Origin of the sequence: Pseudomonas sp. SK2 (assembly GCF_016772395.1) — a bacterium.
Classification (GTDB): Bacteria; Pseudomonadota; Gammaproteobacteria; order Pseudomonadales; family Pseudomonadaceae; genus Aquipseudomonas; species Aquipseudomonas taiwanensis.
Genome location: NZ_CP061944.1, coordinates 2,871,471 through 2,925,178, shown reverse-complemented (window position 1 = coordinate 2,925,178; position 53,708 = coordinate 2,871,471). Strand labels below are relative to the sequence as shown.

59 protein-coding genes and 5 pseudogenes (1 of these 64 only partly in view) are annotated in these 53,708 nt (G+C 60.9%); 19 read left to right on the top strand and 45 right to left on the bottom strand.

Annotated features, from left to right (window positions below; all coding sequences use genetic code 11):
• The 7 genes and pseudogenes from fapC to IF103_RS25395 form a co-directional block, all read right to left on the bottom strand.
• On the bottom strand, positions 1-988 hold the 5' portion of the coding sequence (gene fapC / locus IF103_RS13035; RefSeq protein WP_023380803.1) for an amyloid-like fimbrin subunit FapC. 548 nt of this gene lie to the left of the window's left edge; 988 of the gene's 1,536 nt are visible here — the first part of the coding sequence; it begins with the start codon at positions 986-988; its stop codon lies off the left edge, out of view.
• Between the two features lie 51 nt (positions 989-1,039).
• Positions 1,040-1,612 (bottom strand): fibril amyloid subunit FapB, encoded by a 573-nt coding sequence (fapB, locus tag IF103_RS13030; protein ID WP_027907335.1) that lies wholly within the window; start codon positions 1,610-1,612, stop codon positions 1,040-1,042.
• A 1-nt stretch (position 1,613) separates the two neighbouring features.
• Entirely contained in the window at positions 1,614-2,051 is a 438-nt protein-coding gene (gene fapA / locus IF103_RS13025) for a functional amyloid chaperone FapA (RefSeq protein ID WP_027907336.1), read from the bottom strand.
• Between the two features lie 307 nt (positions 2,052-2,358).
• On the bottom strand, positions 2,359-2,886 hold the full coding sequence (locus IF103_RS13020) for an AAA family ATPase (protein ID WP_027907337.1): 528 nt from the start codon (positions 2,884-2,886) through the stop codon (positions 2,359-2,361).
• Positions 2,883-3,449, bottom strand: coding sequence for a nicotinamide riboside transporter PnuC (gene pnuC, locus IF103_RS13015; RefSeq protein WP_027907338.1), 567 nt, complete (start codon positions 3,447-3,449; stop codon positions 2,883-2,885). Before pnuC ends, IF103_RS13020 begins: the two co-directional genes overlap by 4 nt.
• A 215-nt stretch (positions 3,450-3,664) precedes the next feature.
• Positions 3,665-4,246, bottom strand: a pseudogene (locus IF103_RS25400) (methyl-accepting chemotaxis protein); the annotation flags it as partial.
• 339 nt (positions 4,247-4,585) lie between these two features.
• Positions 4,586-5,209 (bottom strand): annotated as a pseudogene (locus IF103_RS25395) (cache domain-containing protein); the annotation flags it as partial.
• A 391-nt stretch (positions 5,210-5,600) separates the two neighbouring features.
• Between IF103_RS25395 and IF103_RS13005 the strand changes: the two are divergent.
• Both IF103_RS13005 and IF103_RS13000 read left to right on the top strand, forming a co-directional pair.
• The gene (locus tag IF103_RS13005; protein ID WP_027907339.1) at positions 5,601-6,431 is read left to right on the top strand and encodes an undecaprenyl-diphosphate phosphatase; all 831 of its coding nucleotides are present in this window, start codon (positions 5,601-5,603) and stop codon (positions 6,429-6,431) included.
• A gap of 1 nt (position 6,432) precedes the next feature.
• The gene (locus tag IF103_RS13000) at positions 6,433-6,861 is read left to right on the top strand and encodes a DUF1294 domain-containing protein (protein ID WP_027907340.1); all 429 of its coding nucleotides are present in this window, start codon (positions 6,433-6,435) and stop codon (positions 6,859-6,861) included.
• Between the two features lie 117 nt (positions 6,862-6,978).
• Here IF103_RS13000 and IF103_RS12995 read toward each other — a convergent pair whose 3' ends face one another.
• Both IF103_RS12995 and IF103_RS12990 read right to left on the bottom strand, forming a co-directional pair.
• The gene (locus IF103_RS12995; RefSeq protein WP_371919407.1) at positions 6,979-7,323 is read right to left on the bottom strand and encodes an MmcQ/YjbR family DNA-binding protein; all 345 of its coding nucleotides are present in this window, start codon (positions 7,321-7,323) and stop codon (positions 6,979-6,981) included.
• Positions 7,324-7,330: 7 nt separating this feature from the next.
• Complete coding sequence (locus tag IF103_RS12990; protein ID WP_023380794.1) at positions 7,331-8,233, bottom strand: LysR substrate-binding domain-containing protein; 903 nt, start codon at positions 8,231-8,233, stop codon at positions 7,331-7,333.
• 133 nt (positions 8,234-8,366) lie between these two features.
• Here IF103_RS12990 and IF103_RS12985 point away from each other — a divergent pair, with 133 nt between their 5' ends.
• Together IF103_RS12985 and IF103_RS12980 are read left to right on the top strand one after the other, a co-directional pair.
• Positions 8,367-8,978: an FMN-dependent NADH-azoreductase gene (locus IF103_RS12985; protein ID WP_023380793.1), complete on the top strand. Its 612-nt coding sequence runs from the start codon at positions 8,367-8,369 to the stop codon at positions 8,976-8,978.
• 130 nt (positions 8,979-9,108) lie between these two features.
• Positions 9,109-10,167, top strand: a complete 1,059-nt coding sequence (locus IF103_RS12980) for an alpha/beta hydrolase family protein (RefSeq protein ID WP_023380792.1) — start codon at positions 9,109-9,111, stop codon at positions 10,165-10,167.
• Here the strand turns inward: IF103_RS12980 and IF103_RS12975 are convergent.
• The 3 genes and pseudogenes from IF103_RS12975 to IF103_RS25205 form a co-directional block, all read right to left on the bottom strand.
• Positions 10,117-11,307, bottom strand: coding sequence for an MFS transporter (locus IF103_RS12975; RefSeq protein ID WP_023380791.1), 1,191 nt, complete (start codon positions 11,305-11,307; stop codon positions 10,117-10,119). The genes IF103_RS12980 and IF103_RS12975 overlap by 51 nt on opposite strands.
• Before the next feature lie 150 nt (positions 11,308-11,457).
• On the bottom strand, positions 11,458-13,044 hold the full coding sequence (locus IF103_RS12970; RefSeq protein ID WP_023380790.1) for an ABC-F family ATPase: 1,587 nt from the start codon (positions 13,042-13,044) through the stop codon (positions 11,458-11,460).
• 41 nt (positions 13,045-13,085) lie between these two features.
• Positions 13,086-13,421: pseudogene (locus tag IF103_RS25205) on the bottom strand (site-specific integrase).
• A 25-nt stretch (positions 13,422-13,446) separates the two neighbouring features.
• Between IF103_RS25205 and IF103_RS12965 the strand changes: the two are divergent.
• Together IF103_RS12965 and dmeF are read left to right on the top strand one after the other, a co-directional pair.
• The gene (locus IF103_RS12965; protein WP_027907343.1) at positions 13,447-13,722 is read left to right on the top strand and encodes a metal/formaldehyde-sensitive transcriptional repressor; all 276 of its coding nucleotides are present in this window, start codon (positions 13,447-13,449) and stop codon (positions 13,720-13,722) included.
• A gap of 7 nt (positions 13,723-13,729) precedes the next feature.
• Positions 13,730-14,656, top strand: a complete 927-nt coding sequence (dmeF, locus tag IF103_RS12960; RefSeq protein WP_202675380.1) for a CDF family Co(II)/Ni(II) efflux transporter DmeF — start codon at positions 13,730-13,732, stop codon at positions 14,654-14,656.
• Positions 14,657-14,684: 28 nt separating this feature from the next.
• On the opposite strand, the pseudogene IF103_RS25390 reads toward dmeF, so the two are convergent.
• From IF103_RS25390 to IF103_RS12925, 8 genes and pseudogenes are all read right to left on the bottom strand, one after another.
• A pseudogene (locus IF103_RS25390) lies at positions 14,685-15,125 on the bottom strand (methyl-accepting chemotaxis protein); the annotation flags it as partial.
• A gap of 153 nt (positions 15,126-15,278) precedes the next feature.
• Positions 15,279-16,004, bottom strand: a pseudogene (locus tag IF103_RS25385) (PAS domain-containing protein); the annotation flags it as partial.
• 24 nt (positions 16,005-16,028) lie between these two features.
• Entirely contained in the window at positions 16,029-17,003 is a 975-nt protein-coding gene (locus tag IF103_RS12950; RefSeq protein ID WP_202675379.1) for a GGDEF domain-containing protein, read from the bottom strand.
• Positions 17,004-17,028: 25 nt separating this feature from the next.
• A complete protein-coding gene (locus IF103_RS12945) occupies positions 17,029-17,799 on the bottom strand; it encodes an EAL domain-containing protein (RefSeq protein ID WP_315694086.1) in 771 nt (256 codons plus the stop codon).
• 509 nt (positions 17,800-18,308) lie between these two features.
• A complete protein-coding gene (locus IF103_RS12940; RefSeq protein ID WP_202675378.1) occupies positions 18,309-19,283 on the bottom strand; it encodes a fimbrial protein in 975 nt (324 codons plus the stop codon).
• A complete protein-coding gene (locus IF103_RS12935) occupies positions 19,280-19,642 on the bottom strand; it encodes a hypothetical protein (protein ID WP_202675377.1) in 363 nt (120 codons plus the stop codon). Before IF103_RS12935 ends, IF103_RS12940 begins: the two co-directional genes overlap by 4 nt.
• Before the next feature lie 110 nt (positions 19,643-19,752).
• A complete protein-coding gene (locus IF103_RS12930; protein ID WP_023380781.1) occupies positions 19,753-20,409 on the bottom strand; it encodes an HAD hydrolase-like protein in 657 nt (218 codons plus the stop codon).
• A gap of 130 nt (positions 20,410-20,539) precedes the next feature.
• On the bottom strand, positions 20,540-21,451 hold the full coding sequence (locus tag IF103_RS12925) for a LysR family transcriptional regulator (protein WP_023380780.1): 912 nt from the start codon (positions 21,449-21,451) through the stop codon (positions 20,540-20,542).
• 93 nt (positions 21,452-21,544) lie between these two features.
• Between IF103_RS12925 and IF103_RS12920 the strand changes: the two genes are divergently transcribed.
• The 7 genes from IF103_RS12920 to IF103_RS12890 all read left to right on the top strand — a co-directional run bounded on the left by IF103_RS12920 (position 21,545) and on the right by IF103_RS12890 (position 27,273).
• Positions 21,545-22,492 carry a ketopantoate reductase family protein gene (locus tag IF103_RS12920; protein ID WP_202675376.1) on the top strand — a complete coding sequence of 316 codons (948 nt, stop codon included), beginning with the start codon at positions 21,545-21,547 and terminating at the stop codon, positions 22,490-22,492.
• Entirely contained in the window at positions 22,489-22,887 is a 399-nt protein-coding gene (locus tag IF103_RS12915; RefSeq protein WP_023380778.1) for a VOC family protein, read from the top strand. Before IF103_RS12920 ends, IF103_RS12915 begins: the two co-directional genes overlap by 4 nt.
• On the top strand, positions 22,884-23,339 hold the full coding sequence (locus tag IF103_RS12910) for a MaoC family dehydratase (RefSeq protein WP_023380777.1): 456 nt from the start codon (positions 22,884-22,886) through the stop codon (positions 23,337-23,339). The genes IF103_RS12915 and IF103_RS12910 overlap by 4 nt, the downstream gene beginning before the upstream one ends.
• Positions 23,336-24,568: a CaiB/BaiF CoA transferase family protein gene (locus IF103_RS12905; RefSeq protein ID WP_202675375.1), complete on the top strand. Its 1,233-nt coding sequence runs from the start codon at positions 23,336-23,338 to the stop codon at positions 24,566-24,568. The genes IF103_RS12910 and IF103_RS12905 overlap by 4 nt, the downstream gene beginning before the upstream one ends.
• Positions 24,565-25,383 (top strand): shikimate dehydrogenase, encoded by an 819-nt coding sequence (gene aroE / locus IF103_RS12900; protein WP_027907348.1) that lies wholly within the window; start codon positions 24,565-24,567, stop codon positions 25,381-25,383. The genes IF103_RS12905 and aroE overlap by 4 nt, the downstream gene beginning before the upstream one ends.
• A gap of 4 nt (positions 25,384-25,387) precedes the next feature.
• Positions 25,388-25,825 (top strand): type II 3-dehydroquinate dehydratase, encoded by a 438-nt coding sequence (gene aroQ / locus IF103_RS12895; RefSeq protein WP_027907349.1) that lies wholly within the window; start codon positions 25,388-25,390, stop codon positions 25,823-25,825.
• 107 nt (positions 25,826-25,932) lie between these two features.
• Positions 25,933-27,273 (top strand): MFS transporter, encoded by a 1,341-nt coding sequence (locus IF103_RS12890; RefSeq protein WP_051376128.1) that lies wholly within the window; start codon positions 25,933-25,935, stop codon positions 27,271-27,273.
• Between the two features lie 88 nt (positions 27,274-27,361).
• Here the strand turns inward: IF103_RS12890 and IF103_RS12885 are convergent, their stop codons facing one another.
• From IF103_RS12885 to IF103_RS12875, 3 genes are all read right to left on the bottom strand, one after another.
• Positions 27,362-28,036, bottom strand: a complete 675-nt coding sequence (locus tag IF103_RS12885; protein WP_202675374.1) for a polysaccharide lyase family 7 protein — start codon at positions 28,034-28,036, stop codon at positions 27,362-27,364.
• Positions 28,037-28,122: 86 nt separating this feature from the next.
• Positions 28,123-28,398, bottom strand: coding sequence for a hypothetical protein (locus IF103_RS12880; protein WP_148299919.1), 276 nt, complete (start codon positions 28,396-28,398; stop codon positions 28,123-28,125).
• Positions 28,399-28,634: 236 nt separating this feature from the next.
• Positions 28,635-28,871, bottom strand: a complete 237-nt coding sequence (locus IF103_RS12875; RefSeq protein ID WP_104883848.1) for a hypothetical protein — start codon at positions 28,869-28,871, stop codon at positions 28,635-28,637.
• Between the two features lie 113 nt (positions 28,872-28,984).
• Between IF103_RS12875 and IF103_RS25200 the strand changes: the two genes are divergently transcribed.
• A complete protein-coding gene (locus IF103_RS25200) occupies positions 28,985-29,203 on the top strand; it encodes a hypothetical protein (RefSeq protein WP_104881709.1) in 219 nt (72 codons plus the stop codon).
• 147 nt (positions 29,204-29,350) lie between these two features.
• On the opposite strand, the gene IF103_RS12870 is transcribed toward IF103_RS25200, so the two are convergent.
• Both IF103_RS12870 and IF103_RS12865 read right to left on the bottom strand, forming a co-directional pair.
• Positions 29,351-29,620: a hypothetical protein gene (locus IF103_RS12870; protein ID WP_023380767.1), complete on the bottom strand. Its 270-nt coding sequence runs from the start codon at positions 29,618-29,620 to the stop codon at positions 29,351-29,353.
• Between the two features lie 291 nt (positions 29,621-29,911).
• Complete coding sequence (locus IF103_RS12865; RefSeq protein WP_023380766.1) at positions 29,912-30,154, bottom strand: hypothetical protein; 243 nt, start codon at positions 30,152-30,154, stop codon at positions 29,912-29,914.
• A gap of 415 nt (positions 30,155-30,569) precedes the next feature.
• Here IF103_RS12865 and IF103_RS12860 point away from each other — a divergent pair, with 415 nt between their 5' ends.
• Positions 30,570-30,896, top strand: coding sequence for a hypothetical protein (locus IF103_RS12860; protein WP_023380765.1), 327 nt, complete (start codon positions 30,570-30,572; stop codon positions 30,894-30,896).
• A 3-nt stretch (positions 30,897-30,899) separates the two neighbouring features.
• Here IF103_RS12860 and IF103_RS12855 read toward each other — a convergent pair whose 3' ends face one another.
• Positions 30,900-31,562 carry an SOS response-associated peptidase gene (locus tag IF103_RS12855; RefSeq protein WP_023380764.1) on the bottom strand — a complete coding sequence of 221 codons (663 nt, stop codon included), beginning with the start codon at positions 31,560-31,562 and terminating at the stop codon, positions 30,900-30,902.
• A gap of 61 nt (positions 31,563-31,623) precedes the next feature.
• Entirely contained in the window at positions 31,624-31,839 is a 216-nt protein-coding gene (locus IF103_RS12850) for a hypothetical protein (RefSeq protein ID WP_023380763.1), read from the bottom strand.
• A 193-nt stretch (positions 31,840-32,032) separates the two neighbouring features.
• On the opposite strand from IF103_RS12850, the gene IF103_RS12845 reads away from it, so the two are divergent.
• Entirely contained in the window at positions 32,033-32,533 is a 501-nt protein-coding gene (locus tag IF103_RS12845; RefSeq protein ID WP_023380762.1) for a methylated-DNA--[protein]-cysteine S-methyltransferase, read from the top strand.
• A gap of 4 nt (positions 32,534-32,537) precedes the next feature.
• On the opposite strand, the gene IF103_RS12840 is transcribed toward IF103_RS12845, so the two are convergent.
• The 3 genes from IF103_RS12840 to IF103_RS12830 all read right to left on the bottom strand — a co-directional run bounded on the left by IF103_RS12840 (position 32,538) and on the right by IF103_RS12830 (position 34,112).
• Complete coding sequence (locus tag IF103_RS12840) at positions 32,538-32,780, bottom strand: hypothetical protein (RefSeq protein ID WP_104881710.1); 243 nt, start codon at positions 32,778-32,780, stop codon at positions 32,538-32,540.
• Positions 32,777-33,520, bottom strand: coding sequence for a carbon-nitrogen hydrolase family protein (locus tag IF103_RS12835; RefSeq protein ID WP_023380761.1), 744 nt, complete (start codon positions 33,518-33,520; stop codon positions 32,777-32,779). Before IF103_RS12835 ends, IF103_RS12840 begins: the two co-directional genes overlap by 4 nt.
• A 76-nt stretch (positions 33,521-33,596) precedes the next feature.
• Complete coding sequence (locus IF103_RS12830; RefSeq protein ID WP_027907354.1) at positions 33,597-34,112, bottom strand: DUF3016 domain-containing protein; 516 nt, start codon at positions 34,110-34,112, stop codon at positions 33,597-33,599.
• Positions 34,113-34,187: 75 nt separating this feature from the next.
• Here IF103_RS12830 and IF103_RS12825 point away from each other — a divergent pair, with 75 nt between their 5' ends.
• Entirely contained in the window at positions 34,188-34,904 is a 717-nt protein-coding gene (locus IF103_RS12825) for a metallophosphoesterase (RefSeq protein WP_023380756.1), read from the top strand.
• On the opposite strand, the gene IF103_RS12820 is transcribed toward IF103_RS12825, so the two are convergent.
• Both IF103_RS12820 and IF103_RS12815 read right to left on the bottom strand, forming a co-directional pair.
• A complete protein-coding gene (locus IF103_RS12820) occupies positions 34,861-35,475 on the bottom strand; it encodes a LysE family translocator (RefSeq protein ID WP_202675373.1) in 615 nt (204 codons plus the stop codon). The two genes, IF103_RS12825 and IF103_RS12820, sit on opposite strands and share 44 nt — an antisense overlap.
• A 64-nt stretch (positions 35,476-35,539) precedes the next feature.
• On the bottom strand, positions 35,540-36,361 hold the full coding sequence (locus IF103_RS12815; protein WP_023380753.1) for an AraC family transcriptional regulator: 822 nt from the start codon (positions 36,359-36,361) through the stop codon (positions 35,540-35,542).
• Positions 36,362-36,499: 138 nt separating this feature from the next.
• On the opposite strand from IF103_RS12815, the gene IF103_RS12810 reads away from it, so the two are divergent.
• Complete coding sequence (locus IF103_RS12810) at positions 36,500-37,123, top strand: LysE family translocator (protein WP_023380751.1); 624 nt, start codon at positions 36,500-36,502, stop codon at positions 37,121-37,123.
• 50 nt (positions 37,124-37,173) lie between these two features.
• On the opposite strand, the gene IF103_RS12805 is transcribed toward IF103_RS12810, so the two are convergent.
• The 13 genes from IF103_RS12805 to IF103_RS12745 form a co-directional block, all read right to left on the bottom strand.
• A complete protein-coding gene (locus IF103_RS12805; protein WP_023380749.1) occupies positions 37,174-37,449 on the bottom strand; it encodes a peptidylprolyl isomerase in 276 nt (91 codons plus the stop codon).
• Positions 37,450-37,484: 35 nt separating this feature from the next.
• Positions 37,485-39,443: an acetoacetate--CoA ligase gene (locus IF103_RS12800; protein ID WP_027907356.1), complete on the bottom strand. Its 1,959-nt coding sequence runs from the start codon at positions 39,441-39,443 to the stop codon at positions 37,485-37,487.
• 58 nt (positions 39,444-39,501) lie between these two features.
• On the bottom strand, positions 39,502-39,981 hold the full coding sequence (gene eco, locus IF103_RS12795; RefSeq protein WP_023380746.1) for a serine protease inhibitor ecotin: 480 nt from the start codon (positions 39,979-39,981) through the stop codon (positions 39,502-39,504).
• Between the two features lie 58 nt (positions 39,982-40,039).
• Positions 40,040-40,810 carry a 3-hydroxybutyrate dehydrogenase gene (hbdH, locus tag IF103_RS12790; protein ID WP_023380744.1) on the bottom strand — a complete coding sequence of 257 codons (771 nt, stop codon included), beginning with the start codon at positions 40,808-40,810 and terminating at the stop codon, positions 40,040-40,042.
• 10 nt (positions 40,811-40,820) lie between these two features.
• A complete protein-coding gene (locus tag IF103_RS12785) occupies positions 40,821-42,212 on the bottom strand; it encodes a GntP family permease (RefSeq protein WP_023380742.1) in 1,392 nt (463 codons plus the stop codon).
• A 255-nt stretch (positions 42,213-42,467) separates the two neighbouring features.
• Complete coding sequence (locus tag IF103_RS12780; RefSeq protein WP_023380741.1) at positions 42,468-43,850, bottom strand: sigma-54 interaction domain-containing protein; 1,383 nt, start codon at positions 43,848-43,850, stop codon at positions 42,468-42,470.
• Positions 43,851-43,932: 82 nt separating this feature from the next.
• Positions 43,933-44,949: an ABC transporter permease gene (locus IF103_RS12775; protein ID WP_186598537.1), complete on the bottom strand. Its 1,017-nt coding sequence runs from the start codon at positions 44,947-44,949 to the stop codon at positions 43,933-43,935.
• Positions 44,949-46,007, bottom strand: a complete 1,059-nt coding sequence (locus IF103_RS12770; protein WP_023380737.1) for a microcin C ABC transporter permease YejB — start codon at positions 46,005-46,007, stop codon at positions 44,949-44,951. The genes IF103_RS12775 and IF103_RS12770 overlap by 1 nt, the downstream gene beginning before the upstream one ends.
• Positions 46,004-47,848 (bottom strand): extracellular solute-binding protein, encoded by a 1,845-nt coding sequence (locus tag IF103_RS12765; protein ID WP_027907357.1) that lies wholly within the window; start codon positions 47,846-47,848, stop codon positions 46,004-46,006. Before IF103_RS12765 ends, IF103_RS12770 begins: the two co-directional genes overlap by 4 nt.
• A 16-nt stretch (positions 47,849-47,864) precedes the next feature.
• A complete protein-coding gene (locus IF103_RS12760) occupies positions 47,865-48,146 on the bottom strand; it encodes a peptidylprolyl isomerase (RefSeq protein WP_023380733.1) in 282 nt (93 codons plus the stop codon).
• Positions 48,147-48,224: 78 nt separating this feature from the next.
• Complete coding sequence (locus IF103_RS12755) at positions 48,225-49,286, bottom strand: 3-deoxy-7-phosphoheptulonate synthase (RefSeq protein WP_023380731.1); 1,062 nt, start codon at positions 49,284-49,286, stop codon at positions 48,225-48,227.
• Between the two features lie 533 nt (positions 49,287-49,819).
• Positions 49,820-51,430, bottom strand: a complete 1,611-nt coding sequence (locus tag IF103_RS12750; protein ID WP_390897582.1) for a methyl-accepting chemotaxis protein — start codon at positions 51,428-51,430, stop codon at positions 49,820-49,822.
• Between the two features lie 245 nt (positions 51,431-51,675).
• Positions 51,676-52,878 (bottom strand): NAD(P)/FAD-dependent oxidoreductase, encoded by a 1,203-nt coding sequence (locus IF103_RS12745; RefSeq protein ID WP_104883856.1) that lies wholly within the window; start codon positions 52,876-52,878, stop codon positions 51,676-51,678.
• Between the two features lie 278 nt (positions 52,879-53,156).
• Here IF103_RS12745 and IF103_RS12740 point away from each other — a divergent pair, with 278 nt between their 5' ends.
• On the top strand, positions 53,157-53,699 hold the full coding sequence (locus IF103_RS12740) for an RrF2 family transcriptional regulator (RefSeq protein WP_023380726.1): 543 nt from the start codon (positions 53,157-53,159) through the stop codon (positions 53,697-53,699).
• Positions 53,700-53,708: the final 9 nt, after the last annotated feature.

Here is a 53,708-nt window from a genome sequence, read left to right as displayed (position 1 = left end):
CATCGGCACTGGCCGAAGCATCCAGCGAGGCGCTGAGCGAAGCACTCGAGGTGGAGCTGGAGCTCGAGTTATGCGAACCACTGGCATTCCAGCTGTTCGAGCCATTGGCAGCCATGTTGTTCGAGCCGCTGGCGCTGCTGCTGCTGGAGCCGCTGGCGTTCATGCTGCTAGAGCCACTGGCGTTGCTGCTGCTGGAGCCGCTGGCGCTGCTGCTCTTCGAACCGCTGGCGCTGCTGCTTTGCGAGCCAGCCACGCTGAAGCTCGAACTGGAGCTCTTGTCGATGTTGGCATCGAACGAGCCGCTGCGCGAGGACGAACCGCTCTTGGAGGTGGTGAAGGTAAGCGTATCCACCCGATAGGTGCGGTCGGCACGGTTGATGACGGTCAGGCCTGGACCGGTCTGCTTGGCAGTGGCAGTGGCAGTGGAGTTACCAATTGGCGCACTGTTGTTGGCAATGGCCATGGTGTTTTTCTGCTGGTTCAGGTCGCCGCCAGCAATGTTGATACCCACGTTACCGCTGCTACCGTCAGCCGAGCCGCTCATGACAGCCGAGCTTTGGGTCGACCAGTTCTTGACGGTGTTGTTGTTGCTGTGTTGATCGACGTTTGCGGTTGCCACGGAGTCGCCGAAGACGAAGCTGTTGTCGATGGCAGAGTTGTCGGACGCGGTGTTGGCGATAGCCGCCGCGTTGTCTTGTTGGTTGCCGTTACCGGCTGCCACGTTGACGCCGACGTTGCCGCTCGCGCCTGCGGCCGAGCTGCTCATTTCTGCTTCGTTGACGGTGCCTTCATTGAGGATGAAGTTGTTGGTGCTTCTTTGGGTGTCGTCAGCTGTGGCAGTAGCGCTGGTGTAGATAGGTTTTGGAGGAGGGTTGTAGTGGCCGTGGTGGCCATGTCCACGCCGATCGTTCTGATCCGCTTGTGCAGCAACAGCCATGACCGCAGCAATTGCGAAAACCAGAGGCTTGAGTGCCATCGAGGGTTTCATGGTGTTTCTCCGTCTTTTTTTTCGGTTAAGTGTTGTTCTTACCTTTTTGGGTCAGTTCGCGACCCGTACGCTCAGGGTGTTTGCCGTCTGGTTTCCCACCCCGGCGCTCTGATTCAACTGAATCACCCCACGGCTACCGGTGAAGGCCTGGTCACCGGTGGTGACCTGGCGATAACCAGGGGAGGTATCGGTTGGATCGGAGCTTTTGATCAGCGCCACGTTCTGCTGCATCAGGACGCTGTCGTCGATACTTTGCGGATGCGCACTGGTGCTGATGCTCAGTGCGTTGGCTTGCTGGGTACTGGCACCTGCGCTCTGGTTGATGCCCAGCGCGCCGCTGCCGTGACTGAAGGCGGTGCCCTGAATGCTGGCTCGGGCATCCATGTTCGGATCGATCACGGATTGAAGGCGTTGTTGGATCTGCGTATTCGCGCTGGCCTGCGGCCCATTGGCAAACGCGCGGGCGTTGACCTGTTGCTGCAGGTCGCCCGCTGCCTGGTTGAGGGAGAAGTTGCCTTGGTACTGCCCGCCGGAGCTGTCGATGGAAGCGTCATTCATCACGGGGGACTGGGCCAAGGTCGATGCACTGCAAAACGCGGCAAGGATGAACAGCGTCTGCCTCATCTCATTTGCCTCCAGTCAGGATCTGCAGCGGTGCAAGACCGCGCTGGACGCTCGAATTGACCATGTTGGAGATGCCATTGCCTGCGCCTGTGCCACGGCCAGCGGCCATGTTGGGAAGCTGGTTCTGGTTGCCGATGGCTCCGCCCAGGTTGTTGGTCTGCTGGTTGACCAGCGAAGAAATACCAGTGCCGCTGGTGATGTTGGCGAAGTCGCCATCACTGAGCTCATTGGTCTGCTTGAGGATGTAGGCAGAGGGGTTGGCGTTGGCGGTGGTAGGGTTGGGGTCTGGCGCCAGCGGCGCGCGGATCGCCATTCGGGGTTGGACATCGCGGGTGATCACGATGATTCCGTTGTCGGCCTGGGCCGGTAGACTGAGGCATGAACCCAGTACGCACCCTATCAGCAGGCGGCGGAAAAGGCCTTTATCGAGTTTCTCCACGGTGGCAATTCCTTCTTTCCGTTCGCTGGCCCGTTATCAGCGTTGCGAGGAAGAGAGCAGGAGCTGTGCCGTTTTTGCTTTTCATAGATAATTCAAGGAATTAGCTTCAATAGCTGAATGCTTCATTATTTAGCTGTATCAGCGACGAGACACGGGGCAGGCCAAGAACAGCTTTTTCTGGTTGTGGCCCTGCCCCAAGCGGCTTTGGCGGGGTTGTATCAGCGGCGTAACACTCACCCCGGCATTTGCGGAAAGCGCGCAAGCACGGGAACCATGGCTTGCCTTGGTGTCTCAGGGGCTTAACACATCACGGGGTTGCGAGCAGTTGGCCGACAGCGTCCAATGCGGCGGCGCTGCGGGTTGGCCAGTCGCCGCCGACGACCTGCCAAACTTGTTCGTGGCGTTGCAGCCAGCCTAGGCTGTCGGCAAAAAAACCTTGGCGCTCACTCAGTTGGGGCTGGCAGCGCTGGCCATCGTCCACCCAGTCGACACCCTCCGGGTCGAGCAACAGATGCAGGTCGTAGTCGCGCTCCAGCAGGGCCTGCTCGATCCAGGCCGGGCAATCGCCAAACAGTGCCCGGCTCCATAACAGGTTGCTGAGCAAGTGGGTATCGAGGATCAACAAACGAGGCTGGCGGGCGCGAGCGTCATCTTCCCACGCCAGTTGCCCGCGGGCGATGGTGGGGATGTCGGCGTAGCAGGTATCGCGGCCCTCCTGGTCGATGAAGTGGCGCACGTATTCCGGCACGACAAGGCCGCCGAAGCGAGCCTGAAGCACTCGACTTAGCCAGCTTTTACCACTGGATTCCGGACCACACAGCACTACGACTTTCATTGCGCCACCAACGCCGGATCACGACGCCACTCCATCCAGCCGCGCACAGCGATGACGGTCAGCACGGCGAAGAATCCAGCAGTGAAGTACAGCTGTTGATGCAGGTATTGACCGACGTACACCACATCGACCACCACCCACAACGGCCAACACTGCAGGCGCTTCTGCGCCATCCATACCTGCGCCACCAAGCTGAAACCGGTCAAGGTGGCGTCCAGCCAGGGTAGGGCAGCATCGGTCCACCGGGCCATCGCCGCGCCCAGCGCCAGGCTCAACACAAGGCCGGCCAACAGGCTGTGACCTACGGCAGGTCCCCCCAGGCGGGACACCTTGCGTGCATCTTCGGCGCGATCCGGGCGCAGCCATTGCCACCAGCCATACAGCTGCAGCGCAGCGTAGGCCACTTGCAGGAGCATGCCCGAGTACAGTTTGACCTCATGGAACAGCCAGGCATAGATCAGCACCATCACCAGGCCAATCGGCCAGCACCAGGCATTTTGTTTGACGGTGAGCCAGACGGCGATTACGCCGAGCACGGCGGCGATGAACTCAAGGCCGGACATCGGCGATCCTTGGAATGGGAGGGGGCGCGATTGTAGCCCGTGGGGGGCGATGAGTGACAAGGCTTTGTGAACCGCTTGGCTGCCGGCTCTGACCGAACAACGAAAGCTCATCGATTCGAAGAAGCTGCGGGGGCGCGGGCGTAGCCTGCGATCGAGGGCATAGCCCTCGCATCAGTCCCTGTCGGGGCCGCCTCGCGGCCCTTCGCAGACGCGGTTCAAACCCTGAATTGACGCAGCAGCTGCTCCAGTTCCTCGCTCAAGCGGGCCAGTGCCTCCCCAGCATCGCTCGACTGGCGGGCAGCGTCGGCGGTCTGCTGTGACAAACCGGCAGTATCCAGCACGTTGCGGTTGATTTCCTCGACGACATGCGACTGCTGCAAGGTGGCACTGGCGATGGAGGCATTGAGTGCGGTGAGGTTGTGCAGCGCGTGGCTGATCGCATCCAGGCTGGTGCCGGCTTCTCGGGCCTGCTGAACCGTCTGGCGGGAGGCCTCGCTGCTGGTGTCGATGGCTTTGACCGCGGCATCCGACTGGCCCTGCAAATGCTCGATCATGGTATGGATTTCCGCGGTCGACTGAGCCGTGCGCTGGGCCAGCAGGCGCACTTCGTCGGCAACCACGGCAAAACCACGGCCTTGTTCGCCCGCGCGGGCTGCCTCGATCGCAGCATTCAGGGCCAGCAGGTTGGTCTGCTCGGCGATCGAGCGGATCACATCGAGTACACCGCCGATCTTGCTGCTGTGCCCGGCCAGTTCCCGGATCACCTGCACGGCCTGATCGATGGTCTGTGACAGGCTGTCGATCTGCTGCAGGCTGCCGTGAATCGCTTGCTGGCCATGCTCCACCTGCTGTTGCGCAGCGCGCATCTCGCCGGCCGCTTGCTCGGCGGTCTTGGCCACGTCCTGCACGGCGTAAGTGACTTCGTTCACGGCAGTCGCCACCTGGTCCATCTGCAGCGACTGCTGGGCGCTGCGCTGTTGCGCGGCTCCAGCATTGTCACCGACTTGTCCTGCGGACTGGGCCAAGGCATGGGCGGCACCTTGCAGTTGGCCGACGACCCCCTGCAATTTGCCGTTGAAGCGGTTGAAATGCTCGCCCAGGTGGGTGATCTCGTCACGGCCGTGGGTGTCCAGACGCCGGGTCAGGTCGCTCTCGCCACTGGCAATGTTGCCCATGGCTTGAACGGCTTCCTGCAGTGGGCGGGCAATGCTCCGGGCAATGAGCATCACCACAAGCGCCATCAACAGGGCGATGCCCAGGCCGACCAGGGTGGCGTCGCGCAACTGACGGGCGAATTCGGCCTGCACATCGTCGACGTACACACCCGAACCGATGATCCAGCCCCAAGGCTTGAACAATTGAATGTAGGAGGTCTTGGCCACCGGATCGGTGGCGCCCGGCTTGGGCCAGCGGTAGTTGACCGGGCCTGCGCCCTGGCTGCGGGCGAGGGCGACCATTTCGTTGAAAACGGCGAAACCGTCTGGGTCTCGGATGGCCGAAAGGTCCTGGCCATCGAGTTTGGGGTTGGCCGGGTGCATGATCATTTTCGGCCCCAGGTCGTTGATCCAGAAGTAGTCATTCTGGTCATAGCGCAGCCCACGCACCACTTGCAGGGCCTGCTGTTGGGCCGCCTCGCGGCTGAGGCTTCCGGCAGCCTCCAGCCCCTGGTAGTAGGCCAGCACACCTGCGGCAGTCTGGACCACATGGCGGGTCTTCTCCGCCTTGGCCTGGTAAAGGTCGCCGTGGATCTGGCGCAGCATCAACAAGCCCAGCACTACCAGCATTGCCACGGCCACCAGCAGTATCAGCCACAAGCGGCGGCTGATCGACATCGACCTCAAGGTCTTCATGAAGGTTACTCCCGCGTTTTTCTTGTTATTCAGGTGCATCCAAACACGCTTTGCCGTCGCCCCCCACTCGACTAATGGCTAAGTGCTAGATCCGGGCTACTCTGCCGCTGTTCAGGCAAGCGATCGCAGAGCGTCTCTGTTAGGATTTCGGCCGCCCAAGATGAAACCTTTAGGCAGCATGAACTTTTCGACTGGCATTGCCACCAACAGTCGCTGTAAAACAGCCGCGCCGCGTGCGGCAAATCACAAGCAAATCAAGAACTAGGGGCCTGCACAGAGCAGTGCTCCACCCGGGGGAACGATGGATTTTTGGACTGCCTTCCAGGCAATCATCTTAGGTGTGGTCGAGGGACTCACGGAGTTTCTGCCGATTTCCAGTACCGGCCACCAGATTATCGTCGCCGACCTGATCGGCTTCGGTGGCGAGCGGGCCATGGCGTTCAACATCATCATCCAGTTGGCGGCGATCCTGGCGGTGGTCTGGGAATTCCGACGCAAGATCCTCGATGTGGTCTTTGGGCTGACCCGCCAGCCCAGCGCGCGACGCTTCACCGGTAACCTGCTGCTGGCCTTCCTGCCTGCGGTGGTGCTCGGTGTGTTGTTCGCCGACCTGATTCATGAATACCTGTTCAACCCGATCACCGTGGCTGCTGCGCTGGTGGTCGGTGGGTTCATCATGCTGTGGGCCGAGCGCCGCGACCACCGCGTCGAGGTCGATCACGTCGACGACATGCGCTGGAGCCATGCGCTGAAAATCGGCTTCATCCAGTGCCTGGCCATGATCCCCGGCACTTCCCGCTCCGGTTCGACCATCATCGGCGGCTTGATCTTCGGTCTGTCGCGCAAGGCCGCTACCGAGTTCTCCTTCTTCCTGGCCATGCCCACCATGGTGGGGGCGGCGGTGTATTCAGGCTACAAGTACCGCGATCTGTTCCAGCCCAGCGACTTGCCAGTCTTCGCCATCGGCTTCGTGACTTCGTTCATTTTCGCCATGATCGCCGTGCGAGGCTTGTTGAAGTTCATCGCCAATCACAGCTATGCAGTGTTCGCCTGGTACCGCATTGCCTTTGGCCTGCTGATTCTGGCCACCTGGCAGTTCGGCTGGGTCGACTGGTCGACGGCGCACGGCTGATATGGCACGCACGCAAGCCAAGGGGCAGTATGGCGCCGCTCGTGAGGAGGGGGTACGCCATGCCCGCTTCAAGCTGCTGGTTTTGGGCGCATTGTGCCTGCTGCCAGGAATTGGCGTGGCCCAGATGGCTTGGGGTGGGCAAGCCTGGTGGCCGCTAGCCGTCTATCCGGCGGCGAGCTTGATCTGCCTGCTGCTGTACTGGCAGGACAAGCACCAGGCGCGCGCCCAAGCCTGGCGTACGCCTGAGAAGGTGTTGCATGTCAGCGAGCTTCTAGGGGGCTGGCCTGGAGCACTGGTGGCCCAACAACTGTTTCGGCACAAGACTCGGAAGGTTTCCTACCAGCTGGTGTTCTGGGGCATCGTGCTGCTGCACCAGGTGTTCTGGGTGGATTACCTGTTCCTGAATCAGCAGCTTTTCTCGTTGTTTTGATGGCGGCGTTGCCGGGGGCTGCTTGCAGCCCTTTCGCGACCCAAGGTCGCTCCTCCAGGGGCGCGTCCTTCTTGAAGTCGTCGCGTTACCTGGAGCCTCGGCTTGCCAGCGATCGGTTCACATCACCAGGCCAACCTGCAGCCGTTTTGGCAGGCGTTTCACCACTAGCTGGTGCGAGCGTTGCAGCAAATCGCACAGCTCATCCCGGCCCATGGGGTAGGGTGGCGCCATGCTGATCCACTTTGCCCGCGCCAGGTAAGGTGCCGGGCGGACGCCGGGTCGGTCGCAGTAGCCCAGAAAGATGTCGTCCGCCACCTTGAACGACAGCCCTGCACCGGCCAGATCCAGCACCGCGAACATCTTGTTACCGGCTACCGAAAACACCCGGACACCGCCCCACTTGTAGTCTTCCCGTGCACCCGGCAAGCCCAGGCAGAAGGTCACGACCTGGTCTTCGGTCATGTGCTGCCTAGACATAACGTTCCCCACAGGCCTCGAACGACGCCGCCAGATGATCGATCCAGGCCCGTACCGCTGGAAGCAGACCCCGCCGGTGAGGGTACACCGCCTGCAGATAGCCACCAGGCAGCGACCAGTCGGGCAGCAGCCTGACCAGTTCGCCTCGTTCAAGCTGTTCCTCACAGAACATGCTTGGCAAGGCCGAGAAGCCGAGCCCGGCGCGGACGGCTGCGCTTCGCACCACGAAGTCGTCGATGGCCAGGCGCGGCTCCAGCGCAATCTCCTGCTGTTGGCCGTTTGGGCCGTGCAGACGAAAGTGCACCAGCCTGTCGGCCTCTGCTGCACCCAGGACTGGCAGGGTGGCCAGTTCGGCGGGGTCGCGAATGTGGTCGGCGAAGCCAGGAGCCGCCACCAGCTGCATCTGTGCCTGGCGCAAACGACGGGTGACCAGCGCAGGGTCCTCATCGCCCAGATCGCGGACCCGTAGGGCCACGTCGATACCCTCGGAAATCAGATCGACCCGGCGGTTGAGCAGCACCATGTCCAGTTGTACCTGAGGGTAGTGCGCCAGAAAACGACTGACCACGTCCGGCAAGAAGGCATGGGCCAAGGCGACCGGGCAGGAAACCCGCAGTCGGCCACGCGGCTCGCTGCTCATGCTCGCCACCACCTCGTCGGCCGCCTCGGCCTCCAGCAGCATGGCCTGGCAATGATGCAGGTACCGTTCGCCCACGGCGGTGAGCTTGAGCTGGCGGGTGGTGCGTTGCAGCAGGCGTGTGCCCAGACGTTCCTCCAGCTCGGCGATGCGTCGCGACAAGCGTGACTTGGGGATGCCCAGCTGGCGTCCTGCCGCCGCGAACCCCCCGGCGTCAACCACGCGGGCGAAGTAAAAGAGGTCATTGAGGTCTTGCATGGTCCTGTCTCACTGTCCTATCCATAGGACAAACTAACGCATTTTTGCCGCCTTATCAGCCATTGGCTGCCCCGGTAGGATTCTCTCCATCGTGATCGCCCACCGCCGCGGTCTTCATTCACAGGAGAGTCCCATGAAACTGTTGCATATCGATTCGAGCATCCTGGGCGACAATTCCGCCTCCCGTCAGCTGAGCCGCGAAGTGGTCGAAGCTTGGAAAGCCGTCGACCCGAGCATCGAAGTGGTCTACCGCGACCTGGCCGCCGACGCCATCGCCCACTTCTCCGCCGCGACCTTGGTTGCAGCCGGTACCCCTGAAGACATGCGCGATGCGGCCCAGGCGTTCGAAGCCAAGCTCAGCGCCGAAACCCTGGAAGAGTTCCTGGCCGCCGACGCTGTGGTGATCGGCGCCCCTATGTACAACTTCACCGTGCCGACCCAGCTCAAAGCCTGGATCGACCGTGTTGCCGTCGCCGGCAAGACCTTCCGCTACACCGAAGCCGGCCCTGAAGGCCTGTGCGGCGACAAGAAAGTGGTCCTGGTATCCACTGCAGGCGGCCTGCACGCCGGCCAAGCGACCGGTGCCGGTCATGAGGACTTCCTCAAAGTGTTCCTCGGCTTCATCGGTATCACCGACCTGGAAATCGTCCGCGCCCACGGCCTGGCCTACGGTCCGGAGCAGCGCAGCAAGGCAATTGACGACGCTCAGGCGCAGATCGCCAACGAGCTGTTCGCCGCCGCGTGATCCGCTGAGGCAATTAGAAAACGGCTGCCACCTGGGGTGTCAGCCGTTTTTTCATTTAGGTTTCATCCGCCCCGGACGATCCTGGATCTATGCTGGCGTCATCCTTTTGCTTCGCAGGGGTGGCGGGCCGATGAGCACCTCCCGAATCTTGTTGGCGCTGGTCCTGCTGGGGGGGCTGCTGCCCCGCGCCGAGGCGCAGCCTTGGAACGTTGGGCTGCACCGCATGACCCTGGACGATCCTGTCGATGCCCGTCCGATGCAGGCCCTGGCGTTCTACCCGTCCACAGGCGAGCCTCGCACCAATCGTATCGACGGCTACCCGATCCAGGTGGCCGAAGAGGCCCCGGTCGCTTTGGGTCAATTTCCCTTGCTGGTACTGTCCCATGGCAACACCGGAAGCCCGCTGGCGCTGCATTACTTGGCAACGGCCCTGGCGCACCAGGGGTTCGTCGTGGTGGCGGTGATTCACCCAGGCGACAACGCCCGCGACCACAGCCGCCTGGGCACCCTGAGCAACCTCTATGGTCGTCCGTTGCAGGTCAGTGCCGCCATCACCGCCGCCCGTGTCGATCGGTTGCTGGGGCCCTACCTGAATGACGGCAAAGTGGGTGTGATTGGCTATTCGGCCGGCGGTGAAACGGCGCTGATTCTGTCGGGCGCGCAGCCAGATCTGGACCGGCTGAGGCGCTACTGCCTGGAGCGCCCAGACGATGCCGATGCCTGCAAGACCCATGGTGTATTGATAGCCGACCGTAGCGAACTGAGCCCCCAGCCAGATACACGGATAGGCGCGGTGATGCTGATGGCACCGCTTAGCCTGATGTTTGGCCGTCACGCCCTGGCTGGCGTAAAGGTGCCGGCATTGATCTTCAGCGGTGACAGCGACCAATTGGTGGCGCTGGACCGGAATGCCGAGGCCCTTGCCCGTAAGCTTCCGCTCACCCCGGATTACCGCTTGTTGGCCGGCGCTGGGCATTTCGTGTTCATGGCCCGCTGCGACGAAGAGCAGCACGCTCGCATGCCAGTGCTGTGCAAGGATGCCGACGGTGTCGACCGCCGGCATATCCATCGCTCGCTAACGCGTGACACTGCTGCATTTTTCAGCCAGGCACTGGGCGCGCCGCTGCCCGCAGGGCGCTCAACCGCCGTTGTTGCGCCGGGCCAGCAGCAGGATCAGGCCCACCCCTGACAGGGCGAGCAGGGCCGCGACGAAAAAGATCGAGGCGTAGCCCAAGTGCACGGCGACCGCGCCCATGACTGGGCCGGCGATGGCCAGGGCCAGGTCGAAGAACACCGCGTAAGCGCCCAGTCCGGCACCTCGGCTGCTGCTGGGCACCTGCTTGATGGCCTCGACCCCCAGCGCCGGATACACCAGTGAAAGCCCGAAGCCGGTCAGGCCCGCCCCCAGCAGTGCCCAGGGCGGCGAAGGGGCGAGCCACAACAGGCCCAAACCGACCACTTCGGTGGCCATGCAGGCGATGGCCACGTTGTAGCCGCCAAAGCGGTTGACCGCGTTGACGAACAGCAGCCGCGAAACGATGAAGCACAGGCCGAATGCGCTCAGGCACCACGCTGCGCCAATCCAGCCACGCTCAAGGTAATAAAGGGTGACGAAGGTGGTCAGGGTGCCATAACCGATCGAGGCCAGTGTCAGCCCCAGGCCGCAGGGCGCGACGCGCCCGAAAGCCGACCAGAACGGTAGGCGTTCACCACGGACCACCACCACATCCGGGCGCTTGCGCAATGCCAGCAAGGCCGACAGCGCAAGCAGCAACAGCGCCGGGCCCAGCACACTGAAGCCAAGGCCGTCCACGGCCAGCACGCCCACCGGCGCACCGATGGCAATGGCGCCGTAGGAGGCGATGCCGTTCCAGGAAATCACCCTGGCCGTATGCTCCGCACCTACCTGGCTGATGCCCCAGCTCAATGTCGCCACCCCAATCAGCCCCTGGGCCACGCCCAGCAGCACCCGTCCAGCCAGCAGCAGCAACAGGCTCAGCACGGGAAGTGCAAGCGTCCAGGCCGACAGCAACGTCAATACCCCGCAGCCGGCAATCCCGAACAGTCCGTAGCCAATGGCACGCTTGCCACCCAAGGTATCGGCCACACGCCCAGCGAAGGGACGGCTGAGGAGGGTGGCCAGGTACTGTAGGCCGATGGTCACCCCGGCGATTACCGCGCCAAAGCCCAATTGGTCATGCACGTAGCCGGGCAGCACCGCAATCGGTAAGCCAATGCAGAGGAAGGCGATGAAGGTGTAGAAAACGATCGACAGGATCTGTAGCGTGAGGTTGGCGCGGGTGCTGGGGGAGGGTTGTTGCGCGGTCATGGGCTCGTTCGCGGGCGGGCGGTGGGCGTGGATTCATCATGGCCGTTGCGCGACGGAAATGAAAGCAGGCTAATGATTATTTGATTGCGAGCCTTGCCCGCTGGGCCGGGGCGCAAAAAAGGGCCGCGGTGCGGCCCTTGTGCGGTCGGCTCAGACTACGACGCCCTGGCTGCGCAGGTAGTCATCGTAGGTGCCGCTGAAGTCCACCACGCCAGTGGGGGTCAGTTCGATGATGCGAGTGGCCAGCGACGACACGAACTCGCGGTCGTGGCTGACGAACAGCAGCGTGCCTGGATAGTTCTCAAGCGCCAGGTTCAGTGCCTCGATCGACTCCATGTCCAGGTGGTTGGTCGGTTCGTCCATGACCAGTACGTTCGGTTTTTGCAGGATCAGTTTGCCGAACAGCATGCGGCCCTGTTCGCCACCGGAAATGACCTTCACCGACTTGAGGATCTCGTCGTTGGAGAACAGCATCCGGCCCAAGGTGCCGCGAATCACCTGCTCGCCGGTGGTCCACTGGCCCATCCAGTCGAACAGGCTCATGTCGTCTTCGAAGTCGTGCGCGTGATCCTGGGCGTAGTAGCCCACTTCGGCGCTGTCGGTCCACTTCACTTCACCCTTGTCCGGGGTCATTTCACCGACCAGGGTACGCAGCAAGGTGGTCTTGCCGATACCGTTCGGACCGATGATCGCCACACGCTCGCCGGCTTCGATCGTGAAACTGAAGTCCTTGAACAGCACCTTGTCGTCGAAAGCTTTCGCCATTTTCTCGACGGTCACGGCCTGGCGGTGCAGCTTCTTGGTCTGCTCGAAGCGGATGAACGGGCTGACACGGCTTGAAGGCTTGACCTCGGCCAACTGGATCTTGTCGATCTGCTTGGCGCGCGAGGTGGCTTGCTTGGCCTTGGAGGCGTTGGCCGAGAAGCGGCTGACGAAGGTCTGCAGTTCAGCGATCTGGGCCTTCTTCTTGGCGTTGTCGGCCAGCAACTGCTCACGGGCCTGGGTGGCGGCGGTCATGTACTCGTCGTAGTTGCCCGGGAACAGGCGCAGTTCACCGTAATCCAGGTCGGCCATATGGGTGCAGACACTGTTGAGGAAGTGCCGGTCGTGGGAAATAATCACCATGGTGCTGTTACGCGCGGTGAGGATGTTCTCCAGCCAGCGGATGGTGTTGATGTCCAGGTGGTTGGTCGGTTCGTCCAGCAGCAGCACGTCCGGATCCGAGAACAGCGCCTGTGCCAGCAGCACGCGCAGCTTCCAACCTGGCGCGACTTCGCTCATCGGTCCAAAGTGCTGTTCCAGCGGAATACCCAGGCCCAGCAGCAGCTCGCCGGCACGGGACTCGGCAGTGTAGCCATCCATTTCAGCGAATTCGGTTTCCAGCTCGGCGACGGCCATGCCGTCCTCCTCGGTCATTTCCGGCAGCGAGTAGATGCGGTCGCGCTCGGCTTTGACTTTCCACAACTGGTTGTGACCCATGATCACGGTGTCGATGACCGTGAACTCTTCATAGGCGAACTGATCCTGGCGCAGCTTGCCCAGACGGGTGTTCGGCTCGAGCATGACCTGACCCGCGGACGGCTCGAGGTCGCCGCCGAGGATTTTCATGAAGGTGGACTTGCCGCAGCCGTTGGCGCCGATCAGGCCGTAGCGGTTGCCGTTGTTGAATTTGACCGAGACGTTTTCGAACAACGGCTTGGAGCCGAATTGCATGGTGATGTTGGCGGTAGAAATCAAGTGCTTGTCCTGCGGGGGTTCCAGAGGTGTATTTAGGCCCTCTAGTCAGTGTTGGGCCAATGCTGGGCCAATTCGACTCGGGGCGGCAGCTTCTCCAGCTCCCTCCAGTCCGAGGAGGAGCTGATCCATTACGCGTAGGTAGAGGGCAACATCTCAACGCTTTGGCCAAGCTGGTTCGTGATGAACGCACGGTTCATCCCAGTCATCAGGCGCATGGTTGCGTAGGTGTGGCGGGTGTCGTACTGCCGACGTTCACGGATGTCCAGCGCTTCGAGCGCCGCTTTGAAGTGGCGGATTGTAACACTTGGTTCGTGGAACCACAGCCTGCTTTTGCCGACCCTCCCTTGCTCCCAACGAAAATCAAGCGCATCATTCACGCAATATAGGGTAGGGGGGTATGTTATGGCCCACATGCAATCCGGAAAAGATGAGTTGCTCAAGCGGGTGAAGCGCATCGCTGGACAAGTACAGGCTATAGAGCGTGCACTGGAGGGCGATGCTGACTGCGCAAAAACCCTGCATCTGGTGGCTGCAACCCGTGGCGCAATCAACGGGCTACTTGATGAGATTGTTGAGGACCATGCCCGTGAGCATGTAGCCAGGGCGGGTCTCACTGATCAAGAGAGGGCGCAAGGTGTGGAAGCGCTCCTGGAAGCCATCCGCCGATACTCAAAGTGAGAAACACATGAGCACGATCGATCCCATTCACAGCCATGATTTCCTGGGTGCTGGACACGATGAAAATGCCAAGCGCACCTTGTGGGTTGTAGCGCTGACCCTTGCCATGATGGTGGGAGAAATAGCTGCCGGATACATCACCGGTTCGATGGCCCTGTTGGCCGATGGTTTTCACATGGCCACTCATGCAGGCGCGCTGGGTATCGCCGTGGCGGCCTATGCGTTTGCCCGCAAGCATTCGCAGAATGCTGCTTATAGTTTTGGAACGGGAAAAGTGGGTGACCTTGGCGGTTTTGCGTCCGCTCTCGTTCTCGGGTTGATCTCCTTGGGCATCGGTGCTGAATCGTTAGTACGCCTTTTCGAACCTGCCCACGTGGAGTTCGAGGCGGCCACGCTCATTGCGGTAATAGGTTTGGTCGTAAACCTTGTCAGCGCCCTCATTCTCGCGGGAGGCAGTCATAAGCATGCGCATCATCATGGACACTCCCATGATCACCACACCCACACGCATGGCGACGACAACAACCTGCGTTCCGCATATATGCACGTGCTGGCGGATGCAGTGACATCTGTCATGGCCATCGTCGCACTGGTGGCTGGCAAGTACCTCGGCTGGGTATGGCTTGATCCGTTGATGGGTATAGTGGGGGCTGTCGTGATTGCGCGCTGGGCGTGGTCGCTCATTCGCGATACTGCAGCCGTGCTACTCGACAAGAGCGATGAGTATATAGCCGAGGAGATCCGTGAATTGCTCAGTCAGTTCGGGACGCTCAAGATTACAGACCTCCATGTCTGGCGAGTGGGGCCGCAGGCGCGAGCAGCCATCGTGAGTGTGCAAGGTTCTGTAGGTCTATCGGTCGATGATGTACGCGCTGCATTGGAGCCTGTTCACCAAGTCACTCATCTCACGGTTGAGTACAGGGCAACAACGTGAAGGCGAAGAAGCGAGTTGACGAAAAAGCTCAGAGTTTATCTACCGCTTCACTGAGTTGCTTGACCGTGTCCACGACCTGGCGGGCGCCGCTTTGAATTTCCCCAATGATATCCCCGGCTTGGCCTACTAACCCTACGCCGACGTCAGCCATATGTTGAGTCATCTGCATACCTTTTACAGCGTCTTGCGATAATTGATGGTTTCGCTTTACAACGTCGCTGATTTCCAAGGTGGCTTGGGCGGTGCGAACAGCGAGGTGACGCACCTCATCTGCGACGACAGCGAAACCTCTTCCTTGGGGGCCTGCTCGGGCCGCTTCAATGGCTGCATTTAGCGCCAGCAAATTAGTCTGATCAGCGATGCCGCGTATGGTTTGGACAATGCCAGTGATCATTTCAGACTGCTGACCAACGGCTGATATTTTGAGGGCAGCATTTGAAAGTTCGCCCGCAATGCTGCGGACCACCGCCACGGTTTCGCTGATGACCATGGCGCCGTGCTGCGCACGTTGATCGGTTTCTTTCGAGACCTGATAGGCAAGCGTGGCGGCCGTTGACTCGATTTGCTGTTGTTCAACCTGCGGTGTAATGTCGCGAGCAAATTTTACAATCTTGTACAGTTTCTTGTTGGCATCAAATATCGGGTTGTAAGTGGCGCTCAACCAAACGGTGGCGCCGCATCGGTTCACCCTCTGAAAACGGCCGGAAAAGAACGCGCCCTTGTTGAGGTGCGCCCAAAAATCTTGGTATTCCGACGACTGCGCCTCTTGTTGAGTGCAAAAGAGTCGGTGGTGTTTACCCTGAATTTCAGGCATACGATATCCGAGCGTATGCAGAAAATTATCGTTGGCTTCAAGTACATATCCGTCTGGGTCAAACGCGATCATGGCCATCGATCGACTCATGGCCTCTAGGACGTTGCGTTGCTCTTGCTCGCGCCTGACGTGCTCTGTTATGTCGTTTGCGAGCATCAGTATGCGACTGACGCGACCGTCCGCCGAAAAAATTGGATTGTAGGTTGCCTCAAGCCAGAGCGTTTCACCTTGGCGGCTGCGGAAGGGGATGCGGTCGTGGATATATTCACCGTCTCGCAATGTTCTCCAGAAGCCCTCATGCCCGACACTGTGGGTATCGTCGTTCGGGCAAAGGATGTCATGGTGTTGGCCAATCAGCGTATCCAGCGTGTAACCCATTGCATGCAATACGTTTTGATTGGCGTTCGTTATAATGCCTTCCGGTGTGAACTCAATGGTCGCCGTCGAGCGACTGATGGCTGTTTCTCTGGCCTCCTGGGACCGGAGCGTTGACAAGGCATCATCCAATTCGCACTTTAGACGTTTGTTAAACATAATGGCACCCATGCAGTGGCTAAATCAGACCGTTTGGTGGCCCGGCGTGAACGGGTTTTCTAAGGTTCGCGCCGTTGCGGAACCACGCTTTACACGCTTTTCTTTGTACATCGCTTGATCAGCCCGGATGAACGCCTTTTTTAGTGAGCCAGACGGTTGGCGTGGCGCCATTCCGATTGAGGCATTGATTTTTTCTTTTTTGAACAAGTCTCTAATTCGCTGCAATAAGCACGCGCCGTCATATTCGTTGCAGTGGGTGGCAATTATCCCGAACTCGTCGCCGCCGAGTCGGGCAACGATATCCTCTTTGCGTGAAGCTTGAAGTAACGAGGTAGCGGCCCGTTTGATAAGCTGATCTCCGGCATAATGCCCTTCGGCGTCATTGGTTTGCTTGAGGTCGTCCAGGTCAATCACGATGACAGCACAGGGTGTTTCTTGGCGTTCGCAGCGCAGTTCTTCCTGGTGCAAGAGTTGTTCCCATGCTGCTCGGTTGAACAGGTTGGTCATAGCATCAGTGTACGCCTGGGTTTCGAAACGCTCGGCGCGGCGCGCCTGGAAATCTGCTTGTGTTTCAGCATGCAGTAAGCTATTTAGAAGCGACGCAATAAGTTCCAGCAGTCTGAGGTCGGCACGGTTTTCCAATAGGTTGCGATCTACCGATCTTCCATAAATAAATCCGTAGAGCATAGGCGGATAGTGGAGTAGGGGTATGGCAACGTACTGTGTAGTCTGCGTAGTGTCGCCGTGCTCGCCTGATAATGCATGTTGTATGACCCCTCCCGGCGCGTGAACATCATTGACCAAGAGGTCGGCGCGTATTTTATTCGTGATGGCTTGCAGTTCGGCGTCGAGCGTGGGGTGTTCGAAATGACTGCCGCTCGTCTTGGGGGCTTCATCGGCACCCACGCGAACAATGCTCCATTCTGCGTGTGTGAAATGAAGTTTTAAGTAGTCCAGTGTGAGCGCTATTACAGCGTTGAAGTCTATCGCGCTGTCCATGGATGACTCCTATTAGGTTTCGCTGCTAGGGCCATGCAATCTCAGGAAGGGATTCAAGTTTTGGCTTTGCGAAAAAGAACCCTTGGAACAGGTGTATCTCGAGTGCCTGAAGCGTATCAAGTTCCTCAACGCACTCGATCCCTTCGGCGATGATTTGTATGTTGAGGTCTCGGCAGACGCTTACAATGCCCTTGGTGATAACTTGCTTGGCCTTGCTGGTATGGATGTCTCTTATCAGTTCCATGTCGATCTTGAGGATGTCGGGTTGAAAGCTGGCCAGTAAATTGAGATTGGAGTGCCCGGAGCCGAAGTCATCGATTGCCGTTCTAAAGCCTTGTTTTTTATAGGATTCCATGATCTTTTTTATGTGTGCTTTGTCTGCGATGCTCTCATTTTCAGTAACTTCAAATATTATTTTTTCAATGGGAAAATTGTATTTTTCTGCGGCAAGGAGGGTGGTTCTAATGCAGGCCTCTGCTTGGTACACAGCATTGGGTAGAAAATTGATGCTCAAGCAGCTTGGCATGCCGGCTCTCGCAGCAAGTTCCACCGCTTTGACACGACACGCTTGATCAAATTTATATCTGTTTGAGTCATTTACTTTTTGCAATACGGCCTGTGCGCCAGCGCCATCTTTACCCCGGACCAGAGATTCATACGCAAAAACACAGTTGGCGCGGGTGTCGACAATGGGCTGGAACGCCATGGTGAAGTCGAAGTCAATGCCAGCGTTATCCTTGCAGCTGCGGCAGCCATGAGGTCGTTGAGGCTCAACAGGTATGAGTTGTATAGACAAGGCTGGCACCTCCTGCAGAAGGAATAACATGGCGGTACGGCTTCATGCCGACAGGCTGGGAGCGTACGAGCGATCCTCGGTGCAGGGAGTATTGCCTTAATACCTGTACAAAGAAAGTACCTTGTACAGGTATTTTTCATTGTTTGGATGTCGAAATGGCCAAAGTAGATGGTATAAGCGCCGTATTGGCTGTATTTTCATTGGCCGACTGTGACGTTCTGTACAACAGGCCCCGTCAGGTTTCACGCTGCGCCAATCGGTCTCTGGCTCCGTGACCTAGCGAGTTTCGCTTTTCCTCTGTGTACGCAAGGCCCCATAGGCGGATTTGGTCGAGGTTTTGTGGCTGATGTGCTGGTCCGACGGCGGCTAAAAATGATGTGTGCTGATACGCGATGGTGTGCTGCTGTCTATTGCTTACGGTGGCCCAGCCTGCCTGTGGGGCGGTCGATGAGCCCATAAGGGCGAGCCGGCCAACCGGGTATGACAATGTCCTTGACGCGCACCGTGAGTCACAGATAACTCATGACGAACGTCACTTCACTACTAGCAGAGCCCGCGCTCATACCGTCATCGTATTGACCCGCGCTGCCGTTAGGCAGCGTGCGTATGTACTTCGCGCTCATGGGGATGGAGAAATTTCCGCCGAGGGTTGAGTATTCGTTGAAAACATAAGTTTTGTCGAGTTGTAGAGGTGCCTGGTTGCTGTCAAGTAGTTGAAGCGCGATGCCTTTGGCGGTTGAACCCTTGTTCAGTTCTATTATCCCGAGTTGCCCATTTACCGCTGGCGAACCTGAAGTGGCAGTCAAGCGATAACTGACTTTTTTGATTCCGCTGGGGCAGTTGTTCAGTTTTATTTCGAAGTGTTTGGGTGGGGTGGTGTTGCCTTCGCTGGCAAAGACACTTAGATTGTATTCGCCCATCTCCACCGCTATGTTCGGCGTTTCACATGACTGAAGTACGATGGATGGACTTTTGTCTATTATCATCGCTAGCGGTCTGACGGCTGATGTTTCGACTTGTATATATCCCAAGGTGCCAGCAGGTATCGTCGTACCTGACGGGATGTCGCCGGTTTTTATGATGCGCAACGCGTTCTTCGTGGTGTTGAATCCATACCCGCCCGGGGTTCTAATTGATCCACCACCGAATCCGTTATAGGGCGCGTCCTGATAGATCCACTGCCACGAAAGCCCCGTATTGCCGATGGGGAAGTAGTTTTTCGTCGGTGCGTTGCTGCCGACGTTGTTTACTATTCCGGTGGTGAAGGTAGTGGAACAGGTGTACGACGCGTTACCGGAAAAGGTCTGGGCTGGAGACTCGTAGATAACGGTGTTGTTTTCTGCGTCTCGGGGGATGGAAAGCGTTGAGGGTATGCTTACGGTGATTTGTTTCTGGGAGTGGCCCTCGAAAAATTCGCAGGCGGCGAACGAAAGCGAGGGTGTCGCAATAATGCAAGCTACCAGGTATTTGATCGGCTTTATCATTCGGCGAGTCCCTCAACGTATTTCCAATTAAATTCAGGGTGTTCGAATGTCAAGCGATCATAGGCTTCCTTTAAACGAAGGGTTTCTGATGTATTATGGATTTCGTCCGAGTTGTCACGAGCGGGTAATGTACACGCGGAAATAGTTAAAAATAGGCTTGCGCCAATTACGCTTCGAGCGCTATAATGCTTGCTTGCTTGCTTGCTTGCTTGCTTGCTTGCTTGCTTGCTTGCTTGCTTGCTTGCTTGCTTGCTTGCTTGCTTGCTTGCTTGCTTGCTTGCTTGCTTGCTTGCTTGCTTGCTTGCTTGCTTGCTTGCTTGCTTGCTTGCTTGTTCATAAGTTCGCCTTGAAATTTGCATGGTGCATGCTCGGTAAATGGATGCGCCAAGTTATGTCAAGGGCCGCCGCTAGCTTAATCAGACGAATCTGATACCTCACCGCAGCCGACAGCTTTTTTGCGGGCTACACGTCAGCGCGTGGGTATGCATGGCAGCAGCAGAGGGTTTCCGGTCAGTCGCCTTAATTGGCTTACATCGGCAAACCACTCGTGGGATGGAAGATCATGGAATGCTTCATGGGTCCCATATCCCCAAGCAACCGCGCCAAACGCAATGCCTGCAGCCGATGCTGCTTCGCCATCTGTAGGCTGGTCGCCTATATAGATAACTTCTTCTGGCGTAACCCCACACTTGCGCATGACCCGGCGCAAGCGTGATGCCTTGCCGAAAATGGATGCCCCGCACTCGAAGGCGCGGAAATGTCGACAGCTGGCGCCCAGGATCTGCGTGACATTGTCTTTGGCGTTGGAAGAGACCACCGCGAGCATCAGTCCTTGCTCATCCAGATGGCTTAGCGTATCGGCGATTCCATCGAAAAGCGGGATCGAGCTTCGATTGTTGTTCATCAGACTCATGAATGTCCGCGCTACGAAAGGCAGCTTCCAGCGGGGCATTGCGATATGGGACATGATCTCCCGAGCCCCCAGTTTGCGCAGACTGTCTAATTCTTCGGGTTGAATTCGGTTGAATGCGTGCCGGTCAGCGACTTGGTTGAACACCCGGACAAAGAAGGGAAATGAATCTGCGAGCGTGCCGTCAAAGTCGAAGATGGCAAGTCGGTACGGCATCTGAGTGTTCCTTCCTGGAGTGTGGGTGTCTTCGCGGGAAGCGCTATTTTGATGCGCTCGCGGTGCGACGGCAATTGTTCCTACATGGCAGCGCTGGCAACCCTGGTTCAGCGGACTGTTGCTCCTGAAGCTAACCTTTCCCTGACTGGAACAATCCCCGGACGACCTCCCTCAACCACCGATTCCCGCTGTCCTGGTGATACCGGGCATGCCAATGCTGCTTGACCGTGAATCCCTCGACTGCAAACGGACAGTCATGCAGGCGCAGCCCATGCATTTCGGCGAGAGTTTGCCCGATATGGCGGGGTAACGTGGCCACCAAGTCCGTCGACCCGACGATCATCCCCAACCCCAGGAACGCCGGCAGCTCCAGCATGATCCTGCGTTCGATGCCCGCGCGCGCCAAGCCGGCCTCCAGCAATTTCTGCCCGGTGCCGGCGCTGACCTGGACATGCCCTTCGGCGCGGTAGCGCGCCACATTCATCCCATGTGCCAGGCGTGGATGCTGCGGATTGCTCAGGCACACCCAGTCCTGGTCGAACAGCACCTGTTGATACATCCCTCCACCCAGCCATGGTACGAAACCGATCGCTAGGTCCGCCTCGCCGGACTCCAGTGCGCTTTCAGTATTGCCATCGATACGTGCCGCCTCCAGGCGAATTCCCGGCGCATGTGAGCGCAGGTGGTTGAGAATGCTGGGCAGCAAGGTGATATGGCTGGCATCACTGACGCACAGGCGAAAGCGACGCTGCGCCGTGGCTGGAATGAATTGTGGTTCCCAGGCGGTCAGGCGGCGCAGGGATTCCAGGACTTCCCGGCAGGGGCCGATCAACTGGTCGGCGCGTGGCGTAGGTGCCATGCCGGTCGGCGTGCGCACGAACAGCGGGTCGTTCAACTGTTCGCGCAGCCGCGCCAGCCAGATGCTGATGGTCGGCTGACTCTGACCGAGCTGCTCGGCCGCGCGGGTAACGCTGCGGCAGTGATACAGCACGTCGAACAGCTGCAGCAGTTTCGGCTCAGGCAGAGCCTCCAATGTACTCATTATTGCGATTCTCAATAGTGGTATTGAGCGCATTGTATAGTCTAAATAAGCCCGTCTGCATAAGGTGGTCGCAAATCACAGGAGGTCTGCGACGTGAAAATCTGCATTCTGGGTGCCGGTGCCCTGGGCTGCGCCATTGGCGCGGCCTTGAGCGAGGCGGGGCATGAAACCTGGCTGCTGAACCGTGGCCGTGCGCATGTCGAGGCGATGAACCTGAACGGGCTGCAGGTGCAGGACGAACGCGGCGAGCGCTCAGTGCGGGTCAACGCGACGACTGACGCCCAAGACATTGGCGCGGTCGACCTGGTGGTGGTGTTGGTCAAGTCGTTCCACACCGCCGATGCCATCGCTGGCGGCACTGCACTGTTCGGGCCACAAACGCTGGTGCTGTCGCTGCAGAATGGCCTCGGCCATGAGGACATCCTGGCCGAGGCCGTGGGCCGCGAGCGGGTGCTGGCCGGCAAGACCTATGTCGGCGGCGTGCTGCTGGCACCCGGATCGATCCGGGCCGGGGTGGCAGGCAAGGAGACCTTCATTGGCGAGCTCGACGGCCAGATGACGCCACGCGTGCAAGCCATTGCAGAGGCGTTCAACGGCGCCGGACTGGCCACCACGGTCAGCGACAACATCCTTGGCACCATGTGGGACAAGCTGCTGGTCAACGTCGCGACTGGCGCGTTGAGCGGCATCACCATGCTCAGCTATGGCCAGCTGTACAGCGAGCCGCTGCTCGAATGCACCGCAAAGGCTGCCGTGGCCGAGGCCATTGCCGTCGCCGAGCGGGCCGGCATCCGCCTGAGCCTGACCAGTCCCGAAGCGGCATGGAGACTGGCTGCCGAGGGCCTGCCGGCGAGCTTCCGCACCTCGATGCTGCAGAGCCTGGAAAAGGGCTCGATCACCGAAATCGACTTCATCAACGGCTCCGTCGTGCGCTGGGGCCAGCGTTATGGCGTTGCCACCCCCGTCAACGCGACCTTGGTGGCCTGTATCAAGGGCATCGAACGCGCGATGGCCGATCACCAGAAAAGGGATAATCCATGAGCCAGCCGAAAGCCTATCTCGAACACGTTGCCTTCTGGGTGCGGGACATTCAGTGGCATATCCGTTTCTTCAATGAAGTGTGCGGCATGACCATGCGGGAAGTGCAGGGCGACGTCGAGCTGCCGACGCAGTACTGGACGCTGGGTGGCCTGCAGTTCATTCACCAGCCGGACTTCGCCGGGCCGGAGGGGCGCTTGGCCCACCTGGGCATCATGTGCGAGGACCTCGAAGCCGCCCTGGCCGCAGCCCAACGCTTCGGTGTCAGCGAAATGTCTCAGGGTCGCAACTGGCTGCGCCTGCCCGACGGCCTGGCGGTGGAGTTCATCCAGGCCTCGCCGGCCAAGTGCGTCGCCCAGGCACTGGCCATCGACCCGCGTGCGGAGGTATCGGCATGAGCGTAGTGGAAAAATTCTGGGACGACGCCCGCGAAGGCGATGAGTGCATCAGCCCCACCTACACGGTAACTCGCGAGCGCATCCTGGCCTACGCCGACCTCACCGGCGACCACACCCCAGTCCATGTCGATGAGGAGTACGCCAATGCCAGCCACTTCGGCTGCCTGGTCGCCCACGGCTTGTTCGGGTTGTCGATCGCCGACGGCCTGAAGACCCAGTGCCAATACCGCTTCGTGCCGGGTATGTCGTTGGGTTGGACCTGGGATTTCGTGCTGCCGATAAAGGTCAACGATGTGCTGCATGTCCGCATGCGCGTAGGGGCGATGCGTCCCAGCAAAAGTCGCCCAGGGTGGGGCATCGTGGTACTGCCGTCGGAACTGATCAACCAGCATGGCGAAGTCGTGCAGCGCGGCGAGCACCGCCTGATGGTGCCGAGGAGGGCACAAGCATGAGCCAGGCATTGCCATTGGCAGGTATCCGCGTCATCGACTACAGCCACTTCCTCGCCGGTCCTTATGTGGGGCGCTGCCTGGCCGCGCTGGGTGCCGAGGTGATCAAGGTCGAGCGGCCCGGCAGCGGCGATGCCGGCCGCCAGCATGCGTTTACTCTGGATGAGCAGCAGAGCGGCTACTTCCTGCAGCTGAACATGGGCAAGCAGGGCGTCAGCGTCAATATGAAGGACCCGCGTGGCAAGGCCTTCATGCAACGCCTGACCGATTCGGCCGATGTGTTCATCGAAAACTATCGCCCGGGTGCGCTGGATAAGCTTGGTCTTGGCTATGCCGAGTTGTCGGCGCGCAACCCGCGCCTGGTGTACTGCTCGATCTCAGCCTACGGTCACACCGGACCGGATGCTCACCGCGCCGGCTTCGGGCTGATTGCCGAAGCCAAGAGCGGCATTATGCAGATGGTTGGCGTGCCGGGCGAGGCGCCCCCGTTGCTGCGCATTTCCCTGGGCGACATGTACACCGGTATTCATGCTGTTGCGGCGATCAACGCGGCGTTGCTGGGCAGGGTAAGCTCTGGACGCGGACAACATATCGACATGGCCCTGTACGACACGCTGGTGTCGATGCACGAGTATGCGGTGCAGTGCTACACGTTGTCCGACGGCACGGTGCTACCGGAGCAGACCGGCCATGACATGCCGACCTCGACCCTCTATGGCGTCTTCCGCGCAGCCGATGGCGACCTGGTCATCGCCGCCCAGGTCGACGATGCCTGGCAGCGCTTTGCCGCCATGGTCGAGGCCAATGGCGGCCCGTCCGGGTTCGGTAGCGATAGCCGCTACCATCACCTCAATGGCCGCAATGCACATCGCGAAGCGATTCTCGCAGTGGTCCGCGATTGGGTCGGCGCGCGTCGGGTCGCCGACATCCTGCAACTGCTCGATGGCATCGACATTCCCAACGCCAAGGTGCAACGCATCGACGAAGTGCTGGCCGACCCGCAGATCCAGGCTCGCAACATGGTCATCGAACAGCGGCACCCGCGCTACGGTACCCTGCGCCTGCCCAATCTGCCGTTCCGCTTTTCCGATTGCGACACCACGATCCATCAGGTGGCCCCGGACCTTGGCCAGCATAATGCCGAAGTCGCTGCCGGGCTTGGCTTCAGCCCCGAAGAAATCACCGCCATGCAAGCGGACGGTGTGCTGTTCACCCACGGAGATGCACGATGAGCGACCGCTATGCAGTGATCGGGCGACCGATCAATCACACAAAATCCCCCTTGATCCACGGCCTGTTTGCCCAGGCCAGCGGCCAGACCCTGGCGTATGGTGCCATCGAGGGCGAGCTCGAGGGGTTCGAGACCCAGGTGCTGCAATTTCGCAGCGATGGCGGGCTGGGCATGAACATCACCGCGCCATTCAAGTTGCGCGCTTTCGAGCTGGCCGACCGGCGCAGCGAGCGGGCTCAGCTGGCACGGGCGGCCAATGCGCTGAAGTTCGAGGATGGCCATATCTTCGCCGAGAACTTCGATGGCATCGGCTTGTTGCGGGATATCGAAGAGAACCTTGCAGAGCCGCTGCGCAACCGTCGGGTGCTGGTACTCGGCGCTGGTGGTGCGGTTCGTGGAGCACTACTGCCGTTCCTGCAAGCGGGCCCGAGCGAGCTGGTGATCGCCAACCGCGACATGGCCAAGGCGGTGTCCTTGCGCAATGAACTGGACCATCCGCTGCTACGTATCAGCCGCTACGAGGAGCTGGAAGGGCAGGCGTTCGACATCGTTGTCAATGCCACCTCTGCAAGCCTTACCGGTGAACTGCCGCCGTTGCCTGCTGATGTGTTGGGCGCGACGCGGCTGGCGTACGAGTTGGCTTATGGCAAAGGCCTGACGCCATTCCTGCGTCTGGCGCAAGCACAAGGCGTGACGCGCCTGGCCGACGGTGTGGGCATGCTGGTCGAGCAGGCGGCGGAAGCGTTTGCCTGGTGGCGTGGGGTGCGTCCCGAAACCCGCGCCGTGATCGACCGACTGACCATTCCTCTGGAGTAAGCCCATGGTTGCCAATGTGCTGATGTTGCACGGTATCAACCACAACATGTTCGGCAAACGCGACCCGCGCCAGTATGGTACGGCCACGCTGGCCGATATCGACCAGTCCTTGCAGGCGCTGGGCGAGGAACTGGGGGCGCGGGTCGAGAGCTTCCAGACCAACTTCGAAGGCGCCATGTGCGAGCGAATCCATCAGGCGTTTGAAGATCGGGTCGATGCTGTGCTGATCAATGCCGGGGCGTGGACGCACTACAGCTATGGTATCCGCGATGCGTTGGCCATCCTCGAGGCGCCGGTGGTCGAAGTGCATATGTCGAACATCCATGCCAGAGAGCCGTTTCGTCACCATTCGGTGTTCGCCGAAGTCGTGCGCGGACAGATCTGCGGGTTCGGTGTCGAGACTTATCTGCTCGCCCTGCGTGCGGCGATGAAGATGGTCTGACCGATTCTTCACTTTCAGAAGGACGTGTAGCCTTGACCGAAGCGGCCGTAACCCTCAGCGCCCGGCAGACCACTTGCATTGCCTTGCTGGTCGCCATCACCTTTTTCATGGAAAACCTCGATGCGACCGTCATCGCCACGGCGCTACCGCAGATGGCCCATGATTTTGGCGCGAGTCCGGTGAGTCTGAACATCGGCATCAGCGCCTACCTGCTGGCGGTGGCAGTGTTCATTCCGCTCAGCGGCTGGGTGGCTGACCGCTTCGGTGCCCGCCAGGTATTCGCCGGTGCCATTGCTCTGTTTACCCTGGCGTCCTGGCTCTGCGGCCTGGCTTACAATTTGGAAACCTTTGTCGCCGCACGGGTGCTCCAGGGTATCGGTGGCGCCCTGATGGTCCCGGTCGGTCGGTTGGTGGTGTTGCGCACCACCGAAAAGCAGGACCTGGTGAAGATGCTCGCGGTAATCACTTGGCCTGGGTTGGTGGCACCGGTCCTCGGCCCCCCCGTTGGTGGGCTGATCGTGACCCACCTGTCCTGGCCGTGGATCTTCTACCTGAACATCCCGTTGGGCCTGCTGGCTATCGCGGCGGCGTGGTGGCTGGTGCCCAATACTCGTTCGAGCGAAGTCCGCAGCTTCGATGTGCTCGGCTTCGTTCTTCTTGCCTTGGCCTGCGCCGCGTGGCTGCTTGGGCTGGAGATGTTGGGTTCGCTTTCCGGTGGCAGCCTCGATAGAGGCTTAGCCCTGCTGGCGGTGGGTGGCCTCCTGACCTGGATGTCGGTCCGTCATTGCCAGCGCCATCCGGCGCCGCTGCTGCCGTTGACGACCCTGGGTATCGCCACCTTCAGGGCCAGCGTCGTCGGTGGCACGCTGTTCCGCCTTTCGATCAGCGCCTTGCCGTTCCTGGTCCCGTTGCTGTTGCAGATCGGTTTGGGCATGTCACCGTTGGATACTGGGTTGCTGGTGCTGGCGATCTTCGCCGGTAACCTGGCGATGAAGCCGTTTACGACGGGGTTGTTGCGGCGTCATGGCTTTCGACGCGTACTGTTGGTGAACGGCTTGATCGGCGTCGGTTGCATCCTGGCTTGTCTGGGCCTGCAACAGGGGATGGCGTGGTACTGGATGGCGCTGGTGCTATTCATAGGCGGACTGTCGCGTTCGATGCAGTTCACCACCTACAACGCGCTCGGATTTTCCGAGGTGCCCAAGCAGCAGATGGGCGAGGCATCGACACTGTTCAGTATGTTCTTCCAGCTGGCGATGGCGCTTGGTGTGGCGGTTGTCGCGCTGCTGTTGCGCCTTTCGCTGATGCTGCGAGGAGGTGAGGGTGAGCTGACGGTGAGTGATTTTCACTGGGCGCTAATCGGTGTGGCATTGATCGCCGGTGTCGCCCTGGCCGACGCCATCCGCTTGCCTGGGAATGCTGGTGAGCAAGTGCTACGCACCCACTAGGGCCGCCATGACTATGGGGGCGACGGGCAAGCGGTGAAGCCGGCACCGACAACTGAACGGACAGTGCCACCTGGCCGGCGCCCGAAGGTCAGACGTGAGTCAGCGAGAGTTCGCTCAGAATACAGATCGAGCCGTCATCAGCTGCAGTGGCGTCGGTATAGTCGACCTGGTTGTACACACCGCCGTGGAAGTTCAACAGCGATGAGCGCCAGGAACTGTCCATCTCCAGCCTGCCGGACGATCCCGCGCGGCCATTGCTTTGCGCGGTAACGGTCAGGGCACCCGAAGCCAGGACGCGTATGATCACCCTGAGCGTCGTCCCGAGGGGCACGTTTTTGAGTAAGGTCATGTTCACTGGGGCCGCCTGATTGAATGTCTTGCGAAATCCCAGGGTGATGTTTGCCTTGCTCCAGAACACCTTCACTGGCGGGCTATCGTCGTCCTTCACATGGAGCTGCGCAATGACAACCTTCTGGGCGGAGTTGACCTTGGTCAGCGTCATCTCCTGTACGTTGATGTGCTCGGCATCGCTTGCGAGCGACCAATAGACCGGCTCCTTCCATTCGCACCGCGTGCGGTGAGTGCTCTTGCTGGATGCACCTTTGGTCGGTGCCGAGAACTGTACAGAGCCATCGGCCAAGACCTTGACGACGCTGGGCAGTTGTGCGATCGCCTCGGCTCCACTGAGCTCCAGCGCAACCGGGTTGGTGGCTGAAGTGGGAACCGGCGTGGTGATCGTGAGACTGTTGATGTTTACGCTCATTGATACGTCTCCTGACAATGATACGGGGTGCCTGGTTCATGGCAGATCAATGGAGCGGACCGAATCTGGCGAGCGCTTTCGCAGCGCTAGACCAAGGCGAAATCGGTTATGCAGTCTTTCTGGTCGATTGCCACCGTGAGGACTTGAGGATCACTCAGGGCCAGGCCCCCCTCGGTGTAGACAAACCTCCAGCGGAGTAATTTCATGTCGCCCAGCACTTCACATTGTTCGAAGGGGCCGAGCAGACTCTCCAGTTCACTTAAAGTGGATTGTCCACAAACGACGAATTTCAGTTGCTCTTCGACCTGCGTTGCGTTGCTGCTGAGCTCTTCCAGCAGCATTTGTTGCTCCAGATCGCTCATCAGGCGAATCGAATCCGTTTGCATCGACTTAATACACTCCAAGTATCAGATCGTCAGTTTGTAGGACAGGGGTGAAACGCGGGGAGTGTAATCAAGGAATGTACTGGATGGTACAAAAAGTCGACCAAGGGTCGATGGTCTTGGAGGGCGTGTCAGGGCGCGGCGGCTGCATCGATGTGCCGCCAGTCCCTACCAACGTGCCCAGCAGGCGTCCCTCTGGGTTTGCCGGCCAAGCCTTAGCCTTCAGGCGGTGTTATCCCGCAGATGAATTCATCCGATCCAAGGCGATGCGAGCCGAACTCAACGACATAATCTGATCCGCGGCGCTGCGCTTCCGCCCCGGCGGTGTTCCGGTCGGCATAGACGTCGACAAAATGCCAGGGGTGCAGGGCGCGCAGGACGCCCCAGCCAAGCACCCATCCCTCTCTTTCTGGATCTGACGGAAGATTCCTGGCCAGGCTTCGAAGGGTCATGACGTGCTCCCGCTGCAAGCGCTGCGTGATTGGTTGAATGTCTCTATGTTGTGGCTATTTTGCATAATATTGCGGCGAATTGCGTATTTTTTGTAGGGTTTGGCGTATAGTGGATGCCGAGTACTGGATTACAGTGGCACAACAGTGAGGTTGTCATCATGTTCCCGCCCCAGCCCGCCCAAAACCGAGAAGCGCATTTACGGATCTCGGAGCAAGTCGAGCGATTTCTCTCCAATGGCGGTTCTATTCAGAACGTCGACCCAGGGGTTAGCGGTTTCAACCGCTTGCCGCTGAAAACGCAATGGAGCAAAAGCCACACGGCCAGACCTTGAGGTTGCGTGCTGATCCAAGAACCCATGCAGCTGTATCACCCAGGGCATGCATCAGCATGCTCTTAGGGTGAGTGTTCAGGTGAAGGAGGGATCCGCGCCGCAGGATCTCGCCCATTACTCCAGCCGGCGCAGACCGAAGCGTGGCGGCTATTGGGGTTTAGGCAGGTAGTAATGGGGATACAACGCCATGTCCCTTTCCAGTTTTTCGGCGTCTCCCACACGCTTTCGAACCTCTGCATAGAACTGTTGGCTCTGATTCTGAAATTTCGTGAAGTGTCGAGCACTGATCGCCAAGGCTAATTCGAGCTCCTTTCCCACCAGACCCGCGGCGGACTTTTGTGACAGGACATAGGCCTGCCAGCTGTTCTCCACCCGTTGCAGCCCGCGAGCGAACGCCTTTGTCTCGATTGTCGCCATTGGTACACCCTCTTTGAGCCAGATTCCGGCTCGTTGGTGTGAATCGCCAGAGCGACGATGGATAGCTGCGTGTCGAAACGCCCAGTGCCATCGAGGCGCCGGAGATTGCAGCTTAGCCTATTTATGGCATGGGCCCCTACGGTCGGGCTCAGCGGTCCTGATCGAAGTTTGACCGGGCCCTGGCAAGTCACACGTTGAAGTTCATGCGTACCGCTAGGGTGGAACAGGTTTTGCTGCACTCCCAGTAACACTGACAAAAATGGGGGGTGCAGCCATGTTCCAGAATGACCTCTACTTCTTGAGTTTCATCGTAACGGCGGTGTTGACCGTGGATGTCGTGGCGATATTCGTGTTCTTGCAGGCCAGCGCTTGATCCCCGTTACTGGGTATGGCGACCTCCCGAACCTGGGCCAACTGGAGAGTGACAACCGGGTGTGGGGGTAGGGCAGGCAGTTCACTGTCCAGCCCGCTGGGTGGTAGATGGAAGTGCAGCTGACGGCGGTGTAACTGGATGATCTTGTGGATGCGTTTCATGGCGGCTCACCTCGATGGACATCTGCTATGCCGAGCCAGAAGGCATGACCCTCAGTAAGCGCCCGTTTTGTCTCGCTGCGGTGCGGATCTGACCAGTGGATACCCGGCATGGCAGGTGCTGCTAGGGCCTACCGCAGGGCGGCGAATGGCATGAGGTCGCAGGGTGGCAGGGGAAAGCCCGCCGAGGCGGGCTTTCCGATGGGTGCTGATCCGTCAGCGAGGCCCATTGTAGACAGTCGCCGGCATTGGCCTATTGGTAATACGTCGCAGACCCGGTCAGCCTTCAGTGGCGTGTCGCGGCTTGCCCGGATGTGCGATGAAGTGCGTACAAGAGGGTTGGGGGCGACTTTGGTGGGTTGGAGTTCCTTACAGTAGCTCAGTAAACTGCCATCACTTTGATTTGGTCACTTTGTCCATGCATACCTTTCGCATTCTGTTTCCGCTTGCGCTGGCCGCTTTCCTGACTGCCTGTGCATCGCCAGCGGCCCCCACTGGCAGTAAAACCACGAAAAAATCACCCGAGGATTACGCCGCGTGCGTGCTGCCTAAATGGAAAGCCATAGCCCCGCTCACGGTTCAGAAATCGATCAACAACGGCTACCGTCTGACGGTGCCCAGTGCCTTGGCATCCGATGAGGTGCTGGAAGTCGTCAAGCACCACGACGGCGGCCTCGCCACGTTCTACAAAGGTGGTTTCTTCGCGGGTGACAAGTTGCGCCAGGCGGCGCGCGACTGCCTGTAGTGATCATACGGCCTGGATCAACTCCGGCCCCTGGTTACGCGCATTGCCCACAGCCACGCTCACACGGTACCACTCGAAGGATTCGGCGGGTTCGCCCAGGTGCAACGCCATCTGCTCAGCCTGTGCCAGTGCTGTCGACGGGGCCAGCCAGGCCCTGGCAAGCGCGGGCGACAACACGACGGGGCGTCGGTCGTGTACGTCGACCATACCGCCCTGGGCGTCGGCGGTGATGATCACGAAGCCGTCATTGTCGTGGCCGGTGAACTGTCCTATCGAGGCACAGAGGGCAGGGCGGCCGTCGCGACGCCTGATCAGGTAAGGCTGCTTTTTCGGGCCGCCTTCATCGACCCATTCGTACCAGTTGTCGACTGGGGTAATTGCCCGGTGGGGCCAGATCGCGCGAAAAAAGGCGCCATGGGCGACTTTCTCGACGCGCGCGTTGATCGGTGGTGCGCGGTCTTCGGCCCAGTGTGGCCGCCAGCCCCATCTCACTCGGTCGGCCCTGAGGCCGGCACCGTCTACGCGCAAGACCACCACCGGGGTCGACGGGGCCACGTTGTAGCCAGGCGTGACGGGCCCGTCGATGACGTTACGCCAGGCTCCGGGCATACCAAGGGTGTCGACGAACTCGTGAATGCCACGGTATTGAGAGAGGCGCCCGCACATCAACCAACCCTCCTGCCGGAACTGTCTGCATAGCGTCGCCGCTCTCAAGGTGGCGATTGGCTCACGACTTGGGGGGCGCATCACCCGCGGCATTCATGCGAACGCATTGCGCCTCTGCGGCCGTCCTGTCCGGATAGCTAGGTTTGAGCCGCTCCTTGGCTTGGTTATCGTAGATGTCGAAGCCACCACCCGTGGTCGCCGCATAGTAGCGCGCACCGATACGAAATGACTCCTTTTCGATGGGTACCGCCGGAACGATAACGAATCTTGGTTGCATTTTTTGTGCCTCCCCAGGCAGAGATCTAAGTATTAGTCCTGCTGCGGATAAGCATCAAGGAAGCTCATGAATAAATGACAGTTCGCTTACCGTCCGTACACCCGCGGCTGGCGTTGCTTGAGCAAGAAAGCGGGTGCAGGGCGCCGCAGGCAGGGTTAGAGTGCGGCGAACGTCTTGCTGAGCAGAATCTTCCATGTCCAGTTCATTCACCCTGATGGCATCCCCTGTCGGCACGCTGACCCTGGTGGCCCGCAACCAGCGTTTGGCAGCCGTCCTGTGGGAGCATGAACGTGAAAACCGCGTTTGCCTTGGCGAACTGCAGCGCGACGACGACCATCCGCTGTTGCGCGAAACCGCTCGTCAGCTGGGTGAATACTTTGCCGGTACCCGGCAGCGCTTCGAATTGGCGCTCGATTTTGTCGGCACCGAGTTTCAGCGCCAGGTGTGGGCGGCGCTGCTGACCATTCCTTTCGGTGAAACCCGCAGCTACAGCGAGATTGCCCGGCAGATCGGCAACCCCAGCGCAGTTCGGGCCGTCGGCGCGGCCAACGGGCGCAATCCGATTTCGATCATCGCGCCCTGCCACCGGGTGATCGGCGCTTCCGGCAACTTGACCGGCTTCGCGGGTGGTTTGCAGGCCAAGCAATACTTGCTGGCACTGGAAGGACGGCAGAGCCTGGCGCTGGAATGGTAGGCGTTCAGCTTGCCCAACTGACCACCAGGCAACACCCAAGTGCCAGTACCGAGCCAGCCAACAACGTGTAGTGACGATGGGCGCGGCGCGCCTGGTGGCGTACTTCGCGCAGATATTGAGCGGGCGTTGGCGCATCCGGTCGATGGCTAAGCCCGTCGGCGATGTTTGCCAGTTGGCCTTGAATCGTCAAACCGACCAGGTAGTAGGTGGCCCCGTAACATGCCAAGGCAAGCAGCAGATACCTCATGCAGGCAGTTCCGGTAACACCAGGGCAGTGGCACTGCCTGTCGCCAGATCGAGCATCACCAGGCCTTGGGTCCGCTCATCCAATGCCGCCAGCAACTGCCCTCGAGGGTCCCAGGCCGCGGACCCGCCGGCCCCGATGAAGGTGTCTGCCGGCCCGATACAGTTGGCCATCAATACGGGTATGTTCAAACGCCGGGCCACCTCCGGGTAGTGCTCGTAACCTTCGCGGATACCCTTGACGGTTTTAGCGACGCTGACCAAATACAGACCAGCCCCTTGGGCGCGGACCTTCTCGGCATGTGCCATGAACATGGATTCGTAACAGATGGCTGGCGCGATGGTGTGTTCATCCACCTCGAATACGAGGCTCTGCCCGGCAGGCGTGAAGAACGGCAGCTCATCGTCGTGCAAGCGCTGCTTGGCATAGCTCAGCCTGGGTTGGCCCGGGCGCAGGATGGGCATGCCGATCTGTATGCCATTGGGGGTCGGCAGTGGCAGGCCCACTGCAACCGTTATGTCATGGTGGTCGCAGAGTGCTTGCAGCGGGTCCAGTCGGGCAGATGAGAGGGGCAGGGCCAATTGGCGGGCCAGGGTCGGCTCGTAACCGGTCAGGGACAGTTCGGGAAACACCACCAGCCTGGCGCCCAGGGCGGCGGCCTGCTCGATGCAGTAGCGGTGGCGGTCGAGGTTGCTATCCAGGTCGCCCTTGTGCGACGCCAGTTGTATGGCACAGAGTTTCATGGCTAGCCCTTCCTTGGTACGGATCCAAACCCCGAGGATACTACCGGCACGCTACGCCTCGCCAGTGAAGAGACCATCATGACGCTGGCTGGGCGGCGAAACGCTGGCGGAACCAGTCGGCGAGCATGGCTTTTTCCGCATACAGGCGCTCGCTGCTACTGGTTACCCGTCCGGGGCGGCTGAGGTACATCTTGTCGCTGACCCGTTCCTGGGCATGCTGGTCGGGTTTGCCCGGCTGGCTGAAGGTGTAGCTCAGGTCGATGGTCGGCCAGGTGGTCTCGCGCATGAAGCGTACATCGTAGGCATTGACGTGCCAGGGTTCGAAGCCCCCAGCCAGGTCGATGTCATGGATATCGATGACCAGTTGCTGGCCGGGTTGCAGGTAGCGCTGGCCAAGCTTTTGCAGATAGTGCGTGAGGGTCTTCAGGACGTAGTCGTCAGCGCCACGTGCGTAACCTGCGCGATCCAGCCTGGCATCGCGGAAGTGCTCAGGGTGATCGAAATGCACCTGAACCTGCAGGGTTTGTGTGCCTTGTGCCATGCTATTGAGTGAAAGCACCATGAGCACGGCACAGGCAAGGACGTTACGCACGAGGCACCTCCGGAGCGGACTGCGTGTCAAACCATTTTACGCCTGCCATGGGAGCTGCCGTAGAGGAATAGTGCAATGAGCCGGTTTCGGCGGGTAACCGCCAATGGCAAGGGGCGTGACTTGGCGGTGGGTGATATCCACGGGCATTTCAGCCGCCTTGAGCAGTTGTTGAATGCCGTGGGTTTCGACCCCGAGGTAGATCGCCTGTTCAGTGTCGGTGACCTGGTGGATCGGGGCCCGGAAAGCGAAGCGGTGCTGGATTGGCTTGCCCGGCCTTGGTTTCATGCCGTGCAGGGTAACCACGAGTCGCTGGCGGTGAACCACCTCAACGGCGGTCAGCTGGATCCGCAGATGTATCGCTCTGCCGGCGGAGGTTGGTTTCTGGATCTGCCCAGGACGGATCAGCAGCGTTTCGTCGATGCGTTCGAGCGCTTGCCAATCGCCATGGAAGTACAGACCTCCGAAGGCCTTGTCGGGTTGTTGCACGCTGACAGCCCGTTCGCCGACTGGAGCGTGCTGCGTGACCAACTCGAAGGCGTGCTCGAACCCAAAGTCTGCGAATTCTGCCAGTGGTCGCGCAGGCGCCTGCACGAACGCGACAGCCGCGCGGTGGAAGGTCTGCGGGCACTGCTGGTGGGGCATACGCCGCTGGTCGAGGCCACGCTGCTGGGCAATGTCTGGCACTTGGATACCGGCGGCTGGAACCTTGGTCATTTCAGCCTGATGGACCTGCGCACACTGACCTTGGTCAACCCGCTACCAGGTGACCGAATAGCGCCATGGCCAACATGATCAGCAATGCGCCACTGAGCCTTTCCAGCCACGGCAAGGCGTACGCGAAGCGTTTCAGCACCCTGCGATTGCCGATGGTCACAGCGACCAGCAGGTCCCAGACCAGCACGATGCTGAACATCCAGCCAGCGTAGACGGTCTTCCAAGCACCGCTGCTGCTGGCGACCATGCTGGCCAGGCTTGCATAGAACAAGGCGTTCTTGGGGTTGAGGATTCCGGAGAAAAAGCCCATGCCCAAGCAGCGGCTCCAGCCACCGGCCGCTTGCACTTCGCCTGCCATTGCCAATTCGGTTTTCCCGGCGTGGCGAACGAACAACGTACCGATGTACAGCAGGTAACCCGCGCCAGCCACTTGCAAGGCGATGAACAAGGCGCTGCCGTCGCGCAGGATGGAAAGGCCGGCAAAGGCGCTGACGATGAAAAGACCATTGGCCAAGGCGATACCCAGGCATGCGCCGCTGGCAACTCGCCAGCCAGCGGATACCGAACTTCGGGCGACCAGGAAAAAGTCCGGGCCGGGCGAGAGCAGGGCAAGGAAGTGGGCGAAGGCGACAATCAGAAACTGCTCCATGAGGCAGGTCACTCGGGTTACCAAAACCCCAGTCTGGCGTCGGCCCGATGGCGCGTATTGAAGATTATTGCGTGGCCCGGTACTGCCCTGGTGTCACACCCACATGGGCCTTGAACACTCGCTGGAAATGGCTCTGGTCGGCGAAGCCCAAGCGATAGGCGATTTCGGCCAGGTCATGCCCTTGAAGGAGCCAACGCCGCCCCCGATTGACGCGAGCGTTCAGCAGGTAGGCATGGGGCGTCATCCCGGTGGCCGCGCGAAAGGCACGGATCAGCTGATAGCGGCCCAGGCCTGCCTGGCTGGCCATCGCAGCCAGGCTCAGTTCAGCCGGGTCGTCGGCTTCCATGCGTTCGATCAGTGTTCTCAGGGTGGGCGCATCCAGCGACGGCGCAGGTGCAGGATACAGTGGCGGATGCACGGAAAAGTCATGGTCGCCGAGGAAGGCTACCAGTGCAGCTTCCTTCTCCGACGCGGCTGCCGTGGAGAACAGCAGGGCGTTCAGATCGCAGAACTCACGGTACAGCGCAGGGGATCGACTGATGCGTGCGGGGGCCCCGGTCTCGGCTGCGGCAAGACCGGACTCCAGACGCAACTGCGCCAGCCAGTGCGCGTCCACGTGCAGCATCTGGTAGCTCCAGGCCTGACCGGGTTCGGGGTTGCAGGCATGCACACGCTGCGCCGGAACCAGCACCAGGGTGCCAGGGGTGAGGTGCGTTTGCCCGGCACCGGCGCCGGTGAAATAGCTGCTGCCGGCATCCACCGCACCCATGGAGAAGGTTGGGTGGCTATGGGCCTTGTAGCAGGCCCGGCTATCGCAGGCGCGGCGGCTTTCGACGAAGGGCAGCGCCGCATCGCGCCACAGCGCGGGGGACGAGGAAGAGGGCATGGCAGGCTCCTTGATCACTCAGGCAGCTTACCAGCGCCAAGGCCAAGGGGGCGACCGTACAGTTTTTTCCCATGGCTGTACCTTGACCCTGGTGCGGGCGAACGTCGAAATAAGCACTTGACGTCTGGGAGAACGCGAATGGACCTGTCGAGCCTGCTGTTATTCATACCCGCCTGCTTTGCCCTGAACATGGCACCGGGGCCAAACAACCTGCTTTCGCTGCACAACGCCAGCCGCTATGGCCTGCGTACGGCCTGTGTCGCCGGCGGCGGGCGAATCGTCGCCTTCAGTGGCATGATCGCGCTGGCGGCCATGGGCCTGGCCGTGGTGCTGCACACCAGCGAATACCTGTTCCTGACGATCAAGGTGGTGGGCGCAGCGTATCTGTTCTATATCGCCTGGCAGTTGTGGCGTGCTCCAGTGGGTGATGCCGTGCTGGCAGCCGACCATCCGCGCGGCACCTGGCGCCTGGCTCGTCAGGAGTTCTGGGTGGCAGCGGGCAACCCCAAGGCCATCTTGATCTTCACCGCTTTCCTGCCACAGTTCGTGTCCGTGGGCAGCGCCACGCCTGTGAGTGAGCAGTTCCTGTGGTTGGGCGTGCTGTTCCTGCTGCTGGAGTGGGCCGCCATCGCCCTCTACGCCGGGCTTGGTGCATACCTGCAACGCTGGTTCAGCCAGCCTGCGCCGCGTCGGTTGTTCAACCGGGTCAGCGCCTCCTTGCTTGGCTGCGCTGGCCTCGGACTGCTGGCGGCACGTCGCTAGGATTGGCTCAAGCCCAGGTTGACGCCGTGGCTTGCGCGGTGACTGCTCGATCAGTCGCGGTAGAAGGTCTGCACCAGGTGATAGCCGAACTTGCTCTTGATCGGCCCATGCACCACACGTAACGCCTTCTTGAAGATCACCTGGTCGATTGCCCCTACCAGTTGCCCGGGGCGTACTTCGCCAAGATCGCCACCGCGCTTGCCCGATGGGCAAGTGGAAAACTTCTTGGCCAATACGTCAAAAGCCTCGCCGTTGGCGATGCGCTGCTTGAGCTTCTCGGCTTCCTCAGCGGTCTTGACCAGGATATGGCGGGCTTGGGCTTTCATGGGACACCTGTGCTTCGGGGCAAAAAAGGGCGACATTATGCCTGATCGCGCAGCTCCGTGCGGTCGCGAAACTGGTCCAGTGCCTCTGGGTTGGCCAAGGCATCGGTGTTCTTCACCGGCCGCCCATGCACCACGTTGCGAATCGCCAATTCCACCAGCTTGCCGCTGATGGTGCGGGGAATGTCGGTGACCTGCGCGATGACCGCCGGTACATGACGCGGTGTGGTGTACTGGCGGATCACCTGGCGGATACGCTGGCGCAGATCGTCATCCAGGAGCAGACCGTCGCGCAGGCGCACGAACAGCACCACACGCACATCGCCGTGCCACTCCTGGCCAATGGCAACGCTTTCCAGCACTTGTTCGACCTTTTCCACCTGGCGGTAGATCTCCGCCGTGCCGATACGCACCCCTCCAGGGTTGAGCACCGCATCGGAACGACCGTGGATCACTAAGCCCCCGCTGGTCAGTTGCTCGGCATAATCGCCCTGCGCCCAGACACCCGGAAACTGGCTGAAGTAGGCGTCGTGATAGCGGCTGCCATCGGGGTCGTTCCAAAAACCCAGCGGCATGCAGGGGAAGTGATGGATGCACACCAGCTCGCCCTTCTCACCTGTTATCGGCCTGCCGTGTTCGTCCCACACCTCGACCGCCATACCCAGGCCCTTGCACTGGATTTCGCCGCGGCGTACCGGCAAGGTCGGATTGCCGAGCACGAAGCACGAGACGATGTCGGTGCCACCCGACATCGACGCCAGGCACAGGTCCGCCTTGATCTTGCCGTAGACGTAGTCATAGCTGTGCGGCGACAACGGTGAGCCGGTGGACATGATCAGTCGCAGCTTGTCGAGTCGATGGCTGTTGCACGGCTCGATGCCTTCCTGCTCCAGCGCGGCCAGGTACTTGGCACTGGTGCCGAAGGCACGGATGCCCTCGGCGTCGATGAGGTCGAGCAGTCGTTCGGGGCCGGGGTGGAAGGGAGAGCCGTCATACAACACCAAGGTGGCCCCGACCGCCAGGCCGCTGGCCAGCCAGTTCCACATCATCCAGCCGCAGGTGGTGTAGTAGAACAGTACATCGTCGGCCTTCAGGTCATTGTGCAGGCCATGCTCCTTGAGGTGCTGCAGCAGCACGCCACCGGCGCCATGAACGATGCACTTGGGTACTCCAGTGGTTCCGCTGGAGTAGAGGATGTACAGCGGGTGATCGAACGGCAGCGGGACGAAGTTGGGTGAACCGCCGGCCCGGTAGAAATCGTCCCACAGGCTTGCCTGCGGTGCACTGAACGCATCGGCGTGGGTTTGGGTGCGGGTGTAGGGCACTATCAGCAACTGTTCGAGGCCTGGCAACTGGGCGCAGACCTGGTTGATCTTGTCCACCAGGTCGAGGGTCTTGCCAGCGTAGTGATAACCAGCACAGGCGATCAGCAGCTTCGGCTCGATCTGCCCGAAGCGGTCGATAATGCCGTGCAAGCCAAACTCCGGCGAACAACTGGACCACACCGCCCCGAGGCTGGTGCAGGCAAGCATCGCTACCAGGGTTTCCCAGGTGTTGGGCATGATCGCTGCTACCCGATCGCCGACGCCTATGCCGGCGGCGATGAAGGCCCTTTGCAGACCGGCGACATGGCTTGCCAGTTGAGCATGGGTCAGCACCACGCGCAGGCCATCCTCGCGCACACTGATCAGCGCCGGACGATCATCGCGCCGGTGCAGCAAGTGCTCGGCGAAATTCAGGGTCCCGCCGGCAAACCACCGGGCGTCCGGCATCAGTGGCCCTTCGCTGAGCACCTGGCTGGCAGGGGTATGCCAACGCACATGGAAGTACTCGGCCAGCGTCTGCCAGAAGGCGGCGCGGTGCTCGATACTCCAGCGATGCAGCGCCGGGTAGTCGTTGAGTTCAAGGTTGTAGCGCAGGTTGACTCGGCGACGGAACGCATCCATCCGGCTGGCCTCGATCTGCGCCGTGGAGGGGCGCCAGAGCACATCGTTCATGCCGAACCTCCGCAGGATCTGGGGCGTGGGGCCGCGAAGCAGCCCCACAGAGGGTCTCTTATTCCACTTTAGCCTTTTGTACGTCCTGCGATGCCGACCAGACGCGATAGCGCACTTCGACGCCTTCGGGTACATACACCACCACCGGCAGCTTGCTGTTGTAGCGGACCATGAAGCCTTCACCGACCACTGGCACGAAGGCCTCGGTCTTCTTGCCGTCCGGGCAGGCCATCAGGGTGCTGACCGGGCCGCCGACTTTCTCCAGACGGTAGTAGCTATAACCCCAGCCTTGCAGTGTTTTTTCTTCCAGGCTGCCGGCCAGGCGCTGGCGGTTGCAGTCCACCTGCAAGGTCTTGCCTGCCAGGATTTCCAGAGTGTGGGCCGATTCATCGGCCTGGGCCGGCAGGTGGATCACCTGCCGGGTGAAGCCTTTTTCAGCCTTGGGGTAGGGTGCGACATCTTCAAGTTTGGCGGCCATCGCCGGGGCGGCCATGGCCAGGGTCAGGGAACACATCGCGAACAGACGGGTAGGGCGCATAGGGCCTCCTTGCAATCAAACGGGTGCAATGCCGCCGCCAGGCCCCGGTCGCCCTCTGTCATTGGGCCAGCCAGCCGCCATCGACGTTCCAGGCGGCGCCGCGGACCTGGCTTGCGGCCTCGCTGCAGAGGAACAATACCAGTTCACCCAGATGCTCGGGAGTGACGAAGGCCAATGAAGGTTGTTTCTCGGCCAGCAGGTCGTGCTGGGCTTGCAGCGGATCGCCGCCATGGGCTGCACGGTCGTCAATCTGCTTTTGCACCAATGGCGTCAGCACCCAGCCAGGGCAGATGGCGTTGCAGGTGACGTTGTCGGTAGCGGTTTCCAGTCCGACCACTTTGGTCAGCCCGACCACGCCATGCTTGGCCGCCACATACGCGGCCTTGCCGCTGGAGCCGACCAAGCCATGCACCGAGGCGATGTTGATGATCCGCCCCCAGTTGCGTTCGCGCATGCCTGGCAGCGCCAGCCGGGTTCCGTGGAACACCGCCGACAGGTTGAGGGCGATGATCTTGTCCCAGGCTTGTACCGGGAACTGCTCCACCGGCGCCACATGTTGAATACCAGCATTGTTGACCAGGATATCGACACCGCCGAATTCGCGATTGGCGAGGGCGAACAGCGCCTCGATCTGGGCCGCATCGGACAGATCCGCCGGGTGATGCGCTACCTTCACGCCGTGGCGGGCGATCTCGGCCAGGGCTGGCGCCGGGTCGCCGAAGCCATTGAGCACGATGTTGGCACCCGCGCGCGCCAGCACTTGGGCGATGCCCAGGCCAATGCCGCTGGTGGAACCGGTGACGAGTGCAGTCTTGCCGTTGAGCGTCATGTAAAGCTCCTTAGACGATGCCGGTGGCGTAGAAAGTGGCGATGACCACGAATACCGCCAGGGTCTTGATCAATGTAATGCCGAAAATGTCTTTGTAGGCCTCGCGATGGGTCAGGCCCGTCACCGCCAGCAATGTGATCACCGCGCCGTTGTGCGGCAGGGTATCCATGCCGCCGCTGGCCATGGCGGCCACCCGGTGGAGCACTTCGAGCGGAATGTTGGCGGCGTTGGCAGCGGCGATGAAGCTTTCGCTCATGGCAGCCAGGGCGATGCTCATGCCACCGGATGCCGAGCCGGTGATGCCCGCCAGCAGCGTGACGGTAATGGCTTCGTTGACCAGCGGGTTGGGGATGGCGCGCAGGGCATCGGCCAGTACCAGGAATCCCGGCAGCGACGCAATCACTGCGCCGAAACCGTACTCCGAGGCGGTATTCATTGCCGCCAGCAGCGCACCACTGACCGCGCTCTTGGTGCCCTCCGCCAGGCGTGCACGAATGGCGCCAAAGGCACACACCAGTACCATCAAGATACCCACCAGCAAGGCTGCCTGCACTGCCCAGATGGCCGTGAGCTTGGCCACGTCGCTGTTGACCGGCGCGCTCATGCCCGGCAGTTGCAGGGTGTGGCTGGGGCCGTACCACTGTGGAATCCAATGGGTGAACAGCAGGTTCATGACCCCCACCAGCACCAGGGGCGACAAGGCCAGCCAGGGGTTGGGCAAGGTCAGGTCGGGGGCGGTCTCCGGCTCGTTGCGCAGGTCCTTGCCATAGCCTTCGCCTGCGCGCTGGGCCTTGTTGCGCTGGCGTTGCAGGTAGAGCATGCCTGCGCAGAACACGAACAAGGTGCCGATCAGTCCCAGCCAGGGTGCGGCCCAGGCGGTGGTATTGAAGAATGTGCTGGGGATGATGTTCTGGATCTGCGGCGTGCCGGGCAGGGCGTCCATGGTAAAGGAGAACGCACCGAGGGCGATGGTCGCCGGGATCAGTCGCTTGGGGATGTCGCTTTGGCGGAACATTTCGGCGGCGAACGGGTAAACCGCGAACACCACCACGAACAGCGACACGCCCCCGTAGGTAAGCAAGGCGCAGACAAGTACGATCACCAGCATGGCTTGCCGGGTGCCGAGCAGACCGATGGCAGCCGCGACGATGGAGCGAGAGAAGCCTGACAGTTCGATCAGCTTGCCGAACACCGCGCCTAGCAGGAAGACCGGGAAGTAGAGTTTGATGAAGCCGACCATTTTCTCCATGAACACCCCGGTGAATGCGGGGGCCACGGCGGCCGGGTCAGTGAGCAGTACCGCGCCGAGGGCGGCGATAGGGGCGAACAGGATCACGCTGTAGCCGCGGTAGGCGGCCAGCATCAGCAGGGCCAGGGCGGCCAGTGCGATGAGCACGGTCATCGGGATGAATCTCCTGGGTGGGTCTTGTTGTTATCGGTTACCAGGGGATAGCGGGAATCGTGCCAACCTTATAAGTGATTGAATTACATAGATAAATTTGGTGGTTATGACGTATTTGTCTCTGATTTGAGACGGTTGGGCCCGCTTTGCAGTCTCTCGCCGGCACGCCGGGTCCTAACACGTGTCGTGTAGGCGAAGGATTGCCGGCGGTTGGGGTGGTATCCCTATATAGAGACAAGAATCTCAAAAATGAGACTAAAGCCCAAGCGCCACCATCTTCTTGTATAAGGTAGAGCGCCCCAGCCCCAACAACTTCGCGGCGTGCGGCACATTCCCCGAACATTCCAGCAAGGCATCGCCAATCAACTTGCGCTCGAACTGTTCACAGGCCTCTCGGTATGTTTGCCGCGTCACAGCCGCCGCCACCGGGCTCAATGGCCCCAGCGCCGAGCGTACTTCCGCAGGCCCCAGCCGCGGCTGGTCGGCCAACAACGTGGCCCGCTCCAACACATTGCGCAACTCCCGGATATTTCCTGGCCACGCGTGCCGGGCCAATAGCTGCAATGCCTCGGGCTCCAACTCGTACTGGCTGCCCAGCTCGGCCAGGATCGCTTCGCATAACGCTGGCAAGTCCTCCAGGCGCTCACGCAATGGCGGCACGTCGATGGGCAGCACGTTCAACCGGTAATACAGGTCGGCGCGAAACGCTCCACGGTCCATGGCGGCCTGCAGGTCGATGGAGGTGGCGGCGATAATGCGCACGTCGCTGCGCAGCATCTGGTTCGAACCCACAGGCTCGTATTCCTTTTCCTGCAGCACGCGCAGCAACTTGCTCTGCAGGGCCAGCGGCATGTCACCGATCTCGTCCAGGAACAGCGTGCCGCCCTCGGCCAGTTGCAGCTTGCCGCTGCGGCCCTTTCGGTCGGCGCCGGTGAAGGCACCTGGGGCGGTGCCGAAGAATTCGGCCTCCAGCAAGGTCTCTGGAATGGCCGCGCTGTTGATGCTGACGAACGCCTTGTGCGCGCGCGCCGAGGCGGCATGAATCGCATGGGCCAGCAACTCCTTGCCGGTGCCGGTCTCGCCCAGCAACAGCACGGGCGAATCGCTGCTCGCGCCACGCCGCGCCCGGCGCTTGGCCTCGAGGCTGGCCGCGCTGCTGCCGACGAACTGGGCGAAGCTGTACTTGGCCTGACGTGCCCTTAGCTGTGAGCGGGTGGACGCCAATTCCTGCTGCATGCTCGAGTAGCGTTTGAGGAGTGGCGACAGGCTGCGCAGTTCGTCAAACAAGGCAAAGCCGATGGCCCCGATCAGCGCGCCCTGGTCATCGTGGATGGGCAAGCGCATGACCACCAAAGGGTCGTTGTGGGTGTCGAGCATGTCCAGCAGGATTGGCCGGCCATTGCTGACCACCTCCCGCATCAGGCTGCCAGGGATCACCGACTCACACGGCTGGCCGATGGCGCTCGCGGCATCGGCCAGGCCAAAGCGCCGGGCATAGCGCTCGTTCATCCAGACGATGCGGGCCTGGCGGTCGACGATCACCGTGCCTTCGCTGGATTGCTCGATGATCTCGAACAGCGAGCGGATCGCCAGTTGCCTTACCTGGGGATAGTCCTTGAGGCTGTCGCTGTCGTGCATGGAGGAGGCCTGTTGAGGGGGAGACGCATTATGCGGCGAGGTATGGCCTGGGTGAAGACTGTGCTGCCTTGTCCGCGCCACGCTAGCGGCGAGGATCGAAAGCTTCGCGCAGGGCATCACCAATGAACACCAGTAGCGACAGGATCACCGCGAGGGCGAAGAACGCGGTAAAGCCCAACCACGGTGCCTCTAGGTGTTGCTTGCCCTGGGTCACCAGTTCGCCCAGCGAAGCGCTCCCTGCCGGCATGCCGAAGCCAAGGAAGTCCAATGCGGTCAGGGTGGTGATGGCCCCGGTGAGCATGAAGGGGATGAAGGTCAGGGTGGCATTCATGGCGTTGGGCAGGATATGCCGTAGCATCACCTGGGTATCGGGCAACCCGAGGGCACGGGCGGCCTTGACGTACTCAAGGTTACGCCCACGAAGGAACTCGGCGCGCACCACATCGACCAGGCTAAGCCATGAGAACAGCGCCATGATCCCCAGCAGCCACCAGAAGTCAGGCTCGACGAAACCACTGAGGATGATCAGCAGGTACAGCACCGGCAACCCTGACCATACCTCCAGCAACCGTTGCCCGAGCAGGTCGACCCAGCCGCCGTGGTAGCCCTGCAGGGCGCCGGCCATTACCCCGATCAGCACACTGACGACGGTAAGGGCGAAGGCAAACAGCAGCGACACCCGCGTGCCATAAAGCACCCTGGCCAGTACATCGCGTCCCTGGTCGTCGGTGCCCAGCCAGTTGCTGGCACTGGGTGGGCTGGGTGTGGGCACCTGCAGGTCGTAGTTTGGCGTGTCGGCGCTGAAGGGAATCGGGGCGAACAGCATCCAGCCACCCTGGCTTTCGATCAGTTGGCGCACATAGGCACTGCGATAGTCAGGCTGAAACGGCAATTGGCCGCCGAACTGCTGCTCGCTGTAGCGCTTGAACGCTGGAACGTACAGCTCGCCCTTGTAGCTCAGCAGCAAGGGTTTGTCATTGGCCACTAGCTCGGCGCCGAGGCTCAGCACAAGCAATCCGGCGAACAGCCACAAGGAAAGCCAGCCGCGGCGGTGGTTGCGAAAACGCTGCAGGCGGCGGCGGGAGACAGGCGAAAGCATCAGCGTACCCTCGCGTCGAAGTCGATGCGTGGGTCGAGCAGGGTGTAGGACAAGTCGCCGATCAAGCGAATCAGCAACCCCGCCAGGGTGAAGATGAACAGCGTGCCGAACACGATCGGGTAGTCCCTCGACACCGCGGCCTCATAGCTCAGGCGGCCCAGGCCATCGAGGGAGAAAATCACCTCGATCATCAGCGAACCGGCGAAGAACACTGTGATCAATGCCTGGGGCAGGCCGGCCAGGACCAGCAGCATGGCGTTGCGCAATACATGCCCGTACAGGACCCGGCGCTCACTGAGGCCTTTGGCCCGCGCCGTGACCACGTACTGGCGGGAAATCTCGTCGAGGAAAGCGTTCTTGGTCAGCAGCGTGAGCGTGGCGAAACCGCCGATCACCAGCGATCCGACAGGCAGTATCAGGTGCCAGAAATAGTCGGCGACCTTGCCCAGTAGGCTGAGTTGGTCGAAATTCTCCGAGACCAGCCCACGCACCGGGAACCAGTTGAGCGAGGTGCCACCTGCGAAGAGTACGATCAGCAACAGGGCGAACAGGAACGAGGGCAGGGCATAGCCGACCACGATCAGCGCGCTGCTCCAGGCATCGAAGCGACTACCGTGGCGCACTGCCTTGCGGATCCCCAGCGGGATGGACACCAGATAAGTGATCAGGGTGGCCCAGAAACCCAGGGACAGGGTCACCGGCAGTTTCTCCAGAATCAGGTCGGTCACCTTGGCGCCGCGGAAGAAACTCTGGCCGAAATCCAGCCGGGCATACTGTTCGAGCATCAACCAGAGGCGCTCGGGGGCGGACTTGTCGAAGCCGTATTGATGCTTGATCTCTTCGAGCAGCTTGGGGTCCAGGCCACGGCCAGCGCGAGACTCGCCATGCACGGCCTCGGCCCGTGCCCCGGGCGCACCGCCACCCAGCCCCTGCAGCCTGGCCACCGCCTGTTCGACCGGACCGCCCGGCGCAGCCTGGACGATGACGAAGTTGACCAGCAGGATGGCCAGCAGGGTAGGCACGATCAACAACAGGCGACGCAGGATATAGGCAGTCATGGCGACATCTTCCGGCGCTCGGCCATCTGCGCATTGGTCAGTGCGGTCGGGCTGATTTCCCACCAGGTGTCCAGGCCTTCATCATAGGCAGCCTGGACCTTGGGCAGGCCAAAACGGTTCCACCAGACGGTGGAGCTGCCGGGTGGATAGTAGTTGGGGATCCAGTAGTAGTTCCATTGCAGCACCCGGTCCAGGGCATGGGCGTGGCGCAGCATGTCGGCCTGGGTGCTGGCGCGGACCAGGCCATCGATCAAGGTGTCCACCGCCGGGTCCTTGAGCACCATCAGGTTGTTCGACCCCGGGTCGTTGGCCGCTGCCGAGCCGAAGTAATTGTACAGTTCGGCACCGGGCGACAAGGTGACAGGGTAGCCGGTGACGATCATGTCGTAGTCTCGGGCCATCAGACGGTTGATGTACTGAGCCGAGTCGACGTTGCGGATATTCAGCGTGATGCCGATCTGCGCCAGGTTGCGCTTCCACGGCAGTAGCAGCCGCTCCATCCCGGACTGGCCGTTCAAGAAGGTGAACGCCAGCGGTTCGCCCTGCGCATTCACTAGCTGGTCACCCTGGGGGTGCCAGCCGGCCTGTTGCAACAAGGCCAGTGCCTGCAGCTGCTGCGTTCGGATGATGCCAGAGCCGTCGGTCACCGGTGCCGTATACACCTGGCTGAATACTTCATCGGGGACCTTGCCCCGTAGCGGTTCGAGCACCTGCAGTTCGCTGGCGTCGGGCAGCGCACGGGCAGCAAGGGGGGTGTTGGAGAACATGCTCTGCTGGCGGATGTACAGGCGGCGCATCATCTGCCGGTTGCTCCATTCGAAATCCCAGAGCATCGCCAGCGCCTGGCGCACACGGCGGTCGTTGAATTGCGGGCGGTCCAGGTTGAACACGAAGCCCTGGGCCGTTTGCGGCTTGGCAGGGCCTAGATGGGCCCGTTGCAAGCGACCATCGTCCAGCTGCGCGCCATTGTAGCCTAGCGTGTAGGCCGTTGCGGAGAACTCGCGGTTGTAGTCGTAGCCGCCGCCCTTGAGCACCTGGCGGGCCACTTCGGTGTCGCCAAAGTACTCGATGCGGATCTGGTCGAAATTGTAGCGGCCACGGCTGGCCGGCAAATCTTTGGCCCACCAGCCGGGGTTGCGTTCGAAGGTGATGCTGCGGCCGTTGTCGATCCGGCCGATTCGGTAAGGGCCGCTACCGACGGGCTTTTCAAAGCCTGCGCCATTGGCAAAGTCACGGTTCTGCCAGTCGTGCTCAGGCAGTACCGGAAGGCTGGCCACGTCCAAGGCCAGGGTACGGCCATGGGGTTGCTTGAAATCGAAGCGTACCCGATGCGGGCTTTCCACCGTCACGCTGGTAACTTCCGCGAACTGGGTGCGGAACTTGAGGCTGCCCTTGCTCATCAGCAACTGGTAGGTAAACCGTACGTCTTCGGCGCGCACCGGCTTGCCATCGGCGAAGGTGGCGCGCGGGTCGATCTCCAAACGCAGCCAGGCATCGTCTGGCCCACGCTCCATGCGCCGGGCGATCAGCCCATAGACGGTGTAGGGTTCGTCGAACGAGCGCACTGCCAGGGGCGCATACAGCCAGCCGTCGACCTCGGAAACACCGATGCCTTTGTCGATGTAGGGCAGGATGTGGTCGAACTGGCCGATTTCGATGGCCGAACGGCGAATGCTACCGCCTTTGGGTGCATCGGGGTTGACGTAGTCGAAATGGCGGAAGGCCTGGCCATAACGGGGGGCTTCACCATAGACGGTGAGGGCGTGGGTGGGGGCTGCCTTGGCTGTGAGGGACAGGCACAACAGTGCGAGCCCCCACACGCTTGCTCCCCTGGGGAACATCACCGGCAACGGTGACTTAGTCCTGGCGGCTGGTCACTTCCAGCAGGTGGTAACCGAATTGGGTCTTCACCGGGCCTTGGACAACATTCAGCGGGGCGCTGAACACCACGGTATCGAATTCGCGAACCATCTGGCCTGGACCGAACGAGCCCAGGTCACCGCCTTGACGGCTGGACGGACAGGTGGAATTGGCCTTGGCGACTTCAGCGAAGTCGGCACCGGCTTCGATCTGGGCTTTGAGCTCGTTGCATTTCTCTTCCGAGCTGACCAGGATGTGGCGGGCAGTGGCACGTGCCATGGGAACTACTCCTTGGGTAAAAAAGCAAGCCTAACGCACTTGTCTGGGATATGTCTCGCAAGGCTTGCTGTACGTTTCCTACAAGCGCGCTGCCGCGTCACGCAACAGCGTTTCGGTCGACGCCCAGCCCAGGCAACCATCGGTAATCGACACGCCGTACTTCAACGTGCCCTTGTCCAGTGCCTGGCAACCGTCGAACAGATGCCCTTCGAGCATCACGCCGACGATCGAGCGATCACCGGCCAGGCGTTGGCTCAGCACCTGCTCGAACACGGCCGGTTGGCGAGCCGGGTCTTTGCCGCTGTTGGCATGACTGCAATCGACCATGATCCGTGCTGCCAGCCCTGCTTTGGCCAGGCCCTGGCGGGCTTGGGCGATGCTCTGTGCGTCGTAGTTGGGGCCTTTGTGGCCACCGCGCAGTACCAGGTGGGTATCCGGATTGCCCAGGGTTTCGATGATCGCCGGGTAGCCCTGCGCATCCATGCCGAAGTGGCGATGGGGATGGGCGGCGCTACGCATGGCGTCGCAGGCGATTCCGACACCGCCATCGGTGCCATTCTTGAAGCCCACTGGCAGTTCGAGCCCGCTGACCATCTCGCGGTGAATCTGCGACTCGGTGGTGCGTGCGCCAATGGCGGCCCAGCCCAGCAGGTCGTCGAAGTAGCTGGCGGCCATCGGTTGCAGCAGTTCGGTGGCAATCGGCAGGCCGCGCTCGATCATGTTGAGCATCAGGCCACGGGACAAGGCGATACCCGAGTGCATGTCATCGCTGCCATCGAGGTGCGGGTCGTAGGCCAGGCCTTTCCAGCCGACGGTGGTGCGTGGCTTTTCGACGTAGGCACGCATCACCAGCAACAGCTGGTCGTTCACTTCGCGGCTGAGGGCTGCGAGGCGGTCGGCGTATTCCAGGGCCGAGCGCGGGTCGTGGATCGAGCACGGGCCGACGACTACCAAAAGACGTTCGTCGCGGCCTTCGAGAATGGCGCGGATCGCTTGGCGGTGGGCCTGGACTTGTTGGGCGAGCTCGAGGGACAGCGGCATCTGCTGCTTGAGCAAGTGCGGGCTGGGCAGGCGCTTGCTGACGGTGGTGTTGGCAGCTTGAGGCTGGGAAAGGGGCAGGGCGAGGTTGGAAGCTTGCATGGCGTGGTATCCCTGGGCGGACGGCGGGTGCTGGCCCGCTCGATCGGCCCTATCGAGGTGTTCGACAGATCGTCAAATTCGGTTCTTGTGCGGCAGTGCCACCGGAGATCGACCGTACGGAGGCGGCAGGCTGGCCCGAACGGGATTGGCTAAATCGCCAGGCATAGGTATTTGCGTAGCAGTAAGTGGCGTAGTTCATGAATCTGTCCTCAGTGTGAATCGGTGTTGTCGATGGCCTGAAAAGCAAAACCCCCGGTCGGGGAGCCGACCGGGGGTTTGAGTATTCTCGTATTCGGCGGCCCCTCGAAAGTGGGCGCCGTGTGGGTATCAGCGGCGCCTAGTGGCTAAACCAATACCCAAAATAAAAGCTGGCGACAGCCTCGCAGCCAGCAACGGCCAGCACAGGACGCGCGGTGCGACCGGTGTGTTTGGCGGGGTTGCAGGTGTGTTTCGGCATGTTGCTCTCCAATGAATGACCCCGAGCATACTTCAGGTGCCGCGCGGTATTCAATGGATAAATACTATTGAGCCGATCACACCTTGAACTGCGCCACCATGCCGTTCAGGTCAACCGCCAGGCGCGAGAGGTCCTGGGCTGCCGCGCTGGTCTGGTTGGCCCCCGCTGAGGTCTGCATCGCCAGATCACGGATGTTCACCAGGTTGCGATCCACTTCGCGTGCCACCTGCGCCTGCTGCTCGGACGCGCTGGCGATCACCAGGTTGCGCTGGTTGATCGAGGCGATTGCCTCGGCGATCACTTCCAGCGCCTGACCTGCTGATTGCGCCACCTCCAGGGTGCCGTTGGCCCGGCCTTGGCTGCTGTGCATGGCGGACACTGCCCGTTCGGTACCAGACTGAATACCGACGATCATCTGCTCGATCTCGGCGGTGGACTGCTGGGTACGGTGGGCGAGGGCGCGGACTTCGTCAGCCACTACGGCGAAACCTCGGCCCGCTTCACCGGCGCGTGCGGCCTCGATGGCGGCATTGAGGGCCAGCAGGTTGGTCTGACCGGCGATGGCACCGATCACGTCGAGCACGCGGCTGATTTCGTTGGCGTTGCTGGCCAGCTGTTCGATCTCCTGTGAGGTGCCGGAGACGTCCTGGACCAGATGCTGGATCGACTCCAGGGCCTGGTTGACCTGGTCACGGCCGTCGCGAGTGGTGCGGTCGGCGCCCTTGGAGGCATCGGCGGTGCTCACCGCATTGTTGGCCACTTCTTCCACCGCGGCGGTCATCTGGTTGACCGCAGTGGCGGCCTGGTCGATTTCCGCACTCTGCTGGTGCAGGCCGCGACTGGTGTCTTCGGTGACGGTGTGCAGCTCTTCGGATGCCGACGCCAGCTGGTCGGAAGACGCGGCGATCTTGCGAATGGTGTCGCGCAGGCTCTCCTGCATGCGGCTCAGTGCGCCCAGCAGCAGGGCGGGCTCATCGCGGCCGCTCACCTTGATCGGCTGGGTCAGGTCACCGGTAGCGACGCGCTCGGCCACGCTCACGGCTTCGCCCAGTGGCACGACGATGCTGCGCGTGAGCAGGGTGGCGATGGCGGCAAGGGCGAGCATGATGACCACCAGCGAAACAGTGATGGCCAGGAAGGCTTCGTCCGCCATGTCGCTGCTGCGTTGCGAAGCGTCTTCGGCGCCTTTGCCGTTGTAGGCGATGAGGGCGCTCATGGCCTTCATCATGCTATCGGCGTGCTGGGTCAGCGGGCCGCTGATACGCTGCTTGGCTTGAGCGATACGGCCGGCGGCGAGGTCTTCGATCACCAGGGCCTGGCCCTCGTAGTACTGCTGGTGAGCCGTGGTGAATGCAGCGAACAGGGCGCGGTCGTCGGCGTCGATGATGGTTGTCTCATAGTCCTTGAGGCCGCTTTGCAACTGCTCGTTGATGCCTTTGAGCTGCTCGATGTTGCGGGCGCGTTCGCTGTCGTTATCGTCCAGTGCGGCGCGCAGGGTGATGGCACGGGCTCGACCGAGATTGCTGCTGATCTCGCTCAATGCGACCACCGAAGGCATCCACGTCATGCGGATCTCATCCGTGGCCTTGTCCATTTGCCGGGTTTCGAACAGCGCGATCAGGCCCATGGCCAGGACCAGGATGCCCAACAAGGCGAACACGCTGGCAGCGCGAATGCCGATCTTCATATTCCTTAGCTGCATTGATTGCTCCTTGACGTCGTCGTGCAGGCGTCAAGAGCATGGTCGCAAGGCCGGGTCACCGGGGCTGGCGCCAGGCTCTTGATGCGCTGCGAATTAAGTGTGTTTTTCTCACCCTCATTTCTTTTTTGCTTGAATGATGCCACGGTGCCATCATTGCTGAACAGCCATTCAACTTCGTTGTGCAAAAGACGCGTCCGCCCTCGTTGGCGGACTTGTCAGTTCCCTGGCGGTCAGACGACAGGAATCAACGGGTCGGCAGCTGCGAGGGCCTGGGTACGGTCCGCAGCGGGCGGGTAGATCCATACCGAGTTGATCTGGCGTTTGAGATGCTTACCCTCCAGGCCTTGCAGCTTGAGCTCACGTTCCCAGCCTTCGGTGAATGCCGCGCCCCATTCACCAAGGTCCAGGCAGGTGACGTACTTGGGTTGACGGTAGGCGACCGGTTGCAGCTCGAGCAGGTCGGCCGCTGCGTTGTTACCACTGTGGCGGCCCATGGGGATGGCATGCTGGCAGGTCATCAGCGCGTGGTTGCCCAGATCGTCCACCGCCGCCCAAGCGGTATCGCCGGTGGCATAGATATGCGATTGGCCGATCACTTTCAGGTGCTCGTCGACCCGCAGACGTCCAAGGCTGTCGCGCTCTCCGGCAATTTGCGCGGTCAGTGGGCTGGCCTTCACGCCGACTGTCCAGATAACCGTATGGCTAGCGACGTATTCGCCGTTGTCGAGGGTCACGCCTCCGGCATCGACTGCTACTACCGAGCTGCCGGTCAGCCATTGCACGCCCGCTTGTTCGCAGGCCGCGACGATCGAAGGTGTGATGCCTGCGCCAAGCGCCCCTCCCACGGTGGCACCACGGTCGATGACCAGTACCCGTAACGAAGCCTGTTCGCCCAGCACCGACCGCAGGCGAGCTGGCATTTCAGTTGCTGTTTCGATGCCGGTGAAACCACCGCCACACACGACCACGGTGTTGCGTGCTGGCGACTCCGGTCGCGACGCGAGGGCTACAAGATGCTGTTCAAGACGCATGGCCGACTCCATCTGGTCGACATCGAAAGCGTATTCGACCAGGCCCGGCACGGCGGGGCGCGCGACTTGGCTGCCGGCGGCGAGAATCAGACGGTCATAGGTGATCCGTTGCAGCTGGCCGTGATTGTCGGTGTAGCTGACGCTGCGGCCTTGGGCGTCGATGGTGTCGGCGCTGCCTTGGATGAAGTGAATGCCAACGGCTTCGAAAAGCTCGCCCAGCGGCGCTTTCATGCTGTGGACATCCGCTTCGTAAAAGCGCGGGCGAATGCGCAGCTCAGGTTGTGGTGCAAGCACGCTGATGCGCACATCGTCGCGTCGAGCCTGGTCCAGCAGGCGGGCGGCGCTCAGGGCGCTCCAAACACCGGCAAAGCCGGCACCGATGATCAGGATGTTGGATTTCATGAGGGGCTCCGCAGGGGTCGTTCACGAGGTCTGGAAGGATTCGATGACGTCAGCTGAGTCGTTCGAATAACTACGACTGTATTGATCGTAGTTTATGGCCGCAAGCTTTTTTTCTCTTCGGCGCCTGGCAAGATGACGGTCAATCGCAGAGAAAGCCATTTATCCCGGGGTTTTAACAGCGGTTTAGGCATGTTTGTGAACGACGAACGGCGATCGACTACTTTGCTATTACGACGGTTAGCGCGTAACATTTGCGACAGGATTAGTCGGAGATAGATATGTCCCTCTACAGTGCTGGGGTCGAATACGGCATCCACTGCTTGTTGTACTTGGTGGACGAGCGTGGTGAGACGCGCGAGTCCAGCGTCCGCGACCTGGCCGAGTTGCAGGGCGTGCCGCAGGAGTACCTGGCCAAGGTTTTCACCAAGTTGGCGCGCGCGGGGTTGGTGGCGGCGACCGAAGGGGTGCGTGGCGGTTTCCGCCTGGCGCGGCCGTCGGATGAAATCACCGTGCTCGACATCGTCACGGCGATCGATGGCCCGAAGAAAATCTTCGACTGCCGAGAAATTCGCGAGCGCTGCACACTCTTTGATGGCTCGCCTCCTGGATGGGCGACCGAGGGCACCTGTGCGATCCACGCGGTGATGCTCAATGCACAAAAACGCATGGAGGAAGCGCTGGCCCAGCAAACTATCCTTGACCTTGCCCGGCGTTTCGGGCGCAAAGCGCCGGCAGCGTTTGGCCAGCAGGTCAACGCGTGGATCAGTGAGCGACGCGAGGGAAAGGGCGGCGCCTTAGAGATACCGGTGAAGCAGGTGTAGCTTTCATCC

Excerpts from the sequence above, each read along its gene's own strand:
- fapB (WP_027907335.1), bottom strand. The coding sequence starts at position 1,612 with ATGAGGCAGACGCTGTTCATCCTTGCCGCGTTTTGCAGTGCATCGACC.
- IF103_RS13020 (WP_027907337.1), bottom strand. The coding sequence starts at position 2,886 with ATGAAAGTCGTAGTGCTGTGTGGTCCGGAATCCAGTGGTAAAAGCTGG.
- pnuC (WP_027907338.1), bottom strand. The coding sequence starts at position 3,449 with ATGTCCGGCCTTGAGTTCATCGCCGCCGTGCTCGGCGTAATCGCCGTC.
- IF103_RS13005 (WP_027907339.1), top strand. The coding sequence starts at position 5,601 with ATGGATTTTTGGACTGCCTTCCAGGCAATCATCTTAGGTGTGGTCGAG.
- IF103_RS13000 (WP_027907340.1), top strand. The coding sequence starts at position 6,433 with ATGGCACGCACGCAAGCCAAGGGGCAGTATGGCGCCGCTCGTGAGGAG.
- IF103_RS12995 (WP_371919407.1), bottom strand. The coding sequence starts at position 7,323 with ATGACCGAAGACCAGGTCGTGACCTTCTGCCTGGGCTTGCCGGGTGCA.
- IF103_RS12990 (WP_023380794.1), bottom strand. The coding sequence starts at position 8,233 with ATGCAAGACCTCAATGACCTCTTTTACTTCGCCCGCGTGGTTGACGCC.
- IF103_RS12985 (WP_023380793.1), top strand. The coding sequence starts at position 8,367 with ATGAAACTGTTGCATATCGATTCGAGCATCCTGGGCGACAATTCCGCC.
- IF103_RS12980 (WP_023380792.1), top strand. The coding sequence starts at position 9,109 with ATGAGCACCTCCCGAATCTTGTTGGCGCTGGTCCTGCTGGGGGGGCTG.
- IF103_RS12975 (WP_023380791.1), bottom strand. The coding sequence starts at position 11,307 with ATGACCGCGCAACAACCCTCCCCCAGCACCCGCGCCAACCTCACGCTA.
- IF103_RS12965 (WP_027907343.1), top strand. The coding sequence starts at position 13,447 with ATGGCCCACATGCAATCCGGAAAAGATGAGTTGCTCAAGCGGGTGAAG.
- dmeF (WP_202675380.1), top strand. The coding sequence starts at position 13,730 with ATGAGCACGATCGATCCCATTCACAGCCATGATTTCCTGGGTGCTGGA.
- IF103_RS12950 (WP_202675379.1), bottom strand. The coding sequence starts at position 17,003 with ATGGACAGCGCGATAGACTTCAACGCTGTAATAGCGCTCACACTGGAC.
- IF103_RS12940 (WP_202675378.1), bottom strand. The coding sequence starts at position 19,283 with ATGATAAAGCCGATCAAATACCTGGTAGCTTGCATTATTGCGACACCC.
- IF103_RS12935 (WP_202675377.1), bottom strand. The coding sequence starts at position 19,642 with ATGCAAATTTCAAGGCGAACTTATGAACAAGCAAGCAAGCAAGCAAGC.
- IF103_RS12930 (WP_023380781.1), bottom strand. The coding sequence starts at position 20,409 with ATGCCGTACCGACTTGCCATCTTCGACTTTGACGGCACGCTCGCAGAT.
- IF103_RS12925 (WP_023380780.1), bottom strand. The coding sequence starts at position 21,451 with ATGAGTACATTGGAGGCTCTGCCTGAGCCGAAACTGCTGCAGCTGTTC.
- IF103_RS12915 (WP_023380778.1), top strand. The coding sequence starts at position 22,489 with ATGAGCCAGCCGAAAGCCTATCTCGAACACGTTGCCTTCTGGGTGCGG.
- IF103_RS12910 (WP_023380777.1), top strand. The coding sequence starts at position 22,884 with ATGAGCGTAGTGGAAAAATTCTGGGACGACGCCCGCGAAGGCGATGAG.
- IF103_RS12905 (WP_202675375.1), top strand. The coding sequence starts at position 23,336 with ATGAGCCAGGCATTGCCATTGGCAGGTATCCGCGTCATCGACTACAGC.
- aroE (WP_027907348.1), top strand. The coding sequence starts at position 24,565 with ATGAGCGACCGCTATGCAGTGATCGGGCGACCGATCAATCACACAAAA.
- aroQ (WP_027907349.1), top strand. The coding sequence starts at position 25,388 with ATGGTTGCCAATGTGCTGATGTTGCACGGTATCAACCACAACATGTTC.
- IF103_RS12890 (WP_051376128.1), top strand. The coding sequence starts at position 25,933 with ATGGAAAACCTCGATGCGACCGTCATCGCCACGGCGCTACCGCAGATG.
- IF103_RS12885 (WP_202675374.1), bottom strand. The coding sequence starts at position 28,036 with ATGAGCGTAAACATCAACAGTCTCACGATCACCACGCCGGTTCCCACT.
- IF103_RS12880 (WP_148299919.1), bottom strand. The coding sequence starts at position 28,398 with ATGAGCGATCTGGAGCAACAAATGCTGCTGGAAGAGCTCAGCAGCAAC.
- IF103_RS12875 (WP_104883848.1), bottom strand. The coding sequence starts at position 28,871 with ATGACCCTTCGAAGCCTGGCCAGGAATCTTCCGTCAGATCCAGAAAGA.
- IF103_RS25200 (WP_104881709.1), top strand. The coding sequence starts at position 28,985 with ATGCCGAGTACTGGATTACAGTGGCACAACAGTGAGGTTGTCATCATG.
- IF103_RS12870 (WP_023380767.1), bottom strand. The coding sequence starts at position 29,620 with ATGGCGACAATCGAGACAAAGGCGTTCGCTCGCGGGCTGCAACGGGTG.
- IF103_RS12865 (WP_023380766.1), bottom strand. The coding sequence starts at position 30,154 with ATGAAACGCATCCACAAGATCATCCAGTTACACCGCCGTCAGCTGCAC.
- IF103_RS12860 (WP_023380765.1), top strand. The coding sequence starts at position 30,570 with ATGCATACCTTTCGCATTCTGTTTCCGCTTGCGCTGGCCGCTTTCCTG.
- IF103_RS12855 (WP_023380764.1), bottom strand. The coding sequence starts at position 31,562 with ATGTGCGGGCGCCTCTCTCAATACCGTGGCATTCACGAGTTCGTCGAC.
- IF103_RS12850 (WP_023380763.1), bottom strand. The coding sequence starts at position 31,839 with ATGCAACCAAGATTCGTTATCGTTCCGGCGGTACCCATCGAAAAGGAG.
- IF103_RS12845 (WP_023380762.1), top strand. The coding sequence starts at position 32,033 with ATGTCCAGTTCATTCACCCTGATGGCATCCCCTGTCGGCACGCTGACC.
- IF103_RS12840 (WP_104881710.1), bottom strand. The coding sequence starts at position 32,780 with ATGAGGTATCTGCTGCTTGCCTTGGCATGTTACGGGGCCACCTACTAC.
- IF103_RS12835 (WP_023380761.1), bottom strand. The coding sequence starts at position 33,520 with ATGAAACTCTGTGCCATACAACTGGCGTCGCACAAGGGCGACCTGGAT.
- IF103_RS12825 (WP_023380756.1), top strand. The coding sequence starts at position 34,188 with ATGAGCCGGTTTCGGCGGGTAACCGCCAATGGCAAGGGGCGTGACTTG.
- IF103_RS12820 (WP_202675373.1), bottom strand. The coding sequence starts at position 35,475 with ATGGAGCAGTTTCTGATTGTCGCCTTCGCCCACTTCCTTGCCCTGCTC.
- IF103_RS12815 (WP_023380753.1), bottom strand. The coding sequence starts at position 36,361 with ATGCCCTCTTCCTCGTCCCCCGCGCTGTGGCGCGATGCGGCGCTGCCC.
- IF103_RS12810 (WP_023380751.1), top strand. The coding sequence starts at position 36,500 with ATGGACCTGTCGAGCCTGCTGTTATTCATACCCGCCTGCTTTGCCCTG.
- IF103_RS12805 (WP_023380749.1), bottom strand. The coding sequence starts at position 37,449 with ATGAAAGCCCAAGCCCGCCATATCCTGGTCAAGACCGCTGAGGAAGCC.
- IF103_RS12800 (WP_027907356.1), bottom strand. The coding sequence starts at position 39,443 with ATGAACGATGTGCTCTGGCGCCCCTCCACGGCGCAGATCGAGGCCAGC.
- eco (WP_023380746.1), bottom strand. The coding sequence starts at position 39,981 with ATGCGCCCTACCCGTCTGTTCGCGATGTGTTCCCTGACCCTGGCCATG.
- hbdH (WP_023380744.1), bottom strand. The coding sequence starts at position 40,810 with ATGACGCTCAACGGCAAGACTGCACTCGTCACCGGTTCCACCAGCGGC.
- IF103_RS12785 (WP_023380742.1), bottom strand. The coding sequence starts at position 42,212 with ATGACCGTGCTCATCGCACTGGCCGCCCTGGCCCTGCTGATGCTGGCC.
- IF103_RS12780 (WP_023380741.1), bottom strand. The coding sequence starts at position 43,850 with ATGCACGACAGCGACAGCCTCAAGGACTATCCCCAGGTAAGGCAACTG.
- IF103_RS12775 (WP_186598537.1), bottom strand. The coding sequence starts at position 44,949 with ATGCTTTCGCCTGTCTCCCGCCGCCGCCTGCAGCGTTTTCGCAACCAC.
- IF103_RS12770 (WP_023380737.1), bottom strand. The coding sequence starts at position 46,007 with ATGACTGCCTATATCCTGCGTCGCCTGTTGTTGATCGTGCCTACCCTG.
- IF103_RS12765 (WP_027907357.1), bottom strand. The coding sequence starts at position 47,848 with ATGTTCCCCAGGGGAGCAAGCGTGTGGGGGCTCGCACTGTTGTGCCTG.
- IF103_RS12760 (WP_023380733.1), bottom strand. The coding sequence starts at position 48,146 with ATGGCACGTGCCACTGCCCGCCACATCCTGGTCAGCTCGGAAGAGAAA.
- IF103_RS12755 (WP_023380731.1), bottom strand. The coding sequence starts at position 49,286 with ATGCAAGCTTCCAACCTCGCCCTGCCCCTTTCCCAGCCTCAAGCTGCC.
- IF103_RS12750 (WP_390897582.1), bottom strand. The coding sequence starts at position 51,430 with ATGAAGATCGGCATTCGCGCTGCCAGCGTGTTCGCCTTGTTGGGCATC.
- IF103_RS12745 (WP_104883856.1), bottom strand. The coding sequence starts at position 52,878 with ATGAAATCCAACATCCTGATCATCGGTGCCGGCTTTGCCGGTGTTTGG.
- IF103_RS12740 (WP_023380726.1), top strand. The coding sequence starts at position 53,157 with ATGTCCCTCTACAGTGCTGGGGTCGAATACGGCATCCACTGCTTGTTG.